47 protein-coding genes and 1 other RNA gene (1 of these 48 only partly in view) are annotated in these 47347 nt (G+C 74.2%); 21 read left to right on the top strand and 27 right to left on the bottom strand.

Going from position 1 to position 47347, the window contains the following annotated elements; genetic code table 11:
* The first annotated feature begins 282 nt into the window (after positions 1 to 282).
* Positions 283 to 1356, top strand: a complete 1074-nt coding sequence (locus ACI789_RS19125; protein WP_457010952.1) for a potassium channel family protein — start codon at positions 283 to 285, stop codon at positions 1354 to 1356.
* A gap of 62 nt (positions 1357 to 1418) precedes the next feature.
* On the opposite strand, the gene ACI789_RS19120 is transcribed toward ACI789_RS19125, so the two are convergent.
* A complete protein-coding gene (locus ACI789_RS19120; RefSeq protein ID WP_457010951.1) occupies positions 1419 to 2966 on the bottom strand; it encodes an adenylate/guanylate cyclase domain-containing protein in 1548 nt (515 codons plus the stop codon).
* 8 nt (positions 2967 to 2974) lie between these two features.
* Entirely contained in the window at positions 2975 to 3598 is a 624-nt protein-coding gene (locus tag ACI789_RS19115) for a PadR family transcriptional regulator (protein WP_457010950.1), read from the bottom strand.
* 73 nt (positions 3599 to 3671) lie between these two features.
* Here ACI789_RS19115 and ACI789_RS19110 point away from each other — a divergent pair, with 73 nt between their 5' ends.
* A complete protein-coding gene (locus ACI789_RS19110) occupies positions 3672 to 4571 on the top strand; it encodes a class I SAM-dependent methyltransferase (protein WP_457010949.1) in 900 nt (299 codons plus the stop codon).
* On the opposite strand, the gene ACI789_RS19105 is transcribed toward ACI789_RS19110, so the two are convergent.
* The 4 genes from ACI789_RS19105 to ACI789_RS19090 all read right to left on the bottom strand — a co-directional run bounded on the left by ACI789_RS19105 (position 4537) and on the right by ACI789_RS19090 (position 8813).
* Complete coding sequence (locus tag ACI789_RS19105; protein ID WP_457010948.1) at positions 4537 to 4983, bottom strand: SRPBCC family protein; 447 nt, start codon at positions 4981 to 4983, stop codon at positions 4537 to 4539. The genes ACI789_RS19110 and ACI789_RS19105 overlap by 35 nt on opposite strands.
* 22 nt (positions 4984 to 5005) lie before the next feature.
* On the bottom strand, positions 5006 to 6529 hold the full coding sequence (locus ACI789_RS19100; protein WP_457010947.1) for a sugar ABC transporter ATP-binding protein: 1524 nt from the start codon (positions 6527 to 6529) through the stop codon (positions 5006 to 5008).
* A 2-nt stretch (positions 6530 to 6531) separates the two neighbouring features.
* Entirely contained in the window at positions 6532 to 7632 is a 1101-nt protein-coding gene (locus ACI789_RS19095) for a sugar ABC transporter substrate-binding protein (RefSeq protein WP_457010946.1), read from the bottom strand.
* A 116-nt stretch (positions 7633 to 7748) separates the two neighbouring features.
* Complete coding sequence (locus ACI789_RS19090) at positions 7749 to 8813, bottom strand: ABC transporter permease (RefSeq protein ID WP_457010945.1); 1065 nt, start codon at positions 8811 to 8813, stop codon at positions 7749 to 7751.
* A 366-nt stretch (positions 8814 to 9179) separates the two neighbouring features.
* On the opposite strand from ACI789_RS19090, the gene ACI789_RS19085 reads away from it, so the two are divergent.
* Complete coding sequence (locus ACI789_RS19085) at positions 9180 to 9731, top strand: cupin domain-containing protein (RefSeq protein WP_457010944.1); 552 nt, start codon at positions 9180 to 9182, stop codon at positions 9729 to 9731.
* An 8-nt stretch (positions 9732 to 9739) separates the two neighbouring features.
* Here the strand turns inward: ACI789_RS19085 and ACI789_RS19080 are convergent, their stop codons facing one another.
* Complete coding sequence (locus ACI789_RS19080; RefSeq protein ID WP_457010943.1) at positions 9740 to 10708, bottom strand: AraC family transcriptional regulator; 969 nt, start codon at positions 10706 to 10708, stop codon at positions 9740 to 9742.
* A 169-nt stretch (positions 10709 to 10877) separates the two neighbouring features.
* Here ACI789_RS19080 and ssrA point away from each other — a divergent pair.
* Positions 10878 to 11252: a transfer-messenger RNA gene (gene ssrA, locus ACI789_RS19075) on the top strand.
* 59 nt (positions 11253 to 11311) lie between these two features.
* On the opposite strand, the gene ACI789_RS19070 is transcribed toward ssrA, so the two are convergent.
* Both ACI789_RS19070 and ACI789_RS19065 read right to left on the bottom strand, forming a co-directional pair.
* Positions 11312 to 11881: a DinB family protein gene (locus tag ACI789_RS19070; RefSeq protein WP_457010942.1), complete on the bottom strand. Its 570-nt coding sequence runs from the start codon at positions 11879 to 11881 to the stop codon at positions 11312 to 11314.
* A gap of 210 nt (positions 11882 to 12091) precedes the next feature.
* Positions 12092 to 12988 (bottom strand): helix-turn-helix transcriptional regulator, encoded by an 897-nt coding sequence (locus tag ACI789_RS19065; RefSeq protein WP_457010941.1) that lies wholly within the window; start codon positions 12986 to 12988, stop codon positions 12092 to 12094.
* A gap of 128 nt (positions 12989 to 13116) precedes the next feature.
* On the opposite strand from ACI789_RS19065, the gene ACI789_RS19060 reads away from it, so the two are divergent.
* From ACI789_RS19060 to ACI789_RS19045, 4 genes are all read left to right on the top strand, one after another.
* Entirely contained in the window at positions 13117 to 13527 is a 411-nt protein-coding gene (locus ACI789_RS19060; RefSeq protein WP_457010940.1) for a (R)-mandelonitrile lyase, read from the top strand.
* 42 nt (positions 13528 to 13569) lie between these two features.
* Positions 13570 to 14610 carry an NAD(P)-dependent alcohol dehydrogenase gene (locus tag ACI789_RS19055; RefSeq protein ID WP_457010939.1) on the top strand — a complete coding sequence of 347 codons (1041 nt, stop codon included), beginning with the start codon at positions 13570 to 13572 and terminating at the stop codon, positions 14608 to 14610.
* The gene (locus tag ACI789_RS19050) at positions 14607 to 15713 is read left to right on the top strand and encodes an MFS transporter (RefSeq protein ID WP_457010938.1); all 1107 of its coding nucleotides are present in this window, start codon (positions 14607 to 14609) and stop codon (positions 15711 to 15713) included. The genes ACI789_RS19055 and ACI789_RS19050 overlap by 4 nt, the downstream gene beginning before the upstream one ends.
* Positions 15714 to 15872: 159 nt before the next feature.
* Positions 15873 to 18230 carry a WD40 repeat domain-containing serine/threonine protein kinase gene (locus ACI789_RS19045; protein WP_457010937.1) on the top strand — a complete coding sequence of 786 codons (2358 nt, stop codon included), beginning with the start codon at positions 15873 to 15875 and terminating at the stop codon, positions 18228 to 18230.
* Positions 18231 to 18315: 85 nt separating this feature from the next.
* Here ACI789_RS19045 and ACI789_RS19040 read toward each other — a convergent pair whose 3' ends face one another.
* Together ACI789_RS19040 and ACI789_RS19035 are read right to left on the bottom strand one after the other, a co-directional pair.
* The gene (locus tag ACI789_RS19040) at positions 18316 to 18891 is read right to left on the bottom strand and encodes a dihydrofolate reductase family protein (protein ID WP_457010936.1); all 576 of its coding nucleotides are present in this window, start codon (positions 18889 to 18891) and stop codon (positions 18316 to 18318) included.
* A 91-nt stretch (positions 18892 to 18982) separates the two neighbouring features.
* The gene (locus tag ACI789_RS19035; RefSeq protein ID WP_457010935.1) at positions 18983 to 19159 is read right to left on the bottom strand and encodes a hypothetical protein; all 177 of its coding nucleotides are present in this window, start codon (positions 19157 to 19159) and stop codon (positions 18983 to 18985) included.
* A 221-nt stretch (positions 19160 to 19380) separates the two neighbouring features.
* On the opposite strand from ACI789_RS19035, the gene ACI789_RS19030 reads away from it, so the two are divergent.
* The 3 genes from ACI789_RS19030 (at position 19381) to ACI789_RS19020 (ending at position 22545) form a co-directional block, all read left to right on the top strand.
* Positions 19381 to 19944, top strand: a complete 564-nt coding sequence (locus ACI789_RS19030; RefSeq protein WP_457010934.1) for a TetR/AcrR family transcriptional regulator — start codon at positions 19381 to 19383, stop codon at positions 19942 to 19944.
* Between the two features lie 17 nt (positions 19945 to 19961).
* Positions 19962 to 21161 (top strand): MFS transporter, encoded by a 1200-nt coding sequence (locus ACI789_RS19025; protein ID WP_457010933.1) that lies wholly within the window; start codon positions 19962 to 19964, stop codon positions 21159 to 21161.
* Between the two features lie 196 nt (positions 21162 to 21357).
* Positions 21358 to 22545 carry an anti-sigma factor RsbA family regulatory protein gene (locus ACI789_RS19020; protein WP_457010932.1) on the top strand — a complete coding sequence of 396 codons (1188 nt, stop codon included), beginning with the start codon at positions 21358 to 21360 and terminating at the stop codon, positions 22543 to 22545.
* Positions 22546 to 22555: 10 nt separating this feature from the next.
* On the opposite strand, the gene ACI789_RS19015 is transcribed toward ACI789_RS19020, so the two are convergent.
* The gene (locus ACI789_RS19015) at positions 22556 to 23068 is read right to left on the bottom strand and encodes a DinB family protein (RefSeq protein WP_457010931.1); all 513 of its coding nucleotides are present in this window, start codon (positions 23066 to 23068) and stop codon (positions 22556 to 22558) included.
* A 37-nt stretch (positions 23069 to 23105) separates the two neighbouring features.
* Positions 23106 to 24083 (bottom strand): ornithine cyclodeaminase family protein, encoded by a 978-nt coding sequence (locus tag ACI789_RS19010; RefSeq protein ID WP_457010930.1) that lies wholly within the window; start codon positions 24081 to 24083, stop codon positions 23106 to 23108.
* 173 nt (positions 24084 to 24256) lie between these two features.
* Here ACI789_RS19010 and ACI789_RS19005 point away from each other — a divergent pair, with 173 nt between their 5' ends.
* The 6 genes from ACI789_RS19005 to ACI789_RS18980 all read left to right on the top strand — a co-directional run bounded on the left by ACI789_RS19005 (position 24257) and on the right by ACI789_RS18980 (position 30995).
* Positions 24257 to 24421: a hypothetical protein gene (locus ACI789_RS19005; protein ID WP_457010953.1), complete on the top strand. Its 165-nt coding sequence runs from the start codon at positions 24257 to 24259 to the stop codon at positions 24419 to 24421.
* 110 nt (positions 24422 to 24531) lie between these two features.
* Positions 24532 to 26349: a CocE/NonD family hydrolase gene (locus ACI789_RS19000; protein WP_457010929.1), complete on the top strand. Its 1818-nt coding sequence runs from the start codon at positions 24532 to 24534 to the stop codon at positions 26347 to 26349.
* Positions 26346 to 27266, top strand: a complete 921-nt coding sequence (locus ACI789_RS18995; RefSeq protein ID WP_457010928.1) for a dioxygenase family protein — start codon at positions 26346 to 26348, stop codon at positions 27264 to 27266. The genes ACI789_RS19000 and ACI789_RS18995 overlap by 4 nt, the downstream gene beginning before the upstream one ends.
* Positions 27263 to 29638: a xanthine dehydrogenase family protein molybdopterin-binding subunit gene (locus tag ACI789_RS18990; RefSeq protein ID WP_457010927.1), complete on the top strand. Its 2376-nt coding sequence runs from the start codon at positions 27263 to 27265 to the stop codon at positions 29636 to 29638. Before ACI789_RS18995 ends, ACI789_RS18990 begins: the two co-directional genes overlap by 4 nt.
* Positions 29635 to 30519 carry an FAD binding domain-containing protein gene (locus ACI789_RS18985; RefSeq protein ID WP_457010926.1) on the top strand — a complete coding sequence of 295 codons (885 nt, stop codon included), beginning with the start codon at positions 29635 to 29637 and terminating at the stop codon, positions 30517 to 30519. Before ACI789_RS18990 ends, ACI789_RS18985 begins: the two co-directional genes overlap by 4 nt.
* Positions 30516 to 30995 (top strand): (2Fe-2S)-binding protein, encoded by a 480-nt coding sequence (locus ACI789_RS18980; protein ID WP_457010925.1) that lies wholly within the window; start codon positions 30516 to 30518, stop codon positions 30993 to 30995. The genes ACI789_RS18985 and ACI789_RS18980 overlap by 4 nt, the downstream gene beginning before the upstream one ends.
* 9 nt (positions 30996 to 31004) lie before the next feature.
* Here ACI789_RS18980 and ACI789_RS18975 read toward each other — a convergent pair whose 3' ends face one another.
* Entirely contained in the window at positions 31005 to 32147 is a 1143-nt protein-coding gene (locus ACI789_RS18975; RefSeq protein WP_457010924.1) for a magnesium and cobalt transport protein CorA, read from the bottom strand.
* A 451-nt stretch (positions 32148 to 32598) separates the two neighbouring features.
* Between ACI789_RS18975 and ACI789_RS18970 the strand changes: the two genes are divergently transcribed.
* A complete protein-coding gene (locus tag ACI789_RS18970; protein WP_457010923.1) occupies positions 32599 to 33222 on the top strand; it encodes an ATP-dependent Clp protease proteolytic subunit in 624 nt (207 codons plus the stop codon).
* Here ACI789_RS18970 and ACI789_RS18965 read toward each other — a convergent pair.
* The 4 genes from ACI789_RS18965 to ACI789_RS18950 form a co-directional block, all read right to left on the bottom strand.
* Entirely contained in the window at positions 33219 to 34835 is a 1617-nt protein-coding gene (locus ACI789_RS18965) for an SLC13 family permease (protein WP_457010922.1), read from the bottom strand. The genes ACI789_RS18970 and ACI789_RS18965 overlap by 4 nt on opposite strands.
* Before the next feature lie 102 nt (positions 34836 to 34937).
* The gene (locus ACI789_RS18960; protein ID WP_457010921.1) at positions 34938 to 35801 is read right to left on the bottom strand and encodes an SCO6745 family protein; all 864 of its coding nucleotides are present in this window, start codon (positions 35799 to 35801) and stop codon (positions 34938 to 34940) included.
* A gap of 129 nt (positions 35802 to 35930) precedes the next feature.
* Positions 35931 to 36350, bottom strand: a complete 420-nt coding sequence (locus ACI789_RS18955) for a protein-tyrosine phosphatase family protein (protein ID WP_457010920.1) — start codon at positions 36348 to 36350, stop codon at positions 35931 to 35933.
* Positions 36347 to 37342, bottom strand: coding sequence for a GNAT family N-acetyltransferase (locus tag ACI789_RS18950; RefSeq protein ID WP_457010918.1), 996 nt, complete (start codon positions 37340 to 37342; stop codon positions 36347 to 36349). The genes ACI789_RS18955 and ACI789_RS18950 overlap by 4 nt, the downstream gene beginning before the upstream one ends.
* Positions 37343 to 37510: 168 nt before the next feature.
* Between ACI789_RS18950 and ACI789_RS18945 the strand changes: the two genes are divergently transcribed.
* The gene (locus ACI789_RS18945; RefSeq protein WP_457010917.1) at positions 37511 to 37831 is read left to right on the top strand and encodes a GYD domain-containing protein; all 321 of its coding nucleotides are present in this window, start codon (positions 37511 to 37513) and stop codon (positions 37829 to 37831) included.
* Positions 37832 to 37858: 27 nt separating this feature from the next.
* Here ACI789_RS18945 and ACI789_RS18940 read toward each other — a convergent pair whose 3' ends face one another.
* The 5 genes from ACI789_RS18940 to smpB form a co-directional block, all read right to left on the bottom strand.
* Complete coding sequence (locus tag ACI789_RS18940; RefSeq protein ID WP_456919772.1) at positions 37859 to 38233, bottom strand: VOC family protein; 375 nt, start codon at positions 38231 to 38233, stop codon at positions 37859 to 37861.
* A complete protein-coding gene (locus ACI789_RS18935; protein ID WP_457010916.1) occupies positions 38233 to 38646 on the bottom strand; it encodes a VOC family protein in 414 nt (137 codons plus the stop codon). The genes ACI789_RS18940 and ACI789_RS18935 overlap by 1 nt, the downstream gene beginning before the upstream one ends.
* Positions 38643 to 39539: an amidohydrolase family protein gene (locus ACI789_RS18930; protein ID WP_457010915.1), complete on the bottom strand. Its 897-nt coding sequence runs from the start codon at positions 39537 to 39539 to the stop codon at positions 38643 to 38645. The genes ACI789_RS18935 and ACI789_RS18930 overlap by 4 nt, the downstream gene beginning before the upstream one ends.
* Positions 39540 to 39696: 157 nt before the next feature.
* Positions 39697 to 40620, bottom strand: a complete 924-nt coding sequence (locus ACI789_RS18925; protein ID WP_457010914.1) for an NADP-dependent oxidoreductase — start codon at positions 40618 to 40620, stop codon at positions 39697 to 39699.
* A complete protein-coding gene (gene smpB / locus ACI789_RS18920) occupies positions 40620 to 41096 on the bottom strand; it encodes an SsrA-binding protein SmpB (RefSeq protein ID WP_456919768.1) in 477 nt (158 codons plus the stop codon). Before smpB ends, ACI789_RS18925 begins: the two co-directional genes overlap by 1 nt.
* Positions 41097 to 41381: 285 nt before the next feature.
* Here smpB and ACI789_RS18915 point away from each other — a divergent pair, with 285 nt between their 5' ends.
* Complete coding sequence (locus ACI789_RS18915; RefSeq protein ID WP_457010913.1) at positions 41382 to 42845, top strand: Nramp family divalent metal transporter; 1464 nt, start codon at positions 41382 to 41384, stop codon at positions 42843 to 42845.
* A 68-nt stretch (positions 42846 to 42913) separates the two neighbouring features.
* Here ACI789_RS18915 and ftsX read toward each other — a convergent pair whose 3' ends face one another.
* The 3 genes from ftsX to prfB all read right to left on the bottom strand — a co-directional run bounded on the left by ftsX (position 42914) and on the right by prfB (position 45982).
* Positions 42914 to 43798: a permease-like cell division protein FtsX gene (gene ftsX / locus ACI789_RS18910; protein WP_457010912.1), complete on the bottom strand. Its 885-nt coding sequence runs from the start codon at positions 43796 to 43798 to the stop codon at positions 42914 to 42916.
* Positions 43799 to 43842: 44 nt separating this feature from the next.
* On the bottom strand, positions 43843 to 44532 hold the full coding sequence (ftsE, locus tag ACI789_RS18905) for a cell division ATP-binding protein FtsE (protein ID WP_456919765.1): 690 nt from the start codon (positions 44530 to 44532) through the stop codon (positions 43843 to 43845).
* A gap of 334 nt (positions 44533 to 44866) precedes the next feature.
* Complete coding sequence (gene prfB, locus ACI789_RS18900; protein ID WP_456919764.1) at positions 44867 to 45982, bottom strand: peptide chain release factor 2; 1116 nt, start codon at positions 45980 to 45982, stop codon at positions 44867 to 44869.
* A 44-nt stretch (positions 45983 to 46026) separates the two neighbouring features.
* Here prfB and ACI789_RS18895 point away from each other — a divergent pair, with 44 nt between their 5' ends.
* Positions 46027 to 46317 (top strand): DUF6343 family protein, encoded by a 291-nt coding sequence (locus ACI789_RS18895; RefSeq protein WP_457010911.1) that lies wholly within the window; start codon positions 46027 to 46029, stop codon positions 46315 to 46317.
* Between the two features lie 13 nt (positions 46318 to 46330).
* Here ACI789_RS18895 and ACI789_RS18890 read toward each other — a convergent pair whose 3' ends face one another.
* Positions 46331 to 47347, bottom strand: the 3' portion of a protein-coding gene (locus ACI789_RS18890) for a putative bifunctional diguanylate cyclase/phosphodiesterase (RefSeq protein WP_457010910.1). 732 nt of this gene lie beyond the right edge of the window; the window shows 1017 of its 1749 coding nt (coding positions 733-1749); the start codon falls outside the window, past its right edge; it ends in the stop codon at positions 46331 to 46333.

Raw genomic sequence — 47347 nt, 5'->3', positions numbered from 1 at the left:
CCCCCCCCCCCCCCCCCCCCCCCCCCCCCCCCCCCCCCCCCCCCCCCCCCCCCCCCCCCCCCCCCGCCCCCCCCCCCCCCCCCCCCCCCCACGGCCCACCCCTCGCACGTCCCCGCGGAGAGGGTCCGAGCGGATGGCGACCGCTGACGCCGTGGGCCGTCGACCGCGGACGGGTCAGGGGTCCGCGGGGCCGCCCGGAGCCGGCGGCTGCACCGGCCCCGGCTCACCCGGAGGGGTGCGGCGCTCACGCGACGGCGCCTCCGGCTCACTATCGTCCGCGGGGTGACCTTCCCGACCGGCGACGGAACGCCCGAGCACGCCGGCGTCCAACTGGCGCACATCGAGGAGTCCCCGACCCGTCAGGTGTGGCGCCGGGTGGTCATCGCGGCCGCCGTCCTCGTCTTCACCGTGTTCATCGTGTGGCTGGACCGGGACAGCTACCGCGACGGCGACCAGGTCGGCATCGGGCTGCTCGACGCCGTCTACTACTCGACGGTGACCCTGTCGACGACGGGGTACGGCGACATCACGCCGATCACCGACGGTGCCCGGCTGGTCAACATCCTGGTGATCACCCCCCTGCGCATCCTGTTCCTGATCGTCCTCATCGGAACGACCCTCGAGGCGCTGACCGCGCGCTCGCGGGAGGAGTTCCGCATCCGTCGCTGGAGGTCCCGCGTGCGCCAGCACGTCATCGTGTGCGGCTACGGCACCAAGGGCCGCAGCGCGATCCGCTCGCTGCAGGCCAACGGCACGCCGCTGGAGCAGATCGTCGTCGTCGACCCCGAGCCCCGCGCCATCGACGAGGCCAACTCGGTCGGGCTCACCGGGATCGTCGGCGACGCCGGCCGCACCGAGGTGCTGCGGCGGGCCTCGGTGGAGCGGGCCCGGGCGGTCATCGTCGCGGCCAACCGGGACGACGCCTCGGTGCTCATCACGCTCACCGTGCGGCAGCTCAACCCGAGCGTCCCGATCACCACGTCGGTGCGCGAGGAGGAGAACGCCAACCTGCTGCGCCAGTCCGGCGCGGACACGGTCATCACCACGTCGGCCACCTCCGGCCGGCTGCTGGGCCTGTCCACCGACAGCCCGCGGGTGGTCGCCGTCGTCGAGGACCTCGTCACCGGCGGCCACGGCCTGGACCTCAAGCAGCGCCGGGTCACCGCCGACGAGGTCGGCCTGGGGCCGCGGCAGCTGCGCGACATCGTGCTGTCGGTGACCCGCGGCGGCCGGACGCTGCGGTTCGACGACCCGCTGATCGGCACGCTGCAGCCCGACGACGTCCTGGTGGTCGTGAAGTCCCACCCGACCGCCGGCCGGATGCCCACCGGCGGCGGGCAGGCCGCCGCCGTCTGAACGGCCCCCCTGCAGGGTCCCGCCGCGAGCCTGCGAGTGGCGGGGGGCAGGGGGGTCCTTTCTCAGCCGATCGTCAGCACCCAGGTCTGCGTCGGCTCGTCCCGGCCGCGCAGCTCGACCACCGTGCCGGGCGCCCAGTGCTGCGCCTCCAGCCCGCGCGCGGCCCGGATCACCTCGTTGGACACCACCGCGCGGCTCGGGTGGTCCTTGGCCAGGTCGGTGAGCCGCGCCGCCTCGTTCACCGGGTCGCCGATCACCGTGTACTCCAGCCGGCTGGCCGTACCGACCTGACCGGCCCACACCGGGCCGCAGGCGACCCCCACCCCGACGTCGACCTCGCCCGCGGCCGCGACGGCGGTGCAGATGCGCCGGGCCGCCCGCAGCGCCGCCCCGGCCGGGTCGGGGTGGTCGCTGGGAGCGCCGAAGACGCACAGCGCCGCGTCGCCCTCGAACTTGTTCACCAGTCCGCCGGCGTCCTCGACCGCCTCGACGACGATGGAGAAGAAGCGGTTGAGCAGGTCGACCATCTCCTCCGGCCCGGTGCGCCGGACCAGCGAGGTCGAGCCGGCGATGTCGACGAACAGCGCCGCCACCGTGCGCACGTCGCCCCGGAGGGATGCGCCGATGGCCAGGGCCTGCTGCGCGACCGTCGTCCCGACGTGGCGGCCGAACAGGTCGCGCAGCCGCTCGCGCTCGGCCAGCCCCTCGGCCATGGTGTTCACGCCCTCCTGGAGCAGGCCGATCTCGCCGGCGTCGTCCACCGTGACCCGGACGTCGTGGTCGCCCGTGCCGACCTGCTGCACCGCACGGCGCAGCGCCCTCAGGGGCAGGCCGATGGCCCGGGCGGTGAGCAGCGTGGCGAACAGCCCGACCAGGAGCGCCACGACGGCGAGGAAGACCACCGGCCCCCGCTCCGGACCCTCGGGGTTGCTGGGGTCGACGAACAGCAGCACCAGGCCCAGCAGCGGGACGCCGCTGGTCAGCCCCCAGGTCAGCAGCAGCCGCGGCCGGACGCCGAGCCGGAGCGCACCGGTCGGCGGGTGCGCGGCCAGCGCCCGGGCGGTCACCCCGCGCGCGACGCGGCCGGTGAGCAGGTAGGTCACCCCCGTGGTCACCACGCCGCCGAGCAGCGCGGCCAGGGCGATCCGCACGCCGACCGCCGGGAACGGCGAGACGACGGCGCCCACGACGCCGACGAGCAGCGCGCCGCCGGCCCAGGTGAGCGCCGCGATCACCGCGATGTCCAGCGGCAGCCGGAGCGCGCGCTCCGCCTCCGCGGGGCTGGGCTCGCGGCCGGCGTTCAGCCACTCGGTCGTGCACCGCTGCTGGCGGAATCCGGCCAGCGTGCCCAGCGGCAGCGCGACGGCGAGGTAGCCCAGCGCGGTCAGCACGATCGTCGTCCGGCCGCTGCTGCCCTCGGCGTCCACCGACAGGCCGACCAGCAGCAGCGCCACCGACCCGACACCGACGAGGTTGGCGGCGACGACCAGCAGCGCGATGAACGGCACCGCCCGCCGCCCGGCGGGCTCCCACTGCCGCACCGTCTCCAGCCGGTGGACGACGTCGGGCCGCGCCTCCTCCGGCGGCGACGGGACCGGCGTGCGGGTCATGGACGGGCTCACCAGTCGGCCCGGCGGGCGATCTCGGCGACCTCGGCCGCGTCGGCGCGCGCGCCCGCCGGGGCGGCGGGCCACTCCGCCACCTGGGCACTGGCCCAGTCCGCCCAGTCGGCCACGAGCCGGTAGAAGTCGGTGAGGAACCGGCCGGCCAGCACGTTCTCGGGCAGCCGGTCGGGGAACGGGCCGCGCCCGGCCGCGTAGGCCTCCGCGGCCGACCGGTTCTCCCGGTTGCGCTCCTCCGCCCACGCCCTCGCGGCCGCCAGGGTCGCCAGCACGTCCTCCTTCGTCCCGTGCTCGGCGAAGCTGACCTTGAGCAGCTGCTCGAACTCCAGGACCGGGCCGGTCCCCGGCTCACGGTGCCAGGCGGCCAGCGCCTCCCGGCCGGCGTCGGTGATCGAGTAGACGGTCCGCGACCGCTTGCCCACCGGTTCGGTCCGCGCCGTCGCCAGGCCGTGCGCGACGAGCTTCTTGGGCTCCTCGTAGAGCTTGCTCTGCGCCCGCGGCCACATCCGCCCGAGGCTGCGGTCCATCTGCCGGGTCAGCTCGTAGGTGCTCCACGGCCGGACGGCGAGCAGGCTGAGGATGGCGTACGAGGTCGTGGTGAGCCCACCAGGGGTTGACATGGTCCTCCCAAGGGGAGTAAGCCGTCTGCACAGTCCCCTTGGGAGCAGAATAGCGGCCGAGAAGGTGACCACGGTGACCGACACCACGACGCTCCGTGTCGATCCGGGCAACGCCGAGCAGGCCCGCGCCTGGGACGGCGGCGAGGGGGCGTACTGGGCGGCCCACGCCGACCGCTACGACGACGCCGTCCGCGACCTGCACCCGGTGTTCCTGGCCGCGGCCGCGATCGGCCCCGCCGACCGGGTGCTCGACGTCGGCTGCGGCAACGGGCGGACCACCGTCGACGCCGCCCGGCTCGCCTCCGCCGGCCACGTCCTCGGGGTGGACCTCTCCGCCCGCATGCTGGAGGTGGCCCGGGCGCGGGCACGGACGGCGGGGCTGACCAACGCGACCTTCGTGCAGGCCGACGCCCAGGTCCACCCGTTCGAGCCGGCCGCCGCCGACGTGGCGATCAGCCGCAGCGGCGCCATGTTCTTCGCCGACCCCGTCGCGGCGCTCACCAACGTCGCGGGGGCGCTGCGGCCGGGCGGCCGGCTGGTGCTGCTCACCTGGCAGCCGGTCCAGCGCAACGAGTGGATCTCCGCGCTCGTGTCCGCCCTCGCCGCGGGCCGCGAGCTCCCCCTGCCCCCGCCGGACCGGCCGGGCCCCTTCGGGCTCAGCGACCCCGAGCGGATCTCCGACGTCCTCTCCCGCGCCGGCTTCACCGACGTGCACCTGGAGTCGCTCGAGGGGTCGCTGTACCTCGGCCGGGACGCCGCCGAGGCCGAGGAGTTCGCGCTCGGCCAGGCCGGCTGGATGCTCGAGGGGCTCGACGACGCCGGACGCGCACGTGCGGTCGAGACGCTGCGCGACTCACTCGCGGCGCACGAGACGACCGACGGCGTGGCCTACGGGTGCGCGGCCTGGCTGGTGACCGCGCGCCGCGCAGCCGGGCCGGTCAGCTCCGCTCCAGGTGCTCCCGCAGCCGGTTGAGGTCCTGGCGGTTGGCCCGCCGCATCGCCGTCGCCATGATCGGGCGGACCACCCGCGAGAAGCCGCTGGGCCGGCCGCGGTTGCGCAGCGTCATGCGGGTGCTGCCGTCGTCCAGCGGCTCCCAGGTGTACGTGGTCTCCATCGGGAACGGTCCCTGCGCCGTCCGCATGACCAGCCGCCGTCCCGGCTCCAGTTCGACGACCTCGTAGGTGTAGGCCAGCCGCCGGCCGAGGAAGGTCGCGACGAAGTCCATGCGGGAGCCGACGGCGACCGGTGGCGGGGTCCGCCACTCGACCGACGCGATGTTCGCGTACCACTCGGGGGCGTTGGTCGGGTCCCCGGCGTAGGCGGCCACCTCCGCGCAGGGACGGCGGACCACCGTCTCGGTCACGACGTCGACGTCCTCCGCCACCGCGACACCTCCCGTCGCCCGCTCAGCCGGTCGCGGCGGCGTCCGCCGGCGCGACGCCGGTGTTCATGACCTCCAGGATCGTGTGCGCGTCGAGGTGCCGCCCGGTCAGCCGGGCACAGACGCGCCCGTCGTAGAACACGACGACCTCGTCGCAGACCGCCGCCAGTTCCCGCGGGTCGGACGACGCGACGATCTGCACCGCCCCGCGGTCGGACAGCCCGCGCAGCAGGTTGTAGATCTCCGCCTTGGCGCCGACGTCGATGCCCCGCGTCGGGTCGTCGAGCAGCAGGACCGACGGCGCGGCCTCCAGCCACTTGGCGAACACGACCTTCTGCTGGTTGCCGCCGGAGAGCATGCCGACCTCCTGGTCGACCGACGGCGTCTTGATGCCCAGCCGCGCGACGTGCTCGCGGGCGCGTTCGCGCAGCCGCGCGGCGCGGACGAACGCGCCGTCCCGGCGCAGCGCCACCGACCCGACCTGGCCGACGTTGTCCCAGATGGGCTTGTCGAGCATGACCCCGAAGCGCTTGCGGTCCCCGGACACGATCGCGACGCCCTGGCTGATCGCCCCGCGGATGCTCGGCTTGAGCGGCGCGCCGTCGGGGAGGACGACCCGCCCGTCGTCCGGCCGGAGCACCCCGGCGGCGACGCTGAGGACGGCGCGGTGCCCGGAGCCGGCCACCCCCGCCAGCCCGACGACGCGGCCGCACGGGACGGCGAGGTCCACCTCCCGCAACTGCCCGCGGACGGTCACCCCCTCCAGCCGCAGCGCCGGCCCCGCCTCGTCGATGGCCTGCCCCTGGTGGGAGCGCTCCTCGACGATGGCCGCCACCTTGTCGCCGAGCATGTGCGCGACGATCCGGTCGACGGTCAGCGTGTGCGCCGGCGCGGCGGCCACCGCGATCCGGCCGTCCCGCATGATCGTGACCTCGTCGCTGACCGCGAGCACGTCCTCGAGGTGGTGTGACACGTAGACGACGGCCACGTCGCGGTCCCGCAGCCGCCGCACCACCTCGTGCAGCCGGTCGGCCTCCTCGGCGTGCAGGGCCGAGGTGGGCTCGTCGAGGATCAGCACCCGCGGGTCGGTCACCAGCGCCCGGGCGATCTCCAGGAGCTGGCGCTGGTCGAGCGGCAGGTGCTCGACCGGGTCCTCGAGCCCGACGTCCAGCCCGAGCTCGGCCAGCACCGGCCGGGCCCGCTCGGCCATCCGGCGGCGGTCCACCAGCGGGCCCCGGCGCATCTCCCGCATCGGGAACAGGTTGGACAGCACGTCCAGGTCGGGGAACAGGCTCAGTTCCTGCGACACCACCGCGATGCCCTGGTCGACGGCATCGGCCGTCGTCCCGGGCCGCAGCTCGCGCCCGTCGAGGCGCAGGGCACCCGCGTCCGGCCGGATCGCGCCGACGAGGACCTTGATCAGCGTCGACTTGCCCGCACCGTTCTCCCCCAGGAGGGCGTGCACGCTGCCGGGGCGGATGGTGAGGTCCACCCCGGCGAGCGCGACGACGCCGCCGTACGCCTTGCGGATGCCCTGCGCCTCGAGCACGACTAGTTCGCCTCTTCCAGGGGCTTGATCGGCGGGTTGGCGAGCTGCTCGTCGATGATGTCGCCGTAGTACTCGCGCTTGTTCTCGTTCGACTCCTGGCGGGCCTGGATGTCGGCGACGTTCTCCTGGGTGACCAGCTCCGCGGTGCTCACCCACCAGCCCTCGAACAGCTCCCGCTCGCCCAGGGCGTTCTCGATGAGCAGCCGGGTGGCCAGGTAGCCCTTCAGGAAGTGCTGCGGGTCGGCGGCGGCGAAGTTGGTGCCGTCGGCCACGGCCTCCAGCCCGGCCTCGTTGAGGTCGAACGCGCCGGTCAGGTAGCGACCCCCGCTGTCCCGGTTGATCCGGGCCAGGGAGGCGAGGGCGGCGTCGCCGGCGTCGAGGAACACCGAGGCCTCGCTGTTGGCCGACACCAGGTTGCTCCAGGTGCTGAAGTTCGCCGTCGGGTCCGGGGCGCTGGCCACCGGGCCGACGACCTGGAAGCCCGGCATGTCCTGCTCGAAGGCCTGCTTCATGCCCAGGGCCCGGTTGTCCAGCGCGGGCACGCCGGGGATGGGGCTGGCGACGACGGCCGAGCCGGCGGTGGTCCCGGCCTCCTGCAGGCGGCGGATCGCCTCCTCGGCCAGCATCGACCCGGCCGCGACGTTGTCGTTGCCCAGGTAGCTGGTCACGTTCGAGCCGGGCAGCGGAGCGGTGTCGACGGCCAGGACGGGGATGCCCTGCTGCACCGCGCGGGCCTCGGGCCGGACCAGCAGGTCGGGGGTGAGCGTCATGATCGCGATGCCGTCGGTGGCGGTGCGCATCGCGTCCTCGACCATCTTGACCTGCGCCGGCCCGTCGAGCTTGGTGGGCGCGATCGCCTGGACGTCGACGCCGAACTCCTCACCGGCGGCCTCGGCACCGGCCAGCATCTCCTGCGAGAAGTTCTGGCTGCCGTCGGCGGCGATGAAGGCGATGTTGAGGTCCTCGGCCGCGGCGGCGTCAGCACCGCCACCGCCACCGCCGCCACCGCCGTCGTTGCCGCCGCAGGCGGCGACGAGCACGACCATGGCCGTGGCGAGCAGCGCGGGACCGGTGCGGCCGGTCCCGCCCGAACGTGTGCGCACGATGTTCCTCCTGGGGGATGGTGCCCGGGTCCGGGCAGGGTGGGGACGCCCCAGACGGGCGGAGCGAGGGGCTCGCCTGGGTGATCGGGGACGGACGCCCGGGGAGGCGCCGGGTGCTACAGCGAGGGGGCGCTGGTGCGCGCGGCCGTTCGTCGACGGCGGACGACGCTGTCGAGGGAGACCGCGGCGAGGATGACCGCGCCGGTGGCGAACTGGTTCCAGTTGATCGGGACGCTGAAGTAGGCCAGGCCGCTGGCGACGACGCCGAGCAGGACCGCCCCCAGCGCCGCGCCGACGATGGTCGCCTTGCCGCCGGCCAGCGAGGTGCCGCCGATGACGGCGGCGGCGATGGCCAGCAGCTCGTAGCCGGTGCCGGTGTTGGGGTCCGAGGCACCCAGGTAGCCGATGGTGAGCACCCCGGCGAGTCCGCCGAGCGCGCCGCTGAGCACGAACGCCTGCATCCGGACGCGGTTGACCGGGATGCCGCTGAAGGCGGCGGCCTCGGGGTTGGACCCGATCGACCGGACCCGGTAGCCGAACGGCGTGGCCCGCAGGACGACGGTGAGCACCAGGGCCACCAGGACCAGGACGATCCCGGGGACCGGGACGCCGGCGACGTCGCCGCCGACCACCTGTGAGAACGAGTCGTCGACCGGCGGCCCCAGCACCTGGGTGCCCTCGCTGAGCGCGAGGGTGAGGCCGCGGAACATGGCCAGCGTCGCGAGGGTGGCGACGATCGACGGCAGCTTGAAGTACTGGATGAGCAGCGCGTTGAACAGTCCCAGCAGTCCGCCGACCACGATGGCCAGCAGCGCGCTCAGCCACGAGTTCAGCCCGCTCTGCACGAGCATCGCGCAGGCCAGCGCCGTGAGCGCGTAGATGGAGCCGACCGACAGGTCCAGCTCCCGCATCGCCAGCAGGAACGCCATGCCGCAGGCCAGGATCCCGATGTAGGTCGCCTGGTTGAGGATGGCCATCAGCTGGTCGAACTGCAGGAAGCGCGGGTAGAACGCGCCGATCGCGAGGACCAGCACGACCGTGGCGATGAGCACCCCGAGGTACTCCTGCGAGAGCACCGTCCGGCCCGCTCGGCGCAGCGAGCCGTCTCCGCCGGGGCGGCCCCCGGCCGGTCCGGGCTGGGTGCCGGCGGCCGACTGCGGCGAGACCGCGGCCTCGCTCATCGGCGCGGGTCGGCCGGGAGCGGCCGGTCGTTGGCGACGTCCACGTGGTTCTCCTCCGTCGTCCCCGGGTGGGGCGGTCCGCGCCCGCAGCGCGGGCCGGGCCGGGGTGCCCGATTTTCTCGTTCGCAGTGCGAACACCTGTCCGCTGTTGACGCAGGACCATGAGCGAGCCCCGGGGCGTTGTCAAGCACACGTGTGAGACGAGTCTCGCTTTCGTTATCGAGGCTTCACCAGGCGCGAAAGGGGTCGCGCGAACCGGACAGCGGGCACGCGATCGGGATAGCCGGGTCGGCCGATCGGCCCTACCTTCCGCGGGTCAACCGGGGGCGCGACCGCTTACCGGACAGCTGCCCGGGAGGCGATGGCGTGGCCGACTACAACCCGTTCGCCAGCGAGGTGGAGCCGGCGACGACGACGCGGAAGGTGCGCCGCCTGGTCACCGGCCTCGACGCCGAGGGCCGCTCCACGATCGTGATGGAGGACCACGGGCGGCACGCCGCCGCCGGCCACGGGGTGCCGACCTACGTGGCCACCCAGCTGTGGCGGACCGAGGACTCCCCCGCGGACAACACCGGGCCGCTGCGCGACCCCTACGACACCGACCAGCCGCTCAGCGTCGGGCCGCCGCAGCGCGGCACGATCTTCCGCACGCTCGAACTCCCGCCGGACCGGGAGTGGCGATTCGACGCCGACGGCAACGAGATCCGCCCGCTGGCGTTCCACACCACCCGCTCCATCGACTACGCGATCGTGCTCAGCGGCGAGATCTGGGCGGTCCTGGACGCCACCGAGGTCCGGATGACCGCCGGCGACGTCCTCGTGCAGCGCGGCACCGCGCACGCCTGGTCCAACCGGTCCGACGAGCCGTGCCTGTTGGCCTTCGTGCTGGTCGGCGGCAACCTCCCTGGCGAGGCCTGAGCCGCAGGTCAGCCGGCGCGGGTCCGAGAGGGCAGCTCCCCGAACCGGGCGCGGTAGGCGGCCGAGAACCGGCCGAGGTGGGTGAACCCGCACGAGAGCGCCACCTCGGTGACGCTGTCGTCCCCCGCCGCCAGCCGACGACGCACCTCGTCGAGCCGGACGTCGCGCAGGTAGGTCATCGGCGAGACGCCGAACGCGGCGCCGAAGGCCTCCTGGAGCCGGCGCGTGCTCGACCCGGCCGCGGCCGCCACGTCGGTCACCGTCAGCGGCTCGGCGAAGTGGTCGTGGATGAACTCCTGCGCCCGCCGGACGGTGCGCGGCCGCAGCGGGCTCGCGACGTCGGCCAGGGCCGTCGAGTAGCTGTGCGGCTGAGCGGCGAGCAGCCCGGCCACCAGCGTGCGGATCTGCCGCCGGCGCACGTGCGGGGAGTCCATCAACCCGGGCGCGTCCAGCTCGGCCAGGGTGAACTGGACCAGCGAGAGCCAGGAGCGGCCGGCGCCGGAGCGCAGGTCGAAGGCGGGGATCCACCGGACCGGGCCGGGAACGGGGCGCCCGAGCATGCCCTCCAGCTCGCTCTCCACGAGCGCGCGGCTGAGCTTCATCCCGACCAGGCCGCTGCCGGCTCGGGCACGCAGCTCGTGCCGCTCCCCCGCACCGTGCACCGCGGCCGACCCCGGCTGCACGAGCACCTCGTCGCGACCACTGACCGCGACCACCGAACCGGAGAGGACGAGGTTGACGTGGTAGGTGGTCGAGCCCTGGTCGGGGGTGACCTGCACCCCGCCGCCCGGGCGGATGTAGCCGAAGGTGAAGTCCGGCTCGTGCAGCGCGTGCAGCACCGAGGGGGCCGGGAACCGTCCGGCCGCCTCCGGCCGCACCCTCGCCGGGTAGTAGACGGCGTTGAGCCGGGCGGTGAACTCGGAGACGTCACTGGAGCGGCACAGCGGGAAGCGCTGCAACAGCGGTGCCGAGGTCATCGGGCCCCTTGCGACGTGACGGTGGACACAGTGGCGCTCCACGGTAGATGGCCGTCCCCCGCTGCGACAGGTCCGGCCCCTGAGACCGGCTCGTGTCGCCCGGTCGTGTCATCGCGGACGGGGAACAACTGGGCGGCGGACCCGGTTACCCTGTCTGCACAACTACACAGGGGGTGAATGGTCTCGACTTCGGTCGGGTGGCCAGGGGAAGCGAGCCGAGGAAGCCGACGATGAGCTCGTTAACCACGCGTCGGAAACCAATCAAGCGCCGACTCCAGTCAGCGCGACTTCGCCCTCGCTGCCTGAGCAGCGTAGGCGGGTCTGTCAGCCCGGGTTCGTCATCGGCCCGGATCCTGGCATCAGCTAGATGACTCACCGTGCGTGCCGGTCGCGGGCGCGCACGGGACACCGCACAGCGACTGGGCCCGTCACATCGACTTGTTCGTGGGATCGATGGGGCCGAGCAGAGACGGAGCGGACTGCGCTCGGAGAAGCCCTGGACATGCGTCGAAGGACGCGGGTTCGATTCCCGCCACCTCCACCCCAGAGATGACGAACCGCCCCGGACCACGAGGTCCGGGGCGGTTCGTCGTCTGTTTCTGCTCAGACCGCGGCTGGGGGCTGTGCGATCGGCGGGTCCTCCCCGACCAGGCCGTCCACCGACTCGCGGATCAGGTCGGCGTGGCCGACGTGGCGGGCGTACTCCTCGATCAGGTCGATGAGCAGGCGGCGCAGGCTGGCGACCTCACCGTCGGGCCAGCCCGAGCCCAGCCGGCCCAGTCCGCCGTCGGTCAGCGCCTCCGCGACCACAGCCCGAGAGCGGGCCACCGCGTCCTGCCAGAGCGCGTGGAGCTGTTCGGGTGAGTCCTGGGCGGCTGTGAGCCAGACCCAGTCGGGTTCGGCGTCCCAGTCGGCGGTGTCCCACGGAGCTCCCGGACTCCGGCCGAGGAACTTGGTGGAGAACGTCAGGGCCTCGACGAACGCCAGGTGTTTGAGCAGGCCGCCCAGCGTGATCGACGACGTGCCCACCGTGGCGCGCAGGCCCGCCTCGTCCAGGCCCCCGGCCTTCCACGCGAGCGTGGCGCGCTGGCGTTCCAGGGAGCCGAGCAGCGTCGCGACCTCGTCGCCCGCCAACGGGGGGCCCGCGTGTCCCTGCACGTCCGTGTCCGTCACGACGGTGACTCCAAGTGGCTCAGACGACACCCCAGCCTGCTCGGCCACGATGGGCACAGTGAGGTGGAGCGGGTATCAGCCGGTACCGCGACGGGTGCCGATTGCGCCTGGCACGGGTGCCCGCTCGTACGCCGCCCTGTAGCCACGGACGGCTGGCCCCGGCTTCCGTCGTCCGGGGCTGGTGTCGTGCCGTGTCGTTGCCGGCCGGGGTCAGCGCCGGTCGGTGGCGTGGGGAGCCGGGTCAGGCGTCGAGGCGGCGTTGGTCGCTGCCCAGCTGGCCAGGAGCTTGAGTGCGTCGTCGGAAGGCGTGCCCGGTTCGGCGGTGTAGATGGTCAGGCGCAGGTCCGAGCGGTCCTCGGCGGGGAGGTCGAGGGTGCAGTAGGTGAGGTCGAGCGCGCCGACCACGGGGTGGTGGAACTGCTTGGCGCCGTTGTGGTGGATGCGGACGTCGTGGGCGGCCCAGCGGGTGCGGAACTCCTCGCTGAGCGTCGAGAGCTCTCCGACGAGTTCTCGCAGTTGCGTGTCCCGCGGACGACGGCCGGCCTCGGCGCGCAGCAGGGCGACGGCGATGTTGGCCGCGCCCGCCCAGTCGCGGTAGTAGTCGTGCGCCGAGGGGTCGAGGAACTGGAACCGGGCGAAGTTGGCCGGCCGCCGGGGGCTGTCGAACATCGGTGAGTGCAGCGCCCACCCCAGCGTGTTGGTGGCGAGGATGTCCAGGCGGCCGTTGGCGACGAACGCGGCCGAGCCGGTCATCGAGTCCAGCATCCACTGCACCCGCGGCGGGATCGGCGCCTTGCAGCGGCGCTGCGGCGCCCGGGTCGGCTTGGCCGCGGCGCGAGCCAGGTCGAACAGGTAGGTCCGCTCGGCCTCGTCCAGTTGCAGTGCCCGGGCCACCGCCTCGAGGACGTCCTCGGAGACACCGGCGATGTGGCCCTTCTCCAGGCGGGTGTACCAGTCGGTGCTCACCCCGGCCAGGACGGCGACCTCCTCCCGGCGCAGGCCGGGCACCCGCCGCCGACCGCCGCCGGGCAACAGCCCCGCCTGCTCCGGGGTGATCCGGGCCCGCCGGCTGGCGAGGAAGTCGCGGATGTCGGAGCGGTTGTCCACGCCATCGACGCTACGTCTCGTGGCCGGTGGAGGGAGGTCGAGCTACCACCCCCCACAAACCCGACCTCCCACGCCCGCGGGTGGCGGCGTTCCGTGGAGTGCACCGCCCATCCACTCGCGAGGTAGCCGTGCACATCACCCGCAGCTCGATCGACACCGTCAAGGGACCCGCCGACTGGTTCACCGGCGACGTCTACATCGACGCCGTCGCCGCCGCACCCGCGCCGTCCCGGGTCAGCGCCAACCTGGTGCACTTCACGCCCGGCGCGCGCACCCACTGGCACCGCCACCCGCTGAGCCAGACCGTCTTCGTCACCGAGGGCGTCGGCCTCTGCCAGCGCCGCGGTGGGCCGGTCGAGGTCATCCGCCCCGGCGACCGTGTCCTGTTCGAGGCCGACGAGGAGCACTGGCACGGCGCCGCGCCGAACCGGCTGATGGTCCACCTGGCCATCAACGAGGCCGACGCCGACCACGCCGTCGTGCACTGGCTGACCCCCGTCACCGACGAGGAGTACGCCACCGCCCCCGCCGTCGACTGACGGCCATCCCCCCGAACCACCGAGACGAGGAGCACCCCACTCATGCGCGTCAACGCCTACGCCGCCCCCGCCGCCGGCCAGCCCCTGGCCCCCACCACCGTCGACCGCCGCGACGTCGGCCGGAACGACGTGCTCATCGAGATCACGCACGCCGGCATCTGCCACTCGGACATCCACACCGTCAACGGCGACTGGGGCCCGCAGCCCTTCCCCGTCGTCCCCGGCCACGAGATCGTCGGCGTCGTCACCGAGGTCGGCGCCGACGTCAGGACGCACCGGGTCGGCGACCGGGTCGGGGTCGGCTGCATGGTGGACTCCTGCCGCGAGTGCGCCAGCTGCCGCAACGGCGACGAGCAGTACTGCCTGAACGGGATGGTCGCCACCTACGCGGGCACCGACCGGGACGGCACCACCACCCAGGGCGGCTACTCCACCCACGTCGTCGTCGACGCCGACTTCGTGCTCCGCGTGCCCGACGGCATCGACCCGGCGGCCGCCGCGCCGCTGCTGTGCGCCGGCATCACCACGTACTCCCCGCTGCGCCGCTGGGGCGCCGGCCCGGGCACGCGGGTCGCCGTCGTCGGCCTCGGCGGGCTGGGGCACCTGGCCGTCGAGCTCGCCGCCGCGATGGGCGCCGAGGTGACCGTGCTGTCGCAGTCGCTGAAGAAGCAGGAGGACGGGCTGCGGCTCGGCGCCACCGACTACTTCGCCACCAGCGACCCCGACACCTTCCCGCAGCTGGCCGGGCGGTTCGACCTGATCGTCAACACCGTCAGCGCCCCGATCGACGTCGACGCCCACCTCGCCCTGCTGCGGGTGGACGGCGCGCTGGTCAACGTCGGCGCCCCGGCCGAGCCGCTGAGCCTGAACGTCATGTCGCTGATCGGCGGCCGCCGCTCCTACGCCGGCTCGATGATCGGCGGCATCGCCCAGACCCAGGAGATGCTGGACTTCTGCGCGCAGCACGGCATCGGTGCCGAGGTCGAGGTCATCGCCGCCGACCAGGTCAACGAGGCCTACGAGCGCGTGCTCGCCTCCGACGTCCGCTACCGGTTCGTCATCGACACCGCCACCCTGCGGTGACGGCGGACCCCCTGACGCACCCGTCCGGGGCGACGGCACCGGCCGCCGCCCCGGCCGGGGGCCTCGGCCCCCAGGGCCGGCTGCCGTTCGTCGTGTACGTGCTGGCCGTCGGCACGTTCCTCATGCTCACCACCGAGTTCGTGGTGGCCGGCCTGCTGCCGGAGATCGCCGGCGACCTCCGGGTCGGCGTGGGCCAGGCCGGGCTGCTCATCACGGTGTTCGCGGTCGGGATGATCGTCGACTCACCGACGATGGCGCTGCTGACCCGGCGGATGCCGCCACGGACGACGCTGGTGCTCGCCCTCGGCATCTTCGCGGCAGGGCACGTCGTCGTCGCCCTCGGCTCGAGCTTCCCGCTGCCGCTGGGCGCCCGGTTCGTCACCGCGTGGGCGACCGGGGCGTTCTGGTCGGTGGCCTCGGTCGTCGCGACCCGCGCCGCCGGCCCCGCCGCGAGCTCCCGTGCGCTGGGACTGGTCGGCGCCGGCGGCATGCTGGCCAACGTCGCCGGAGTACCGCTGGGCGCGTTAGCCGGCCAGCTGTCCGGATGGCGGGGGCCGTTCTGGGCCCTGGCCGCCCTCGCGCTGGTCGCCGTGCCGCTCATCGCCCGGCACGTCCCCCGTGAGGACGACCGGCGGCCGACCTCCCTGCGGTCGGAACTGGGTGCGATGCGGTCCGGCCGGCTGTGGCTGGCGCTGGCCGCCTGCGCGACCACCACCGGCGGCGTCCTGTCGGCCTACTCCTTCGTCTCCCCGCTGCTGACCGACCGCGCCGGGATCGCTCCCGGGTGGCTGCCCCTGGTGGTGCTGCTGGTGGTCCTGCTCGGGCTGCTCGGCCTGAGCCCAACCCGGTGCTGTCGGCGTTCGCGGTCCGCTTCTCCGGCATCGCACCCACGCTGGGTGTGGCGATGTCCGTGGCGGCGTACAACCTCGGCACCGCGGTCGGCTCCGGGATCGCCGGGCGCCCTCGACTCCGGGCTCGGGGCCACCGGTCCCGGCGTGGTCGGCGTCAGCATCGCCGCGCTGACCCTCGTCCCCACGGTCGCCCTCGCCCGGCTCCGTCGGGCCGATCGTCCTGCGAGCCACCGGGTGGCCCAGCCCGCATGACCGTGAGGCAGAGGCCGGTGCCGTGCGCCAGCCTCTGGAGCCTCGCGAGCGCGGGGAGTCAGGACGACGCGAGCACCACCGTCTCGTCCGTCCGGGCGTGCAGACCGTCCGGTGGCGCCGGAACTAGCATCGTCTTCCTCGCCGTGCGAGGAGGACGCCGTGTCGCTGGCGCCAGGAGACGTGTTCGCCGGGTACACCGTGCTCCGGCAGCTGGGGCAGGGCGGCATGGGCGCGGTCTACCTCGCCCAGCACCCCCGGATGCCGCGGTTCGTCGCGCTGAAGCTGCTCCGCGCCGAGCTCTGCGCCGACCCGGACTTCGCCCGGCGGTTCGAGCACGAGGTCGAGACCCTCGCCGGACTGTCCCACCCCCACATCGTCTCGATCCTCGACCGCGGCCAGCACGACGGGCAGCTGTGGCTGAGCATGCAGTACGTCGACGGGGTCGACGGCGAGACGGCGCTCCAGGCCGCCGGCGGCCTCCTGCCCGCCGACCGGGTCCTGCACATCGTCACCGGGGTCGCCGCCGCGCTGGACCACGCGCACAAGCGCAACCTGGTGCACCGGGACGTCAAACCGGCCAACGTGCTGCTCACCGCGCCCGGCGACGACGAGGCCGAGTGGGTGTTCCTGACCGACTTCGGCATCGCCAAGTCCCTGGACGCCGACACGCAGCTGACCCGCACCGGCGACGTGGTCGCCACGTTGGAGTACGCCTCCCCGGAGCAGATCGAAGCCGCGCCCCTGGATGCGCGCTCCGACGTGTACTCGCTGGGCTGCGTCGCCCACCGGATGCTGACCGGCAGCGTCCCGTTCCCCGGAGGGTCGGTCACCGCCAAGATGCGCGGGCACCTGCTCCTGCCCCCACCGCGTCCGACCGACCTCGTCCCGTGGCTGGCGCCGGCGGTGGACGACGTCGTGACGCAGGCGATGGCGAAGGACCCCGCACAGCGGTTCCCGACCTGCCGCGCGCTCGCCGCGGCGCTCGCGGACGCGATCGACGCCTTCCCCGCACCTCCGCCTCCTCCGTACCGGGTGCAGCTGAGGCGCACCGGGTCGGGCCCGCCGTCGACCGTGGGACCGATGAGCAGCGACGAACTGGCGAAGGCCGAGAGCGAACGCCTCGCCGACCTGGTCCGCAGGACCCGGTTCTTCGACCTCCCCGAGTCGCTGGTCGACCTCCCCTCCGCCCCGGCCGGCTCCTCACCCACACCCGCGACCGTGACCATCGAGATCGTCTCCCGCGACCGCGTCCGGAGGGTGGTCCTCGACCCGGCCGGTCCTGGACGCCCACAGGCGCTGGTCGACCTGCTCGCGACGGTGGAAGCCGCCGGTCCGGCACCGCCGACCGAGCCGACCACCCGAGCACGGGTCCCGGCGCCGGCGGTGTTCCCCGAACCGTCCACCACCGGACGAACGGTCGTCGACGCCCGCACCGCGCCGGTGGCAGCCGGCGCGCCCGCGCACCCCACCGGGCCGCACGGAGCCCGGGCCCTGGCCGGGGGGCCGGTCCCCCTCCCTCCCCCACGGACGGCGGTGCCGGACCTGCCCCTGCTGTCGACGTCCCCGGGGGAGGGAGGGTCGCTCGGGTGGACCGCAGCGGCGCCGACGATGCTGCGCGGCCACGAGACAGGCGGCTCCCTGGACGAGGGGGTGCGGTGCGTGGCGTTCTCCCCCGACGGGGGGCTGCTGGCCGCCAACGGTGACGACGAGACCGTGGAGCTGTGGGACCCGCGGACCGGCGAGCACCTGCGCACCCTCACCGGCCACGGCAGCTGGGTCCACACCGTCGCGTTCTCCCCCGACGGACGGCTGCTCGCCACCGGCAGCGACGACCGGACCGTGCGGCTGTGGGACCCGCAGACCGGCGAGCAGTCCGGCGCCCTCACCGGCCACGGCAGCTGGGTCCACACCGTCGCGTTCTCCCCCGACGGACGGCTGCTCGCCACCGGCAGCGACGACGAGACCGTGCGGCTGTGGGACCCGCGGACCGGTGAGCAGCTGCGGGTCCTCACCGGTCCCCAGCACTCGGTCGCGGCGGTCGCGTTCTCCCCGGACGGACGGCTGCTCGCCGTCGGCAGTCGCGACAAGGCCGTGCTGCTGTGGGATCCGCAGAGCGGCAAGCGGTGGACCCCCCGGAGCGGCAAGGGCCTGCACACCCGCACCGGCCATTCGAACGGGGTCAGGACGGTCGCGTTCTCCCCCGACGGGCGGCTGCTCGCCACCGGCGGTGGCGACGAGGCCGTGCGGCTGTGGAACCCGCGAACGGGCAAGCGCGTGCACGCCCTGAGCGGCCCCGCGAACGGGGTCAGGACGGTGGCGTTCTCCCCCGACGGGCGACTGCTGGCCGCCGGTGGCCACGACGAGGCCGTGCGGCTGTGGGACCCGGGGACCGGCGAACAGGTGGGTGCCCTCACCGGCCACCGGGAGTGGGTCGCGGCGGTGGCGTTCTCCCCCGACGGGCGGCTGTTCGCCACCGGCTGCGAGGACGGTGGGGTCCGGGTGTGGCACGGGAGCTGACCTCCGCGGGCGCGGGGAGACCAGGGCCCCCGGCGCCGGCCGACCCACGGGTGCGGTCGGGCGCGCCGGCGGCCGCTGCGCCGGCTCAGCGCCGTCGCGAGTAGTACAGGACGGCGTTGCCCCCCGGATGGGTCTGCACCTGGTCCAGCTCGAACCGGGTGGGGGCGAACCGGTCACCGAAGGCCGTGCGACCCGCGCCGGCGACGACCGGGTAGTACTTGACCACCAGGCGGTCGATCTCGTCGAGGAGCTGACCGGCCAGTCGCCCGCCTCCGGCGAGGTAGACGTCGAACCCGGTCTCCTCCTGCTTGAGCGCCCGAACGGCGGCGACCGGGTCGTCGCGCACGACGGTCACGCGCGGGTCCCGTGACTCGAGCGTGCGGGACACCACGAACTGGCGCAGGTGGGCGTACGGGCTGGTCACCCCGATCTGCAGGGCCGGCTCGTAGGTGCGCCGGCCCATGACGACGGTGTCGAAGCGCCGGTTGAGCGTCGCGTCGATGCCCAGGTGCCGGCGGACGTGCGTGGGCAGCGCGTCGGCGAACTCCGTGGCCATCCACTGCTGGTACGGCTCCGACGCCGGGTAGAAGTCGACCTGGTCATCGGGCCCGGCGATGAAGCCGTCGAGGGAGAGCCCGATGTAGTAGACGAGGTCCCGCACGCCGCCTCCTCCCTCCGCACCGGGGCCGTCCTGCGGCGCGGTTCGCGGGTCCCGGAGCCGGCCGGACCCGGGAGCTCCCCGCGCCGGCTCCTCACGGGGCTCCGGTGCGCCCCCGGTCCTCGGCGCCGTCGTCAGCAGGAGGCGTGGCCGGGACCGGCGCGCCCGGGGCGGCTCCCTGGTCCCCGCCGCCGCGGTCGTCGTCCTGCCGGTCCCTGCCCTTCACGTCGTCGCTGCGCGGGTGGTCGGAGGCGCTCTGACGGTCCTGCATCGCACACCTGCCCGGGTCGCGATCTGCTGGCGCGGCGCAGTCCTACCCTGCCGGCCACTCCGCCACGCCCCTCCTCGGCTCGCGCGCACGGCGACCCCGATGTGTACGGTTGTTCTCATGAGCCTCCGGTCCGCGATCCCCGACACCGGGACGAGCCGCACGCGGCCGAGCCGACCACCATCGGCGACGACCGTCGTCCGCACGCCGGCGGCGACCGGCCGGTGAGCGCCGCTCCCGCTCCGGCGCGGCGGGCCCGCCGGTACGACCCGGGACGGCGCGACCGGCTGGTGGACACCGCGCTCGACGTCATCGCCGAGCAGGGCGTCACCGCCGCCACGCACCGGGCCATCGCCCGCGCCGCCGACGTTCCCCTGGGGTCGCTGACCTACCACTTCGCCTCGCTGACCGACCTGCTGGCCGCGGCGTTCACCCGGCACGTCGACACGGTCGCGGCCCGCTTCGACGAGCGCATGCGCGCCGCGCACGACCGGGCGGCGGCGCTCGAGGCGCTGGTCGAGCACCTGACCGGCGACCTGCTCGGCTCCTCCCGCGACCTGGTGCTCGCCGTCGAGCTCTACGTCGCCGCGGCCCGGAACCCGGCGCTGCGCGCGGTCACCCAGGACTGGATGTCCCGGAGCCGCCGCAGCCTGGAGCGCCACCTCGACCCGGTGACCGCGCGGGAGGTCGACGCGCTGGTCGAGGGGCTGGTCCTGCACAGCGCCCTGTCCACCGACCCGATGGACACCGCTCAGATCCGCTCCGCCCTCTCCCGGCTCGCCGGCTGACACACCGACAGGACACCGTGGACACACCCACGCTCGACGCCGCGCGCCTGCGCCGTGCCCGCGGCGCCGTCGCCGCCTGCTTCTTCCTCAACGCCGTCTTCTACGCCGGCCTCGTCCCGCGGCTGCCGGAGGTCAAGGCGCAGCTCGGGCTGAGCAGCACCGCCTTCGGCACGGCGCTGGCAGCGCTGCCGCTGGGCGCGCTGCTGGCCGGCCTGTCCTCCGCCGTGCTGATCCGCCGGTTCGGCTCGGGCCGGGTCGCCTCCTACGGCCTGGTGCTGCTCGGCGTCACCGTGTGGACGGCGTCGGTGGCCCCCAACTGGTTCGGCCTCGCCGCGGCGCTGCTGGTGGCCGGCGCGCTGGACGCGATCATCGACGTCGCCCAGAACGCGCACGGGCTGCGCGTGCAGCGCCTCTACGAGCGCTCGATCCTCAACGCCTTCCACGGCATCTGGAGCATCGGCGCGGTCGCCGGCGGGCTGCTCGGCTCGGCCGCGGCCGGGCTGGGCGTGCCGCTCGTCGTCCACCTCGCCGCCTCGGCCGTCGTCTTCGGCGCCGTCGCGCTGGTCGCCTCGCGGGCGATGCTGCCCGGCCGGGACGACCCCGCACCGGCCGCCGACGAGCACCCCCGGGAGCGGCCGCGCCGGCGAGCCGCCGTCCCGGCGCTCGCGGTGCTCGGCGTGCTGGCCGCCTGCGGGGCGTTCGTCGAGGACGCCGGGTCCTCGTGGAGCGCGCTCTACCTGCGCACAGAGCTCACCGCCGGCGCGGCCACCGCCGGGCTGGGCTTCGTCGCGCTGTCGGTGGCGATGACCGTCGGGCGGCTGACCGGCGACCGCGTCGTCGACCGGTTCGGCCAGCGCCGGGTGGCCCGGGCCGGGGGTGCGCTCACCGCGGCGGGGATGGGCCTGGCCCTGGCGTGGCCGTCGGTGCCGAGCACGCTGGCCGGCTTCGCCCTGGCCGGTCTCGGCGTCGCCACCCTCATCCCGGCCGTCTACCAGGCGGCCGACGAGCTGCCCGGACTGCCGCACGGGCTCGGGCTGGCGGCGATCAACTGGCTGCTGCGGATCGGCTTCCTCGTCTCGCCGCCGCTGATCGGCGCGCTGGCGGACGCGACCAGCCTGCGGGTCGCCCTGCTCACGGTGGTGCTCGCCGGGATCGGCACGCTGGTGCTCGGCCGGGTACTGCCGGGCCGGCGGGCCGCGGGCCGGCCCGCCGGCTGACCCGCCGGTCCGGCCGGCTCGGGAGCCCGGGCCCGTCGTCGAGGTCGCCCGGGCGGCATCTCCTGCCGCCGTCGGTGACTACCCCCGGGCCCGCGGGGTATCTCAGGTCCCTACGGGCGACCCCGCCGTTCGCGGCCCGGCTGATCGACCTGTCGCCGGCGTCCTACCTGCGGCCAGCAGAGCTGGGAGCGCAGTCATGAGAACCGGTGCCGCGCACGGTCAGGTCGGGAACTTCCACGAGGCCGGGTTCTACCGCTCCGACCCGGAGTTCCTGGCGCTGGTCGTGCCGTTCGTGACCGAGGGGGTGGCCGCCGGCGAGCCGGTCGTCCTCGGGTACGACTCCCGCAAGAGCGACCTGGTCCGGGCGGCGCTGCCCCGGCTGGACGGGGTCACCTTCATCGGCGACCAGAGCCTCTACGCCTCCCCCGCGCGCGCCATCGAGGCGTACCGGCAGCAGTTCGAGCAGCACCTGGCGACCGGCGCCGGGCAGGTCCGGATCGCCGGCGACGTCCCGCACGAGGGCAACGGCGGGCGGTTCGACGGCTGGGACCGGTACGAGTCCGCCGTCAACACCGTCTGGCAGGACTACCCCGTGTGGAGCCGCTGCCTGTACGACGCCACCACCGTGGCCGACGACGTGCGCGACGTCGTCGAGCGCACCCACCGCCGCCTCGTCACCGCGGACGGCGGCGCCAGCGCCAGCGCCCGGTACCAGGACGTCGCCGAGTTCTCGTGCCTGCCGCCGACGGCCGACGCGCTCGAGGTGACCACTCCGGCCCTCCGGCTCACCAACGTCTCGCTCAAGCAGGTCCGGCGCCGCGTCGCGGCCGCGGCATCGGGACGGATCAGCGCTCCCGCGCGCGACGACCTGCTGTTCGCGCTGTCCGAGGCCGTCGTCAACGCGGAGCTGTACGGCCGGCCACCCACCACCGTCCAGGTCTGGACCGGACCGGATCGGGTCGTCGTCCACGTGCACGACACCGGCCCCGGCCCGGCCGACCCCCTGACCGGGCTCGTCCCCGCGCCCGACAGCGCGACCGGTGCCGGTCTGGGCCTGTGGCTCAGCCACCAGCTCGACGACGTGGACATCGCCCTCATCGCCGCCGACGGCTTCACCGTGCGGTTGCGCAGCGGGCTACTGCCCGTCCCGGCCGAGAGCACTGCGTCCACCGTCGCGCTCCGCACCGGCACGCCGCACGGGGTCGCGCCCGGCCCGGGCAGCGTGCACGTGGTCGACGGGGACGACTCGTCGCTCTGCGGCCTCGTCGACGCGGAGGTCCTCGTCCCGCTGGACGGCCCGTCCTGGTCCGAGGTGCCCCTCGGCCATCGCTGCCCGCCGTGCCAGCTCCTCGCGCCCGGCGACGACGGCCTCGGGCCGCCGTGACCCGGGGGCCTCAGACGCCGGTCGCGCCGTCGATGCGCTCGCGGATGAGGTCGGCGTGGCCGGCGTGCCGGGCGTACTCGGCGATCAGGTGGTTGTAGATCCACCGCAGCGTGACCTGCCCGCCCATGAACGGGCTGGTCCGGTCCAGGTCGCGCCCGGCGCAGTTGGCCCGGCTCCGCGCGACCTCCTCCTCCCAGACGGCACGGGCGGTGGCCAGCGAGGCATCCGGGGCCAGGTCGAAGCCGCCGTCCGGGCCGTCGGGGTCGGCGGACGGGTCGTGGATGGGCGGGACCCGCTCCTCCAGCAGCACCCGCCAGAACCAGTTCCGCTCGACCTCGGCCATGTGCTGCACGAGCCCGAGGAGGGTCAGCGGCGACGGCGGCACGGAGGGCGTCCGCAGCTGCTCGTCGGGGAGCCCCTCGCACTTGCCGATCAGCGTGGCCCGGTAGAAGTCCAGCCAGCCCTCCAGCGTCGCCCGCTCGTCGGCCTGGAGGGGCGGCATGCCGCGCTCGGTCGTCGTCATGCCCGCGATGGTGTCAGCCCGCTGCCCGGCGCCGGTCTCACATGGTCAGCCGGTGGCCCACGCCCGTGCGACAGGCGGCCGCGAAGACCAGACCGGCGGCCGCGGCGTCCTGCACCGCCACGCCGACGGACTTGTACAGGGTGAGCTGGTCGGGGGTCGTCCGCCCGGGCCGCCGTTCCTCGACCAGCTCGCCGATCTCGACGACGTCGTCGGGCAGCAGCAGGCCGCGGCCGAGGGGGTCGGCGAGGTCGTTGCTGCCGACCGGGTAGGCCGCCAGCGCGGTCTCCCGGCGCTCGACCGCCACGAGGGCGTCGGCGACGGTGTCGTCGTCCACCTCGCGGCCGGTCGCGGTGAAGCCGACCGAGGTCACGTGCGTGCCCGGGTCGAGCCACTCCCGCCGGACGACCGGCTCCTCCGCCGCGGTGGCGGCGCACACCAGCCCGGCGCCGCGGGTGGCGTCGTCCCACGAGGGCACCGCCCGCGCCGGCAGCCCCGCCGCGCGCAGGTCGGCGGCGAGCGACTCGGCCCGCTCCGGGTGCCGCCCGGCGACGCGCACGTCCTCGAGGTCCCGGACGGCGCGGACGGCCAGCGCGTGCGCCCGGGCCTGGACGCCGGTGCCCAGCACGGCCAGGACGGCGGCGTCGGGCCGGGCCAGGAGCCGCACCGAGAGGGCGGAGCAGGCCGCGGTCCGGGCCGCGGTGATCGCGTTGCCGTCCATCAGCGCGCACGGCGTCCCGGTCTCCGGGTCGAACAGCGAGATCAGCGCCTGGTGCGTGGGGGTCCGGGGGGCGGCGTTGCCCGGGAACACCGAGAGCACCTTGACCGCCAGCCACCCGAGCGTCGGGCTGTAGCCCGGCATCGCCGCGAGGAGGCCCCGGTCGTCGACGCGCGCGGCCACGCGCGGCGGGACCGAGGCCCGCCCGGCCGAGAGGTCGGCCATCGCCGTCGCCAGGGCGTCGACCAGGTCACCCACGTCGAGCAGCTGCTCGACGTCCCGCCGTCGCAGGAGGAGCACCGCACGATGCTGCGCGCGCGGGCCGCCGCCGGTCAATCGCTGCGCGTCGGCGCCGTTTCGGGACCGTTGCCCGGATCACCGCCCCACCCGTCGGGATGACGTTCCTGTTGCGCCGCTGGAGTGTCGCGCCCCCGGTGCCGACCCTGCTGGCAAGCGGACGAGAGGAGCTGGTCGTGCGGAGCATGGCGTGCAGGGCGGTGGCGCAGGCCTCACTGGCGGCGGCGACCGCGTCGCTGGACGACGAGCGGCCGTGGCCGCTGCTGCTGGTCGCGGGCTGGCTGACCACGGCGGCCGACCTCACCCTCCAGGCCACCGAGGCCGACGCCGTCCTGGCCTGAGCGGACCCGTCGCGGTTTCCGGCTGCCGCCCGCGCTGGGCGGACAGGACGGGCGCAGCGCCCCGGCTAGCGTGACCGGGCTCACGCCGCCGATGAAGGGTGCCGCCGCCGATGCCGACGCTGCCGCCGTCCCCCGAGCACGTGCCGCCCGGGTACGACCGCCCGCCCCAGTACGAGGGGATGGTCGTCGACAGGGACGTCTACGTGGCGATGCGGGACGGCGTCAACCTCTGCGTCGACGTCCACCGGCCCGACACCGACGAGCCGCTGCCGGCGCTGCTGGCGTTCGCGATCTACAACAAGGACATCCAGGGACCGGACACGGCGACGGCGATCCCGCCGCAGCCGGCCTGGTCGCCGCTGTGGAGCGGTCCGATGGAGGCCGGCGACACCCGCTTCCTGGTCTCCCGCGGCTACGTCCACGTCATCGGGATGCCGCGCGGGGTGGGCAAGTCCGAGAGCGGCGGCTCCCGCACCTGGGACTCCTACGACCTGATCGAGTGGATCGCCCAGCAGCCGTGGTGCGACGGCAACGTCGGCATGGTCGGCATCTCCGGCTTCGGTGCGGAGCAGGTGCACGTGGCCCGGCAGCGGCCGCCGTCGCTCAAGGCGGTCTTCCCGTTCGACCCCCGCGGCGCCTACGGCGAGCTCGGCGGCTTCCGCGAGGAGTACCCCGGCGGCGTCGTCCACCTCTTCCGCTACCTGGTGGGGCACTTCGGCACGTTCCACCAGAACCGGACGGCGCCCGGGGAGTTGTCGCCGGAGCGGGAGGCGCTGTGGCGGGAGGCGATGGCCGACCCCGACTACAAGATCCACCCGCACCTCTACAACGTGGTCACGATGAAGGGCCAGCTGATGCCGGCCTTCTTCAACGTGCTCATCGACCCGTACGAGGCCGAGGGCGTGCTCGAGCAGAGCGAGGCCGAGTTCGCCGCCATCGACCTGCCCGTCTACACCGGGTCCGGCTGGTACGCCTACACCTACAAGACGCACCTGCAGGGCGCGCAGACCTACTGGCGGCACATCGCCAGCACCGACAAGAAGCTGCTGTTCGCCGGCCCGGCGCACCTGGAGCGGCCCTTCCACGGGCTGCACTCGGAGATCCTGCGCTGGTACGACCACTGGCTGAAGGGCATCGACACCGGCGTCCTCGACGAGCCCCCGGTGCGCTACTGGGTGACCGGGGCCAACGAGTGGCGCACCGGCACCGACTGGCCGCTGCCCGAGACGCAGTGGACGCCCTTCTACCTCAACAGCTGGGAGCGGCTGCGGCCGCAGCCGTTCGTGCCCTCCTCGGTCGACGACACCATCCCGCCGGACGCGTTCGTGCAGATGCCGCTCACCCACACCCGCAAGGTGACCGGGCTGCGGTACGTCAGCGAGCCGCTCAGCGAGCCGCTGCTGATCGCCGGCCCGGCCACGCTGCGGCTGTTCGCCGCGATCGACCAGGAGGACACGACCTGGATCGTGTCGCTCAAGGACATCGGGCCCGACCCGCACGTGATGACCGTCCGCGAGGGCGAGCGCGAGCTGCGCTCCGACCTGCCCGAGCGGGAGCTCACCCGCGGGTGGCTCAAGGCGTCCAACCGCGCGCTGGACCCCGAGCGCAGCACCGAGTGGAAGCCGTTCCACAGGCTGACCCGCGCCGCGGCCGAGCCGGTGCCGCCGGGCGAGGTGGTCGAGTACGAGATCGAGATCCTGGCGACGGCGAACCTCTTCGAGCGGGGCCACCGGATCTGCGTGGAGATCACCAGCATGGACGTGCCCACCGGCGTGGCGGGCGCGACCAACGCCGAGTACGTCCCCTACCACGTGACCAGTTCCCGGACGACGCTGCACACCATCTACCACGACACGGCGCGGCCCTCGGCGCTGCTGCTGCCCGTCATCCCGCTCGACGCGGGGACCACCGGAGGCACGAACCCATGACCGACCTGCACAGCCCGCGCACCGACCCGGCCGTCGTGCCGGAGGACATCACCGAGGAGACCGTCACCGACGCCACCGTCGACAGCTTCGCCGGCACCCCCGACCCGCGGCTGCGCGAGCTGCTGTCGGCGGTCGTCCGCGGTCTGCACGCCGCGGTCCGCGAGGTGGAGCCCACGATCGCCGAGTGGGAGACGGCGATCGACTTCCTCACCCGCACCGGCCAGAAGTGCGACGACGTCCGGCAGGAGTTCGTGCTCCTCTCCGACGTCCTCGGGGTCTCGGCCCTGGTCGAGAACATCAACCACCGCAAGGTCGCCGGCGCCACCGAGGCCACCGTGCTCGGGCCGTTCCACATGACGGTCTCCCCGGTGCGCGAGAACGGCGACTCCATCGACGAGGTGGGCGGCCGGCAGCCGTGCGTCGTCGAGGGGCGGGTGCTGTCGGTCTCCGGAGAGCCGCTGGCCGGGGCCACGGTCGACGTGTGGCAGGCCGACGAGGACGGCTTCTACGACGTGCAGCGGCCCGACGTGCAGCCCCCGGGCAACGGCCGCGGGCTGTTCACCACCGACGCCGAGGGCCGCTTCTGGTTCCGCACCGTCGTCCCGGCGCACTACCCCATCCCGACCGACGGCCCGGTGGGCGAGCTGCTGGCGGCCACGGGCCGGCACTCCTACCGGCCGGCGCACATCCACTTCATCGCCCAGGCGCCCGGGCACGTGCCGGTGACGACGCACATCTTCGTTGCGGGCAGCCCCTACCTGGACTCCGACGCGGTGTTCGCGGTGAAGCACAGCCTGGTGCGGGACTTCGCACCCGTCGACGACCCGCAGCAGGCGGCCGGCTTCGGGGTGGCCAACCCGTTCCGGCACGCCGTCATCGACCTGGTGGTGCAGCCGGAGGGGGCACCGGCCGCGTGACCGCGACCGTCCCCGACCGGCTCGTCGGGCAGCGCGTCCGCCGGCAGGACGGCGACCTCTACCTGACCGGGCGAGCCGTCTACACCGGGGACGTCGCCCTGCCCGGGACCACGCACGCGGTGCTGGTCCGGTCCCCGCACGCGCACGCGCGCATCGTCTCCGTCGACACGGCCGCCGCCCGCGCGCTGCCGGGGGTCGTCGCCGTCGTGACGGGGGCCGAGGCCGCCCGCCACTGCGACGAGATCCCGCACGGGCTGGACGCCGGCCACCTGGGCGGCCACCACGCCGTCGTCCGGCCGCTGGCCGAGGGCACCGTCGTGTACGCCGGCGAGCCGGTGGCCGCCGTCGTCGCCGAGACCGCCGCCGACGCCGCCGCGGCGGCCGCCGCGGTCGAGGTCGTCTACGAGCCGCTGCCCGCGGTGCTCGACGCGGAGGAGGCGCTGCGCCCCGGGGCGACCCTGCTGTACCCGGAGTGGGGCGACAACCTGCTCATCGAGCGGGAGGTCGGGCCCGACGACTTCGCCACCGCCTCGGCCGGCGCGGCGCACCTGCTCGACGGGGAGGTGCGCGCGCACCGGGGCACGGCCGCGCCGATGGAGCCCCGCGCGTCGGTGGCCTCCTGGGACGCGGCCACCCGCCGGCTGACCGTGCACGCCACCACGCAGAACCCGCACGTGCTGCGCACCGTGCTCGCGGCCTGCCTGCGCCTGGACGAGGAGCAGATCCGGGTGGTCGCGCCGCGGCTCGGCGGGTCGTTCGGGCTGAAGATGTACGGCAACCGCGAGGACTTCCTGGCCCCCCTGCTCACCCTGCTCGTCGGCCGGCCGGTGACCTGGGTGGAGGAGCGCTCGGCGACGCTGCAGGCCGGCACCCGCGAGCAGGTGCTGCGCTACCGGGTGGCCTTCGACGACGACGGCCGGCTGCGCGCGCTGGACGTGCACGCGATCTCCGACCACGGCGCGGCCGCGGCCACCCACGGCTGGGGCATGGCGCACGTGGGCGCGCTGGCCACCGGGCTGGGTTATGCACTGACCTCCTGCCACGTGCGCTACCAGGTCGTCGTCACGAACAAGACCCCGTGGGTGGGCACCAAGCCGTTCGGCAAGGACGGCGCGACGCTGCTGCTGGAGCGCGTCCTGGAACGGGTGGCCGCCACGGTCGGCCTCGACCCCGCCGAGGTCCGCCGCCGCAACTTCGTGCCGCCCGGCGCGTTCCCCCACGCGCACACCTCCGGCCTGGAGCTCGACAGCGGCGACTACGCCACGGCCCTCGACCTGACCCTGCGCCGGCTGGACCTCCCCGCCGTGCGCGCGCAGCAGGCGGCGGCCCGCCGCGAGGGCCGGCTGCTCGGGATCGGCCTGGCCTTCGAGCTGATGCCCGAGAGCGCGGACATCCCGGGGGCCATGGTCGCCGCGTTCGACACCTCGACGGTGCGGGTCTCCCCCACCGGCCGGGTCACCGTCCTCACCGGCGTGACCTCCCCGGGCACCGGCAACGACACCGCCATCGCGCAGCTGGTGGCCGACGAGCTCGGGGTGCCGCTCGACGCGGTCACCGTCGTCCAGGGCGACACCGACCGCTGCCCCTACGGCTTCGGCAACATCTCCAGCCGGTCGATCATCACCGGCGGCAACGCCGCCGTCCTGGCCGCCCGCGACGTGGCCGCCAAGCTGCGCACCGCGGCCCGGGCGCTGCTGGGGGCCGGGCCCGAGGAGGAGGTGCGGCTGGCCGGCGGGGTCGCGGAGGTGGCGCCGGGGCGGGCGGTGCCGATCAGCACGGTCGCGCAGGCCGTGGCGACGCTGACCTACCGGCTCGAGCTCGACATCGAGCCGCACCTGGAGTCCACCCGCACCTACCGGCCGGGCAACGTCTCGCAGCAGCCCGACGCGCTCGGGCGGATGCAGACGTACACGACCTACCCGTACGCGGTGCACGCGTCGGTGCTCGAGGTCGACGCCGAGACCGGGGTGGTGACCCTGCTGCGGCACGTGGTCACCCACGACTGCGGGACCGTGGTGAACCCGATGTTCGTCGACGGGCAGGTCACCGGCGGGGTGGCGATGGGGATCGGGGCGGCCCTCGGCGAGGAGCTGCGGTACGACCCCTCGGGGATGCCGCTCAGCACCGGCTTCAAGACCTACCTCCTCCCCCGGGCGGCCGACCTGCCCCGGGTCGAGCTCGAGCACCTGTGCACCCCCGCCCCCGGCACACCGCTGGGCGCGAAGGGGGTCGGCGAGTCCGGCTTCTCGGGTGCGCTGGCCGCCGTGGTCAACGCGGTGAACGACGCGCTGGCACCCCGCGGCGCCGCGCTGGAGTCCACGCCGGTCAGCCCACCGCGCGTGCTGGCGGCCCTCGCCGGGGCCGGCGCGTGATCCCGGCCCGGTTCGGCTACGTCGCCCCGCGGGACCTCGCCGGCTGCCTGACGGCCCTGGCCGACGGCGGCCGGGTCCTCGCCGGCGGCACCTGGGTGCTGCCGGAGATGGACCGCGGCGAGTCGGCCCCGGCCCGGCTGGTCGACCTGCGCCGGGCCGGCCTCGGCGGGGTGGCTCCCACCGCGACGGGGCTGTGGATCGGCGCCACGTGCACCTACGCCGACCTGCTCACCAGCGCCGAGGTCGCCGCGCACGCGCCCCTGCTGCGCACGATGGCCGCCGGCATCACCGGCGGCTGGGCGCTGCGCAACCAGGCCACGGTGGGGGGCGCCGCGGTCGCGGCCCGCCCGCAGTCCGACGTCCCGGCCGCGCTGGTCGCCTCCGGCGCGGTGGCCCTCGTGGCCGGCCCCGACGGGGAGCGGGCCGTCCCCGCGCACGAGCTGTTCGCCGGGGCGATGCGGTCCGCCGTCGGCCCCCGGGAGCTGCTGGCCGGGTTCGACCTGCCGTCCGCGGCCGGCGCCGGGCACGGCTACGTCAAGCTCAAGCGCGGCGCCAGCTCGTGGCCGATCGCCACCGCGGCGGCGCTGGTGCGGCTCGACGCCGCGGGGGTGTGCACCGCGGCCACGCTCGTGCTCGGCGGGGTGGCCGCCGTCCCGGTGCGCGTCGACGTCGCGCCGCTGGTCGGCTCGGTCCCCGGCGAGGCGCAGCTGCAGGCCACCGCGGAGGTAGCCGCCGCCGCGGTGACCGAGCCGTGGGAGGACGTGCTGGCGCCTGCGTCCTACCGGGCCGCGGTCGCCGGCCCGGTGGCCCGGCGTGCGCTGGCGGCGGCGGTGGCCACCGCGCAGGAAGCGACTGCCCGAGGAGACGGAGGACGACCGTGACCGGGGACGACCGGGTGGAGCTGACGCTCACGGTGGACGGCACGCGGCGCACCGCCGCGGTCGACCCCCGCTCGCTGCTGCTCGACGCGCTGCGCGACGACTTCGGTGCGACCGCCCCCAAGGCCGGGTGCCGCACCGGCGACTGCGGCGCCTGCACCGTGCGGGTGGACGGCGCGATCGCCAAGTCCTGCCTGCGGCTCGCGGTCGCCGAGGACGGCGCCGACGTCGCGACGATCGCGTCCCTGGCCGACGGGGGCACGCTCACCGCCCTGCAGCAGGCCTTCTGGGACGTCAACGCCTTCCAGTGCGGCTTCTGCCTGTCGGGGATGCTGCTGGCCGCCGAGGACCTGCTCGAGCGGGTCGCCTCGCCGACCGAGGCCGAGGTCCGCGAGGCCCTCAGCGGCAACCTGTGCCGGTGCACCGGGTACGACGCGATCGTCGACGCGGTCCTGCGCTGCCGGCGCGACGGCGGCTGACCGCGCCGGTCAGATCCACCCGCGGCGCTTGAAGACCCAGTAGAGGGTCACGCTCACCCCGACCATGAGCACCAGGGCGAACGGGTAGCCCAGGTGCCAGTGCAGCTCGGGGATCGAGTCGAAGTTCATCCCGTAGACGGTGCCCACGAGCGTGGGCGCGAAGAGGATGGCCGCCCACGCGGAGATCTTCTTGACCTCCTCGCCCTGGGCGATCGAGGCCTCGGTGAGCTCCCGGATCTCCTCGTTCTGCCGCTGGGCGACCAGCGTGGCGTTGACCGTGAGGATGTCCCGCAGCTGCAGCCGGAAGCCCTCGACCCGCTCGTTGACCTGGACGACGTGGTCCTCGACGTCGCGCAGGTAGCTGCGCAGGTCCTCGTCGACGCCGTACTTGTCGAACCCGGCGGCGATCTGGGCGAGGATGCCGGTCAGCGGCTGGGCGGCGCGCTGGAACTCCAGCACCTCCTGGGACAGCTCGTAGATGCGCCGGGACACCCCCGGGTCCCCGCGGAAGACCTCGGTCTCGATCTCGTCGATGTCGTTGGCCAGCCCGGCGACCACCGGGGGGTAGCCGTCGACGACGGCGTCGAGGATCGCGTAGAGGACCGCCTCGCTGCCCTTCTCCAGCAGCGCCGGCTCGCTCTCCAGCCGGCGCCGCACGCGGGAGAGGTCCGGCGACTCGCTGTGCCGCACGGTGATGGCGAAGTTGCGGCCGAGGAACAGGTGCAGCTCGCCGAACTCCACCTCCTCGGCCGCGTCGAGGTACCGCGCGGCCTTGAGGACGACGAACAGCGTGTCGCCGTAGCGCTCGAACTTGGGCCGCTGGTGGGCCTTGATGGCGTCCTCGACCGCGAGCTCGGGCAGGTCGTACTGCTCGGCGAGCTCGCCGAGCTCCCCCGGCTCGGGCCGGTAGAGGCCCAGCCACACGAGGCGCTCGGGGTCCTCCACCAGCCAGTCGTGGCTCTCGGCGACCGTCTCCGGCGTCGCCACCCGCCGACCGGACGAGTAGACGGCGTTGTCGACGATCAGCGACGGCCGCTGGGCGCCGTCGGCCGCGGCCGGCTGCGCCACCGGCGCAGGGGCGAGGGTCAGCTCGGGCCGCGGACGGCGGCCGAGGGACAGGGCGGTGAGGGACGCACGACGGCGGTCGACCACGACGGACTCCCGGGAGGACGCTGGGGCGGGGGGACGCGTCAGAGGTCCGCCCGCCCGTGGCCCCGCTGCAGGGTCCCGCCGCGAGCTCGCGAGTGGCGGGGGGCAGCGGGGTCCTTCAACGAGCGGGGTGGACCTCGGTGCCGGTACTGGGCGGTTCGCTGCGCACGCGCTCGCTCCCTCCCGTCGTCGGTGGACCCGCGGAGAGTCAGCGGGCCGTCGTCCATCGTGACACGCCCTGTCCAACCGGCTCCCCCGGGCGGGTGAACGGCGCGTGGCGCCGGGACGACGACGCCGTGCCGCGGCGCCGGTCGACGGCGATGGCAACCGCATTCCTCCGAGAGCACAACAATTCAGCAGAAAGCGTAATCGTCCATTTTCTACTGCATTCTCCGCGCCATTCCGAGCAGACTCCCGGGCGTCGGCACACCCCGCTGCGCGAGAGGACCGGACCATGCCCACTGCCGCGTCGACCAGCCCGGACGTCCCCCTGATGCTCACCGGAGGCTCGGCGAGTCTTCCCGACGCCGTCTACGACCGGTTGCTCGGCGAGCGGATCGTCTTCCTCGGCGAAGCGGTCGACGACGCCGTCGCCAACCGGGTCTCGGCGCAGGTGCTGCTGTTGGCCGCCGAGGACCCGAAGCGCGACATCCACCTCTACGTCAACTCACCCGGCGGCTCGGTGAGCGCCGGCATGGCCGTCTACGACACCATGCGGTTCGTCGACTGCGACGTGGCCACCTACGGGCTGGGGATGGCCGCCTCGATGGGCCAGTTCCTGCTGTCGGCCGGCACGCCGGGCAAGCGGCACGCCCTGCCGCACACCCGGATCATGATGCACCAGCCCTCGGCCGGCGTCGGGGGCACGCAGTCCGACATCGCCATCCAGGCCGACCTGTTCCGGCGGCTGAAGCGGGAGATCAACGAGCTGCAGGCGCAGCACTCCGGGCAGACCGTCGAGCAGGTCGAGGCCGACTCCGACCGCGACCGGTGGTTCACCCCCGAGGAGGCGCTGCGGTACGGCCTGGTCGACCACGTCGTCGCTCGCGCCGCCGCCCTGCCCGAGCGGGGCGACTAACCGACGTTCAGCACGAGGTCGATCAACAGCGGGAGCAGCAGGACGATCAGCAGCGCGCCGAGGACGTCGAAGGAGATGCCCGACCGGATCATCTTGGTGATCGGCACGACGCCCGAGCCGTAGACGATCGCGTTCTGCGGCGTGGAGACGGGCAGCATGAACCCGAACGACGCGGCGAACGTGGCCGCCAGCGCCGGCACGAACGGGTTGATGCCCGCGGCCACCGCGACCGGGATGACGATCGGCACGACCACGGCGGCCGAGGCGGTGTTGCTGGTCGTCTCGGAGATGACGATCGCCAGGATCACCGCGAAGACGGTGATCGCCAGCGTGCTGGTCAGGCCGAGGGTCTCGGCCGAGCTGGTGCCGATGGTCTCGGCCAGGCCGGTGTCGGCCAGCAGCGAGCCGAAGATGATCCCGGTGCCGAACAGCAGGATCGTGCCCCAGTCGATCTTCGCCGCGTCCGACCAGTTGAGCGTGAACTCCCGGCGCTTCCAGTCGGTGGGGAGCAGGAACAGCAGCGAGGCGCCGAGGACGGCGACGACGCCCTCGTCGAGCCGGTCGGAGATCGTTCCGTAGAGGTCGGAGTCGGTCCCGGCCGTCAGCGCGATGACGCCGGGGAAGATCCACAGCAGCACGGTGGCGCCGAACGCGGCCAGCGTGTTCTTCTCCGCCCGCGACATCGGCCCGAGCTCCGCGCGCTCGCGCTGCACGTACTCGTGCACGCCCTCGATCCGCTTGATCTCGGGACGGTTGAGCAGCAGCAGGACGGCGGCCAGCGCCACGAACATCAGCGCGCAGATCGGCAGGGCCATCAGCATCCAGTCGAGGAAGCTGATCCGCTCCCCCGTCGCCTCCTCGATCAGCCCGCGGCCGATCAGGTTGGGCGGGGTGCCCACCGGGGTGATCAGACCGCCGACGCTGGCCCCGTAGGCCAGCATCAGCATCAGCGCGACGCCCACCCGCAGCCGCAGCGGGTCGAAGTCGGGGGCGACCATCTCGCGGTCCTGCATCAGCTTGGCGATCACCGACAGGATGCCGATCGCCGTCGGGAGCAGCATCGCGACGGTGGCGGTGTTGGAGACGAACGCCGACAGGAGGGCGGTGATCAGCCCGAAGGCGATGACCACCCGCGCGGTGGAGGCGCCCACCCACCTCATCGACAGGATGGCCATCGCGAACCGCCGCGCGACGCCGTGCTTGAGCATCGCCGCGGCGAGGATGAAGGCGCCGATGAAGGTGAAGACCGTCGTCGACCCCAGCGGCCCCACCGCGTCGTCAGCCGGGACGACGCCGAGGACGACGATCGCCCCGACCCCGATCAGCCCGCCGACCGGGATCGGCACCGGCTCGGTGATCCACAGGACGATGACGCCGAGCAGGACCGCCGCGAGCAGGTGCTGGTCGCGCGGCAGGTCCAGCGGCAGCAGCGCGAAGACAATCGTGACGACCGGGGCGAGGAACAGCCCGACGGTCCGCCGGCCCTTCTCGAACCGTTCCTCGGCCGGGCTGAGCCGCTGCTCCCCGAGGCTGCGGTAGGTGGCCGAGCCGCGGAAGGCGGCGTCGACGTCGGTCCGCTGACCGGACCCGGGCCTGCGATCAGTGGCGGTCATGACGCCCTCCCCAGGACTGTGATCCAGACCATAGGAGATGGACCCGCTCGCCCCCACCACTCGCGAGCTCGCGGCGGGACCCTGCGGGAGGGCTGCCCGGGTCTAGCGCGCGGCGAAGGTCCCGGCCGGGTAGGCGCCGGCCGCCACCAGCCGCGCCGACAGCCCCTTGCCGAGCTCCACGACGCGGGCCGTGCGCTCGCGGCCCAGGTGCGCCCACGGTGCCGCCGACAGCTCGTCGGTCTCCGCCTCGATGCCCGCCCGCAGCTCCCGCCCGGCGTCGGTGAGGCCGCCGTCGGCCAGCAGGCCGCGCTCGCTGAGCCGCGTGCAGGCCGCCGCCCACTCTTCCTCGCTCCAGCCGCGGGTGGCCCGGGCGGCGGCCTCGGTGAAGCCGCGGCCGGTGGCGGTGTGCGTGACCAGTGCCTCCAGCCCCGACAGGCCGTGCCGCAGGAGGACCGCCACGTGGCCGTCGCCGCGGTGCTCGCGCAGCAGCGTGGCGCCGTGCCACACGGCGAGCAGCGGCTCGCCGGGCCAGGGCAGGTCGGCGGTGCCGGCGTAGATCGGCCGGCCCTCGGGGGTCAGGGCGGTGCACGCCTCCCGGAGCAGGGCGGCGAGCTCGGCGACCTCCGGGCCGGCCGCGGTCTCGGCACCGAGCAGCCGGGTCAGGGAGGCCCGCGCGGCGGCCGCGCGCCCTTCGACCACCTGCTCGGGGGTGGCGAGGGTCCAGCAGCGCGGCACGTGCCGGGCCACGATGCCCGGGGCGAAGTTGGAGAAGGTCGCCGTCACCAGGCCGGGGCCGACCGCGCCCATCGGGGCCGCCCGCCCGGCGAAGTAGCACATCCGGCCCGGGCGCAGGCCCACCGCGCCGAGGTGCTCGTCCTGCTCGGGCGCGAAGTACAGGTGGTTGTGCAGCGGCTCGACCGCGCGGTGGGCGCGGGCGACGTCGGCGAGGTGATCGGCGCTGACCATGCAGGGGACCCTAGAAGGACCCCGTCCTCCCCACCCCTCGCACGCTCGCGGCGGGACCCGGGACGGGGCCAACGACCAAGGCACGACCCCATCCTCCCCACCCCTCGCACGCCCGGGACGGGGCCGAGCTCACGGCTCGATCGACCGCAACCAGCGGCGCTGCCAGGGCGTCTCCACGGCACGGGGGTGGTGGTACCGGCGGACCCAGGTGACCGCGGTGTCGGCCGGCAGCCCGTCCAGGACGGCGAGCGCGGCCAGCGCCGTGCCGGTGCGCCCGACGCCGCCGCGACAGGCCACCTCCACCCGCTCCCCCGCGCGCGCCCGTTCCAGCGCCTCGCGCAGCGCGTCGAGGACGTCGGCGCGGTCGAGGGGCACCCAGAAGTCCGGCCACCGGACCCGCCGAGCCGGCCAGGCCGGCAGCGGACCGGCGCCGAGGACCACGGCCGCGTCGGCCGGGGTCGCCGGGGCGGCGAGCCGGCGGCCGCGGACCCGGGCGCCGCCGGGGAGCACGACCAGGCCCGCGTCGTCCCCCCATGGCTCGCCGCTCACGGGCCGGAGGCCGGTGCGGGCGGGAGGGTCGTCGCCCAGGACGTGCGGGTGCGGACCGGCGCGAAGCCCAGCCGCCGGTACACGGCCGGCGCGCCGGTGGAGTTCTCGCTGTCCACCTGCAGCCCCGCCGTCGCGCAGCCGGCCTCCGCCGCGGCCCGCAGCGCGGCGGTGATCGCCACCGAGGCGACCCCGCGGCCGCGCGCCGACCGCGCCACGCCGATCTGGCCGAGATGGGTCTGCCGGGTCCCGGTGGCGCGGGTGTCGGCCTCGAAGACGTAGGCCAGGACGTACCCGACGACCGCCCCGTCGGCCAGGGCCAGCACCGAGAGGTCCGGGCGGAACGCGCGCTGCCCGGTGAACCAGGTGCCCCACCCGGCCTCGTCGAGCACGGTGGACCCGAAGTGCTCGCTGAAGGCGGCGTTGTGCGCGCGGCGCACCTCCTCGTCGCGGTCCCAGCCGAAGGGCACCAGGTCGACCCCGGGCACGGCCGGCACCGCCGGAAGGTCGGTCAGCGGCCGCTCCATGTCCCAGTACCGGCGCTCGGGCTCGAACGCCGCCCGCCGCAGCAGCGCCTCCAGGGAGGCCATGGCCGGGTACACCGAGACGGTCAACCGCGCCGGCGCCTCCGGCTGCACGGCGGCGTGCAGCTCCGCACCGCGGCCGCGCTGCCAGTCCAGCAGGGCGCGGCCGATGCCCTGGCCGCGCGCGTCCGGGTGCACCCGGCCCTCGAGCCACACCCGGAAGGCGTCGCGCCCGCTGCCCGGGGAGATGGCGGTCGCCCAGCCGACCAGCCGCCCGTCCGCCGTGCAGACGGCCCGCCCGTCCCGGGTCAGGTCGATGCGGTCGTCGCCCCAGAACTCGGCGAGGTCGTCGGCGTCCTCGTGCTCACCGGTCGCGTCGACGACCTCCGCGGCGGCGAGCAGCTCGGCCGCGGCGGGGACGTCGTCCAGGGTCAGCGGGCGGGCGGACAGGCCCTCGGGCAGCGCGTGCACGGGGTCGGAGCGTAGGGACGCCGACGTCCGGTGGTCGACCCGGTTCCGGGGGCCCGACGGTCCGTCGTCGCCACGCTGCCACCGCCCCCCGCGTGGGGACGGGTGTTGCGGGCCGACCGGGCCGTCCGGACCATCGCACGGGCACGGGGGCCTGACACGGAGGTCACGATGCCCCGGTTCCTGTTCATCGGTCGGTACGCACCGCAGGGCGCCAAGGCGATCATGGCCGCCGGCGGCACCAGCCGCCGCGCCGCCATCGAGAAGATGTGCGCGGAGCTGGGCGGCCGGCTGGAGACCTTCGACTTCGCCCTGGGCAGCGACGACGTCTACACGATCGCCGACCTGCCCGACCACAGGACGGCCACGGCCGTGAGCCTGGCGGTGAACGCCAGCGGGATGGTGTCGCTGCGCACCATCGCCCTCATGACCCCCGAGGAGATGGACGCCGCGTCGCAGGTGCACGCCAACTACCAGCCGCCGGGCACCTGAACCCGGGTCGGCCGACCGGGCCGGGGCTCACCAGCCGGGGAGGAACAGGCAGAACGGGTGACCGGCGGGGTCCAGGCACACCCGGACGCCGTCCTGCGGCTGGAACCCGGCCACGGTCGCACCGGCCTCGACGGCCAGCGCCACGGCCGCGTCGAGGTCGTCGACCTCGATGTCGAGGTGCAGCTGCATGCGGGGGTCGCCGGGGCCGGCCGGCCACACCGGCGGCACGTGCTGCTCCTCGCGCTGGAACGACAGGCCCGGCCCGCCGTCCGCCGGGCGCAGGGTCGCCCACTGCGGGTCGTCGTCGCCCAGCGGCCAGCCCAGCAGCCGCTGGTAGAACCGCGCCAGCCCCTGCGGGTCGGGGGTGTCGAGGACCGTCGCGGTCAGCGAGAACGACGGCATCAGCCCTCCTGACCGGACGACGGCTGCCGGCCGCCCAGACGCACGAACAGGCAGAACGGGTGGCCGGCCGGGTCGGCGTAGATCCGGACGTCCTCGTGCGGCTCGGTGTAGTGCGACAGGAGGCGGGCGCCGGCGGCCTCCGCGTGGGCGCTCGCCGTGGCCAGGTCCGCGACCTCGAAGTCGAGGTGCTGCTGCATCTGCTGGGCGCCCCGCTCGGGCGGCCACACCGGCGGCACGTGGTCGGCCTCGAGCTGGAAGGACAGCCCCGGGCCGCCGTCCTCGGGGCGGAGCGTGGCCCACTCCGGGTCGTCGTCGCGCAGCGGCCAGCCGAGCAGCCTGCCGTAGAAGCGGGCCAGTCCCCGGGGATCGGGCGTCCCGAGGACGGCGGCGGTCAGGCGGATGGCCGGGGTCACGACTCGATCGTGAACAGCCGCGCTCCGTTGTGCCACAGGACGGCACGCAGCCACTCCTCCCCCAGCTCCAGCCGGTGCAGCGCGGCCAGCTGGTGGGCGTACGGGTACGGGATCGAGGGGAAGTCGCTGCCCAGCAGGACCTTGTCCCGCAGCGCGGCCAGGCGCGGCCGGTCGGCGGGGTCGAAGGGCATCAGCCGCTCGGTGAAGTCGGTGGCGAACATCGTGGTGTCCAGGTGCACCCGCTCGAACCGCTCGGCGAGGTCGAGGAACTCCCGGTACTCCGGCATGCCGAGGTGGGCGATGACCAGCTGCAGCCGCGGGTGCCGCTCGAGCAGGCCGGTCATCGGCTCCGGCCCGGTGTGCTCGCCGGCCAGCGGGCCCGAGCCGCAGTGGATGACCACCGGCGTCCCGGTCTCCTCCAGCCGCGCCCACACCGGGTCCAGCAGCGGGTGCCGCGGGTCGAAGGCGCCCACCTGCACGTGCACCTTGAACACGCGGGCGCCGCCGGCCAGCGCCTCGGCGACGTAGTGCGGCGCCTCCGGCTCGGGGTAGAACGTCGCCGAGTGCAGCACCTGCGGGTGCGCCGCGGCGAACTCCGCCGACCAGTCGTTGAGCCAGGCGGCCATGCCCGGCTTGTGCGGGTAGGGCAGCGTGGGGAACGCCCGGACGCCGAGTGCCTCGAGGCGCGCCAGCCGCTCGTCGTCGGGCAGCGCGTACCGGATCGGCCAGGCCGCCCCGTAGTGGGTCTCGGCCGCCTCGAAGTACTGCCAGACCTTGGCCTGCACCCGTTCGGGCAGGAAGTGCACGTGCACGTCGACCAGGCCCGGCAGGCCCAGCTCCCGCCAGTACCGCGGGACGTCGGCGTCGTCGACCGGCGGCTGGAGAGCGCTCACTCTGCCCGTGGTCCGTCTCCGCCCTCGCTCCGCTCCTCGGTCGCTGCCGTCAGTCGCCTCCGCGCTCGCTCCGCTCCTCGCTCGCTGGCGCTCGCTGCGATGCTCACTCGCTGTCGGCTCCGGGCATCTCCCTGCGATGCTCACTCGGGCGTCGTCTTCACGTCAGCGTGACCACGACCTTGCCGCGCACGTGCCCCTCGGCGACCAGGGCCTGCGCGTCGGCCACCTGCTCCAGCGGGAACGCCCGGGCGATCGGCACCCGCAGCTGGCCGGCGTCGGCCATCCGGCCCAGCTCCTCGAGGTCGTGGGTGTCGGGGCGGACGAAGACGTAGCGCCCGCCCATCGCCTTCACCGCTGGGTCGACGACGCTGGCGACACGGGCCCGGTCGCGGACCTGCGCGGGCGCGTCGGCCAGCGTGTCCCCGCCGACGAGGTCGAGGACGGCGTCCACCGGCTCGGCCAGCTGGGCGCTGATCGGTCCGGCCGAGTAGTCGAGCACCTCGGCCACGCCGGCGTCGCGGAGGAAGCCGTGGTTGCGCGGGCTCGCCGTGCCGACGACGTGCGCCCCGAGCGCGACGGCGATCTGGACGGCGTTGAAGCCGACCCCGCCCGCGGCGCGGTGCACCAGCACCCGGTCGCCCTCGCCGACGCCGAGCACCTCGGTGAGCGCCTGGTAGGCGGTGAGCCCGGCCAGCGGCAGCGCCCCGGCCTCGGCGAAGGACAGCGACTGCGGCCGGTGCGCCAGGCACCGCTGCGGAGCCGGCACGAACTCGGCCATGGCGCCCCACTGGACGTCGTCCCGCCGGACGTAGCCGAACACCTCGTCGCCGGGCGCGAAGTCGACCACCGCCGGGCCGGCGGCCTCGACCACCCCGGCCAGCTCCCAGCCCGGGACGATCGGGAAGTGGTGCGGGTAGGCGCCGGCGAGGAAGCCCTGCCGGATGGCCAGGTCGACGGGGTTGACCCCGGCGGCGTGCACCCGCACCAGCACGGTGTCCGGGCCGACCGGCGGGTCGGGCAGGTCGTCGCGGACGCTCAGGACGTCGAGGCCGCCGAACCGGTCGTGCGCGGCACCCCGCATCAACGGCGGCCCTTCACGTACCGGCCGAAGGCACGCTGGATCTCGCGGCGGGAGTCCCGCTCGGCCATGTCCTGCCGCTTGTCGTAGGACTTCTTGCCCTTCGCCAGCGCGAGCGTGGCCTTGACCTTGCCGTCCTTGAAGTACAGGTCCAGCGGCACGAGGGTGAGGCCACCCTCCTTGGTCTTGCCGATCAGCTTGTCGATCTCCGACCGGTGCATGAGCACCTTGCGCTTGCGGCGCGGCGCGTGGTTGGTCCAGGTGCCCTGCGTGTACTCGGGGATGTGCACGTGCTGCAGCCACACCTCGCCGTCGTCCACCGTGGCGAACCCGTCGACGAGCGAGGCACGGCCCTCACGCAGGCTCTTCACCTCGGTGCCGGTGAGGACCAGGCCGACCTCGTAGGTGTCGAGGATCGAGTAGTCGTGCCGCGCCTTCTTGTTCTGGGCGATCAGCTTCCGCCCCTGTTCTCGCGGCATGTCCCCAGGTTAGCGCCGCACCGGGACCTTCCACCGCGCGTGTACCGGGCCTAACCTGCTACGACGCACGACCGCTCCACGCCACGGACGACCGGCCGGTCACCCTGGAGGAGCCGATGGCCGCAGCCGCAGGAGCCGGCGCCCCCGTCGATCCCGGCTGCCCCGTGCACACCACGTCGGCGTCGCGACGGGCGGGCGGGCCGACCGCCCCGGCCGCCGCCTCCCCCGGCGCCGCGATCCCGGGAGCCCCGGGCCGGTGGGCTCCCACACCCCGAGGAGAGGACCGTGGCCGAGTCGCGCCGTGAGACCGTGGGTGGCGGGGACGTCGCCACCGAGATCCCCAGCAGGAACCTGGCGCCGCTGACCTACGCCGACCTGCCGGAACCGCTGCCCATGCGGAAGGTCCTCGGGCCGAGCGTGCTCCTGCTGGCGGGCGCGATCGGCTCGGGCGAGTACGTGCTGTGGCCCTACATCACCTCGCAGGTCGGGCTGAGCCTGGTCTGGCTGGTCGTGATCGGCGTCGGCACCCAGTACTTCCTCAACATGGAGATCGAGCGGTACACGCTGGCGACCGGGGAGACCGCGGTCACCGGCTTCACCCGGCTGTGGAAGGCCTGGGGCCCGCTGTTCATCGTGATGACGGTCGTGCCGTGGGCGTGGCCCGGGTGGGCCACCGGCGGGACGACGACGCTGGGCTTCGTGCTGGGGTACTCCGAGGCCGCGGTCCCCTACATCACGATCGGCGTCCTGCTGCTGATCGGCGTCGTCCTCACGGTGTCGCCGGTCGTCTACCGGACCGTCGAGAAGATCCAGTTCTTCTTCGTCGGGCTGATCGTCCTGTTCATGCTGTACGCGCTCGTCGCGCTGCTCGGCGCCGACGGCTACGCCGCCCTCGGCCGGGGGTTCGTCGAGGTCGGCCGGATCCCCGACGGGGTCCAGGCGATCGGCGCCGCCACCCTGCTGGGCGCGATCGCGTTCGCCGGCGCGGGCGGCTCGCTCAACCTCGTGCAGTCCAACTGGGCCCGCGACAAGGGCCTGGGCATGGGCGCCCGGCTGCCGAAGATCGTCTCGCCGATCACGGGCGAGGAGGAGGCCGAACCCTCGATCGGCTACTTCTTCCGTCGCGACGAGCGCAACATGCGGCGGTGGCGCGGCTGGTGGCGGGTCGCCGACCGCGAGCAGTTCGTGACGTTCTTCGTGATCGGCGGGATCGCACTGCTGACCTTCATGGCGCTGACGTACGTGACCGTCGGGGTCGGCGGCACCGCCGAGAGCTTCGACTTCATCCGGGTCGAGGGCGAGGCGCTGCAGGCGCGCCAGGGCGACTGGCTGGGGGTGACGTTCTGGCTGATCGGCACCGTCGTCCTGTTCTCCACCAACCTCGCGGTGCTGGACATGGTGGGACGGGTGACGGCCGACGTGCTCAAGACCGGGCCGCTGGCCGCCAGCACGACCTGGACCGAGAGCCGGATCTACTTCGCCACCGTGTGGGCCGAGATCGTGTTCGGGTCGGTCATCCTGCTGTCGGGGGTGACCCAGCCGCTGGTCCTGCTCGTCATCGCCTCGGCCCTGAACGGGCTGGTGATGTTCGTGTACTCGTGCCTGCTCATCCAACTGAACCGGCGGACGCTGCCCCGGGAGATCGGGCTGCGCGGTGGCCGGCTGGTGGCGATCGGCTGGGCCGTGCTGTTCTACGGCTTCTTCTCGGCCATCCTGCTGTGGGACCAGGCGGGCCAGCTGTTCGGGTGAGCCACCCGTGACACGGCGAGGGCGCCGACCCCACCGGGATCGGCGCCCTCGCCGGGACCGGCCGCGGGCTACAGCCGCACGTACAGCCGCAGCGTGACGTAGGCGGCGATGCCGGCCAGGCCCACGCCGGCGGCGGCGATGATCGGGCTGATCGTGGCGATGGCGCTCCAGTCGACCGGCGGGATGATCCCGGCCTTGATCGGCCCGGCGAGGGTCTTGTCGACGAACAGCACCTTGGTCAGCACCAGACCGCCGACCGCGAGCAGCGCGCCGATCAGCCCGGCCAGCGCCGCCTCGAGGATGAACGGCAGCTGCGTGTACCAGCGGGAGGCGCCGACCAGCCGCATGATGTTGGTCTCGTTGCGCCGGTTGAACGCGGCCAGCTGGATCGTGTTGGAGATCAGCAGCAGGGCCGCCAGCGCCTGGACGACGGCCACCGCGATCGTCGCGTTGCGGGCGCCGTTGAGCAGGCTGAACAGCCGGTCGAGGAAGTCACCCTCGTCGCGGACCTGGTCGACGCCGTTCTCCCCGTTGGGGAACTCCGCGGCGATGACCTCGTAGCGCTCGGGGTTGACCAGCTCGACGCGGAAGCTCTCGGGCAGCGCGTCCTGCGGGGTGTTCTCCACGAGCTCGGGCTGCTGGCTGAACTGCTGCTGGAAGCGCTCGTACGCCTCCGCCTTGGACTCGTAGAGGTAGCTGGCCACCTCGGGTGAGTCCTCGAGCTGCTGCTCGATCGCCGACCGCTGGTCGTCGGTGACGTCGTCGGCCAGGAAGATGGAGACCTGCACCTTGTCGTAGTAGATCTCCTTCATGTCGGAGATCATCCCGGCGATGAGCAGGCCGGTGCCCATGAGTCCGAGCGAGATGGCCGTGGTCAGGATCATCGCGACCGTCATGGTCAGGTTGCGACGCAGCCCGGTGGCCACCTCGGAGAGCACGAAGTTGACGCGCATGGATTCCCTGTCGTGAGTTCAGGCAGGCGGGGAGGCTCGACCGGTCAGCGGCCGACGCCGTAGACGCCGCGCGACTGGTCGCGGGTGAGCACGCCCCCGTTGAGCTCGATGACGCGGCGGCGCATCGAGTCGACGATGTGGTAGTCGTGCGTCGCCATGACCACGGTCGTGCCGGTGCGGTTGATCCGCTCCAGCAGCAGCATGATCCCCTCGCTGGTCTCCGGGTCGAGGTTGCCGGTCGGCTCGTCGGCGAGCAGCACCAGCGGCCGGTTGACGAACGCCCGGGCGATGGCGACGCGCTGCTGCTCACCACCGGAGAGCTCGGAGGGCAGCCGCTCGGCCTTGCCCTCCAGGCCGACCATCTCCAGCACCTCGGGGACGACGCGCTTGATCGTGCGCTGGGGCTTGTTGATGACCTCCAGCGCGAAGGCCACGTTCTGGGCCACGGTGCGGTTGCGCAGCAGGCGGAAGTCCTGGAAGACGCAGCCGATGGTGCGGCGCAGCTTGGGCACCTGCCACTTGCTCATCGAGTTCAGCGTCTTGCCGTTGACCTTGACGGTGCCCTTGGTGGGGTCGTCCTCCTTCAACAGCAGTCGCAGGAAGGTCGACTTGCCCGAGCCGGAGGAACCGATGAGGAAGACGAACTCCCCCTTGTCGATCTCCGTGGACACGTCATCGAGAGCCGGCCGGGAGCTCGCCGGGTACAGCTTGGTGACGTGTTGCAGTTCGATCACGAGGGGCCACGGTACCTTCCGCGAGGGGCATCCTGGTCTGTTCGCCACGGAACCGCTCGGGCTCGGTATCCGCGCAGCGTGACGGGGACCTGCGACGTCCCAGGTCCCCCGTCACCCAGCGTGGCGTATTCCGCTCCACGCCGCGGGACCCCTGTGACGAACGGGACGCCTGGTGCCCCTGACCGCCCCCGTCCCGGCCCCCTGCAGGGTCCCGCCGCGAGCCTGCGAGCGGTGGGGGGCAGGGGGCCTCTCTCAGCCGGCGGTGACACTGGCCGGCTTCCGCGCCACGGTCCGCTCCTCGCTCGCTGCGCTCGCTGCGATGCTCCCGCGGCCGTCAGCCGGCGGTGACGCTGTCCTGCTGACGGCGCCACCGGATGCCGGCCTCGATGAAGCCGTCGATGTCGCCGTCCAGGACGGCGGCGGTGTTGCCCGTCTCCTGCTCGGTGCGCAGGTCCTTGACCATCTGGTACGGGTGCAGGACGTAGGAGCGCATCTGGTTGCCCCAGCTGCTGCCGCCCTCCCCCTTCAGCGCGTCCATCTCGGCCCGCTGTTCGGCCTGCCGCACCGCCAGCAGCCGCGCCTGCAGCACGCGCAGCGCCGCGGCGCGGTTCTGGATCTGGCTCTTCTCGTTCTGGCAGGAGACGACGATGCCGGTCGGCAGGTGCGTGATGCGGACGGCGGAGTCGGTGGTGTTCACGCTCTGCCCGCCCGGCCCGGATGACCGGAAGACGTCGATGCGGATCTCGTTCTCCGGGATGTCGACGTGGTCGGTCTGCTCCACGACGGGCAGCACCTCGACGCCGGCGAAGGAGGTCTGCCGGCGTCCCTGGTTGTCGAACGGCGAGATGCGCACCAGCCGGTGCGTGCCCTGCTCCACCGAGAGGGTGCCGTAGGCGTAGGGCTGCTTGACCGCGAACGTGGCCGACTTGATGCCGGCCTCCTCGGCGTAGCTGACGTCGTAGATCTCGACGGGGTACTTGTGCCGCTCGGCCCAGCGCAGGTACATGCGCATGAGCATCTCGGCGAAGTCGGCGGCGTCGACCCCGCCGGCCTCCGAGCGGATGGTCACCAGCGCCTCGCGCGAGTCGTACTCGCCCGAGAGCAGGGTGCGGACCTCCAGCTCGTCGATCGCCTTGCGCAGGCTCTCCAGCTCGCGCTCGGCCTCGGCCAGCGTGGCGTCGTCGCCCTCCTCGGCGGCCATCTCGTGCAGCAGGCCCACGTCGTCGAGCCGGCTGCGCAGCTCCTCCACCCGGCGCAGGTCGCCCTGCAGGTAGGACAGCTTCGAGGTGAGCGCCTGCGCGGCCTCGACGTCGTTCCAGAGGTCGGGCGCGGCGGCCTGCTGCTCGAGGTCGGCGACCTCGCGGCGGAGGCGGTCGACGTCGAGGACCGCCTCGATCGACCTCAGGGTCGTGTCGAGCTCGTCCAGGACGACGGAGAAGTCAGCGGCCACGTCGACCCAGGGTAGTGCGCTCCCGCGGGGGTACGGAGTGCGGCATGACCGATCCCCGGCGGCGACCGCGGTCGCGGGAGGACTACGAGCGTGGGCTGCCCGACCACCACGACCCCACGGCCGGCTTCGCCGGCGCGCCGCCGGCGCAGTCGGCCCTGACCCTGCGGCTGGTGCTGGCCGCCTTCGGCCTGGTCGTCTGCGTCGTCGGCGGCGTCCTGTGGCTGGCCGCCGGCCTGCCGGGATGGGCCGCCGCCGTGCTGTTCGTCCTCGCGGCCGTCGCGCTGGTCGACCTGGTGGTGGTCGTGCGGCGCAAGCGGCGCGGCGAGCACGGCTGAGGCGCGCCGCCGGTCAGCGGGACGCGCTGCCGGCCGTCCTCCGCGCCGCCACCCACGGCGCGACCTCCTCCGCCGGCATCGGCCGGGCGATGTGGAAGCCCTGCGCGAGGGGGCACTCCAGCTGCGCGGCCAGCTCGAGCTGCTCGGCGGTCTCCACCCCCTCGACCAGGGTGCGCATGCCGCAGGCCCGGGCCAGGGCCACGACGGCGGCGATCGCGGCGGCCGCCGGACCGCGGCGCCCCTCGGGGAACGTGGTCAGGCTGCGGTCGACCTTGAGGATCCCGGCGGGGATGGCGACCAGCTGGCTGAGCGAGGAGTAGCCGCTGCCGAAGTCGTCGATGCACACCTCGACCCCCCGGCGGCGCAGCTGGGCGAACTGGGCGGCGGCCCGGTCGGCGTCCTCGGCCACCGAGCTCTCCGTCAGCTCCACGACCAGTTGCTCGGGCGGCAGCCCGGAGTCGGCCAGCGCGTCCTCGACGTCGCGGACCAGGGTGCCGGTGGAGAAGTGCCCGGCGCTGATGTTCACGCCGGTCACCAGCCGCAGGCCGGTGCGTCCCCACGCCGCGGCCTGCCGCGTCGCGGCGCGCAGCACCCAGCGGGCGACCGGCGTCATCAGGTCGTGCTGCGCGGCGATCGGGAGGAAGTCCGCGGGCGGGAGCAGCCCGCGCTGCGGGTGCTCCCAGCGGACCAGCGCCTCCACTCCCGTGATCCGACCGGTCGGCAGGTGCAGGACCGGCTGGTAGTGCAGCACGAGCTGGTCGTCGAGGACCGCCTCCCGCAGCTCGTTGGCGACGGTGGCCCGCCGCTGGGCGGCGGTGCGCAGGTCGGCGGTGAACAGCCGGACCCGGTTGCGGCCGGCCGCCTTCGCCGCGTACATGGCCAGGTCGGCGTCGCGGACCAGGTCGGTGGAGCGCAGCGGCGGGCCGGGGTCCGGGGCGGTGGCGATGCCGATGCTCACCCCCAGCCGGACCATCCGGCCGCCGAGGTCGAAGGGCCGGTCGATGCTGGCGCGGCAGCGGTCGGCCAGCGC

It is taken from the genome of Geodermatophilus sp. SYSU D00965, assembly GCF_054050075.1.
Note: the sequence above shows the minus strand (reverse complement) of the source record. Positions and strands in the feature narration are given on the sequence as shown.

What these genes read in the sequence shown, in the direction of transcription:
- ACI789_RS19120 (WP_457010951.1), bottom strand. Translation starts at nt 2,966, where the DNA reads ATGACCCGCACGCCGGTCCCGTCGCCGCCGGAGGAGGCGCGGCCCGAC.
- ACI789_RS19115 (WP_457010950.1), bottom strand. Translation starts at nt 3,598, where the DNA reads ATGTCAACCCCTGGTGGGCTCACCACGACCTCGTACGCCATCCTCAGC.
- ACI789_RS19090 (WP_457010945.1), bottom strand. Translation starts at nt 8,813, where the DNA reads ATGAGCGAGGCCGCGGTCTCGCCGCAGTCGGCCGCCGGCACCCAGCCC.
- ACI789_RS19080 (WP_457010943.1), bottom strand. Translation starts at nt 10,708, where the DNA reads ATGACCTCGGCACCGCTGTTGCAGCGCTTCCCGCTGTGCCGCTCCAGT.
- ACI789_RS19055 (WP_457010939.1), top strand. Translation starts at nt 13,570, where the DNA reads ATGCGCGTCAACGCCTACGCCGCCCCCGCCGCCGGCCAGCCCCTGGCC.
- ACI789_RS19035 (WP_457010935.1), bottom strand. Translation starts at nt 19,159, where the DNA reads ATGCAGGACCGTCAGAGCGCCTCCGACCACCCGCGCAGCGACGACGTG.
- ACI789_RS19020 (WP_457010932.1), top strand. Translation starts at nt 21,358, where the DNA reads ATGAGAACCGGTGCCGCGCACGGTCAGGTCGGGAACTTCCACGAGGCC.
- ACI789_RS19015 (WP_457010931.1), bottom strand. Translation starts at nt 23,068, where the DNA reads ATGACGACGACCGAGCGCGGCATGCCGCCCCTCCAGGCCGACGAGCGG.
- ACI789_RS19000 (WP_457010929.1), top strand. Translation starts at nt 24,532, where the DNA reads ATGCCGACGCTGCCGCCGTCCCCCGAGCACGTGCCGCCCGGGTACGAC.
- ACI789_RS18995 (WP_457010928.1), top strand. Translation starts at nt 26,346, where the DNA reads ATGACCGACCTGCACAGCCCGCGCACCGACCCGGCCGTCGTGCCGGAG.
- ACI789_RS18970 (WP_457010923.1), top strand. Translation starts at nt 32,599, where the DNA reads ATGCCCACTGCCGCGTCGACCAGCCCGGACGTCCCCCTGATGCTCACC.
- ACI789_RS18965 (WP_457010922.1), bottom strand. Translation starts at nt 34,835, where the DNA reads ATGACCGCCACTGATCGCAGGCCCGGGTCCGGTCAGCGGACCGACGTC.
- ACI789_RS18960 (WP_457010921.1), bottom strand. Translation starts at nt 35,801, where the DNA reads ATGGTCAGCGCCGATCACCTCGCCGACGTCGCCCGCGCCCACCGCGCG.
- ACI789_RS18945 (WP_457010917.1), top strand. Translation starts at nt 37,511, where the DNA reads ATGCCCCGGTTCCTGTTCATCGGTCGGTACGCACCGCAGGGCGCCAAG.
- ACI789_RS18940 (WP_456919772.1), bottom strand. Translation starts at nt 38,233, where the DNA reads ATGCCGTCGTTCTCGCTGACCGCGACGGTCCTCGACACCCCCGACCCG.
- ACI789_RS18925 (WP_457010914.1), bottom strand. Translation starts at nt 40,620, where the DNA reads ATGCGGGGTGCCGCGCACGACCGGTTCGGCGGCCTCGACGTCCTGAGC.
- smpB (WP_456919768.1), bottom strand. Translation starts at nt 41,096, where the DNA reads ATGCCGCGAGAACAGGGGCGGAAGCTGATCGCCCAGAACAAGAAGGCG.
- ftsX (WP_457010912.1), bottom strand. Translation starts at nt 43,798, where the DNA reads ATGCGCGTCAACTTCGTGCTCTCCGAGGTGGCCACCGGGCTGCGTCGC.
- ACI789_RS18895 (WP_457010911.1), top strand. Translation starts at nt 46,027, where the DNA reads ATGACCGATCCCCGGCGGCGACCGCGGTCGCGGGAGGACTACGAGCGT.